We start from the raw sequence: 54906 nt of genomic DNA, 5'->3' as shown, positions 1-54906 counted from the left end.
GTGAAGCCCTTCCAGTCCTTCGGGTCACGCTTGTCCTTGTGCTTGTTGTGCAGGGTGATGGCCTGGCCGTTGATGTTCTCGACCGCCGGCATGATGTAGTGCTCGCGCGAGGAGCCCGAGCCCAGGGTCATGGACAGCGGCATCGGCGAGAGCATGTGCGAGGCGTCGTATTCACCCGACAGCGACATGTCGCGGGCGACGGCCCAGCCGGCGGTCTTGATCACGTCCACGTCGAGGCCGTGGCGCTCGTAGAAGCCCATCGGGTGGGCCATGATGATCGGGGTGGCGCAGGTGATCGGCACGAAGCCGACGCGCAGCTTGGTCTTCTCCAGCGGCCCGCCGTCCTTGATCGCGGCCTTCACCTTCTCCAGCGGCAGGATGGAACCCAGGGCCGCGGCCACGGTGCCGCCGCCCAGCATCTGCAGGAAGCGGCGACGGTTGATCTCGTTGTGGCCGAACATGCCGCGGACGATGGCGCTTTCCACGGCGCGGTCGATCATGCCCTCGTCGCTCAGGTCCTCGCCGGTCTGGTGGGCGTCGGCCTGCACGGGGTCATGGGTGGCGCGCTGCTCCAGTTTTTCTTCCAGGTCCGGGGACGCGGTGTCGAAGCAACTGCAGCTCCCGGGGCCGGTATGGCCGTGGCGGCAGCTGGAGCCATGGCGCAGGTCGGCATTGGCGTCAAAGGGATCGTGAAGACTCTTGGTCGGCATGGTCGGCTCTCCTCGTGGCTCGAATCGATGCGGGCATCTTTGCCGCGCATGTCGAGAGTCTTTGCAGGTGCCATGCCAACGGCTGGAAACGGTTGCCGCGGGGCCCCCGCAGGGGCGCGACCGGCCGACACTTTGACGTCATTTCGGGCAATGCGGACGAATCGTCCATTGGCGCCGGGGGCGGCGCTAAGTCGTTTCGATGCCGAGCTTTTTCAAGCGGTAGCGCAGCTGGCGCGGGGTCAGCCCGAGTTCCAGGGCGGCGCGGGTCTTGTTCCCGCGCGCCCGCTCGATCGCCCGCGCCAGGCGCTCTGCCTCGGAGGCGTGCACACGCTGGTAGGGGCGCACCGCGCTGGTGCAGTCTGCGCCGTAAGGGGGCGCCGGCGCGGCTTCGCGGGGCGCTGCCGACGAGGGCTCGGTGTGCGAGCCCAGGGGCTCACGCTCGAACGGACTGATGCGGGACTCCTCGTGGAGGATCTCGTCAATCAGCGGTGTGCCGATGCGGCCGTCGGTGGACAGCAGCACGGCCCGCTCGAGTACGTTTTCCAGTTGCCGGATATTGCCCGGCCAGTCGAAGGCCTCCAGGCGCTCCAGGACGCCGTCATCCACGACCACGTTCCAGCCGTGCAGGTGGGTGTAGCGGTCGAGGAAATGACGGGTGAGCAGGCGGATGTCGCTGGCGCGGTCGCGCAACGCCGGCATGTGCAGCGGGATGACGTTCAGGCGGTAGAACAGGTCGAGCCGGAACTCCCCGGCATTCACCGCGGCCTGCAGGTTCTGGTGGGTCGCGGCGATGATGCGCACGTCCACCGGGATATCGCGCGAACCGCCGATCGGCTGGACCACGCGCTCCTGCAGCACGCGCAGGATCTTCGATTGCAATGCCTCCGGCATGTCGCCGATCTCGTCCAGGAACAGCGTGCCGCCGTCGGCCAGGGCGATCTTGCCGGTTTTGGCGCTGGAGGCACCGGTGAAGGCGCCCTTTTCGTGGCCGAACAGTTCGGACTCCAGCAGGTCGGCCGGGATCGCGGCGCAGTTGATGGAGATGAACGGCTTGGCGCTGCGCTGGCTGATCCGGTGGATCATGCGCGCGATCTTTTCCTTCCCGGTGCCGGAGGCCCCGGTGACGAGGACGGTGGCCTGGGTGTCCGCGATGCGGTGGACCTGCTTCAGGACATGGCGCAGGGCCGGGCTCTCGCCGAGGATGCCGTATTGCCCGCCCTGGGTGTCCAGGGCGCTCTTCAGATAGCGATTCTCCGAGACCAGTTCGGCGGTGCGTTCGGCGATCAGCTGGTGAATGCGCAAGACCTGGCCGATCATGCTGGCGACCACCCGCAACAGGTTCAGGTCGTCCTGGAACTGGCGCGAGCGGCGGCGCAGGCGATGCACTCCGAGGACGCCGATGGCGTGTTCGTCCTGCACGATGGGGACGGCGATATAGGCGACGGTCTCCTGCGGCAGGGTGGAGCGGTCGATGGCGCGCGCGAGATATTCGGGCTCGTTGTCGATGTCCTGGATCAGGGCGATCTGGCCGGTCTTCATCACGCGCCCGGTGACGCCTTCGCCCAGGCTGTAGCTGCCGCGGTCGCGCTCGGCGTCGGTCAGGCCGTAGGCGTGGCGGATGCGTAGCTGTCCGCTGTTCGGGTCCGGCAGCAGGACGCGGCCGCGGTTGAGGCCCAGCAGCTGCGACATCATCCCGAGGATGCGGTAGATCGCGGCGTCCGGGTCGCCGGAGCGGCCCATGAGTTTGGCGACCTCCAGCAGCAGGGTGATCTCCTGCTCCCGCGTGGCGAGGTCGGGCGGGGTCGAATCGGATGCGTGTTGCGAGGCCATGGGTGGGGATATGCAGAAACCCTGCCAGTGCGCCCAAGGCGGCTTGTACAGGTCTGGCGCAGTAGCGGCGCGGTCCGTTTTGGTGCTGGTGCCTCGTGACGGGGCGGGGCGGCGCACCGTTGGCTTGCATGCGCGTTGCCCGATGGGGGAAAGAGCCCGGCCGGGGTGGCCGGGCCCATGGGGTCCCGCTTGTGGGGATTATCCCTCGGCGTGGTAGCTGCTGCGCTTGATCAGGCGCACGCAGATGGCGTCCAGCATGTAGCCGATGATGCCGATCACCAGCACGAAGGCGGCCAGTTTGTCGTACTCCAGGGTATCGCGGGCATCGTTGATCGCGTAGCCCAGCCCCGAGGTGACGCCGAGGTATTCCGCCGGGACCAGCACGATCCAGGCGACCCCCACGGCCAGGCGGATCCCGGCAAACACATCCTGCGCGATCGCGGGCATCACGATGTAGCGCAGGGTGTGGTACGGGTTGGCCCCCAGGTTGTTGCCCACCTTCAGCCACATCGGGTCGATGCGCTGTACCCCGTGCGCGGTGGCATAGGTGATGGGCCAGACGGCGGCAATGGCGATCAGGAAGATGATGGCCGCGTCCCAGGTGGCGAAGGCCAGCACCGCGATCGGCATCCAGGCCAGCGGCGAGATCATGCGCAGGAACTGGAACGGCACATGGGTGACCTGCTTCAGGGTCAGGAAGTAGCCGATCATTACCCCCAGCGGGACGCCAATGGCGATCGCATAGGCCAGACCCCAGCCCACGCGGTACAGGCTGGACTCGATCGGCTTCCAGACGTTGCCGGAGACGACAAGGTCCCAGAACGCCGCCAGCGTCGGCCCGGGGGCGAAGCTGGCAAAGGCCATCGTGTCCTCGTTGTTGGCGATGGCCCAGCCGCCCCAGTACCACAGGGCGAACAGGCCGGCGATCCCCAGTGCCGGGTATTGCAGTGCCCGGCGGGCGCGGTCGGCGAACCGCAGAAGCGGCATCAGCCGCTCCACGGTTGTGGGGTCGACGGAGAGCGTGGCTTCGCGGTTCATAGGACCACCACCTCCTCGCGGGCGAACGGCGAATCCATGTCCACACCCGGGGCACCCTGCCACGCGGTGTGGGTCTCCATCGCCTTGCGCACGAAGTCGTAGTTCACCAGGTCATCCTTCACGAAGTCCGGGTCCAGGCCTTCAAGGAAGGTGGTGTCGCCACCGACCAGGGTCTCGTTCATCGCGCCCACCAGCATTTTCGTCGCGGACGGATACGGCCAGGGCGAGAAGTCGATGCGGCCGTTCTCCCATTCGGGGTGACGGATCGCGCCGCTGTCGGCGTAGGTGCTGTCGTCGTGGTAGTTCGTCATCGCGCGTTCCACCACGTTGGCGGGCATTGGCAGGTAGCCCTTGCCGTCACGCGAGAGCATCGTGGCGATGCTCTTCTTGTCCTCCTGGATGGTGCCCTGGGCGCGGACCACGGCGTTCATCACCTTCTGCGTCCACTCCGGCTCGCGGTCGGTCAGGCGCTCGTTCATGCAGACCACGCAGCAGGGATGGTTCTTCCAGATGTCGCCGGTAAAGCGCAGCACGTTGCCGCGGGCCAGCAATTCGCCGGCGGCGTTGAACGGCTCGGCGACGATGTAGGCGTCGATGGAACGCGCGGCCAGCGCCGGTGGCATGTCCGGCGGCGGCATGATCATCAGGTTGACCTCGTGCGCCTCCAGGGCCGAACCCTGGTCGCGGATTACCGGAGTCAGGCCGGCGTCGCGCAGGGCCATCTGCATGACCACGTTGTGCATCGAATACCAGTAGGGGACGGCCACGCTCTTGCCGCCCAGGTCGGAGAACGACTGCACGTCCACGTGGCGCCCGGTGACCACGGCGGAGCCGTTGGTGTGGGCCCAGGACATGATCTTGACCGGAAAGTCGTTCTGGTAGCGCATCCACAGCGGGATCGGCTTGAGCAGATGCACCAGGTTGAAACGGTTGGCGGCGAAGGACTCGATCAGCGGCGACCAGCCGCGGATCAGGGTCGGGTCGGCGACCTCCAGGCCTTCGTCCTCGAAATAGCCCTCGGAGTGGGCGACCAGCAGTGCGGCGGCGTCGGTGATCGGGATGTAGCCGATGCGTACGACTCCGTCGAAGACGCGGGTGGCAGCCTCGGGCTCGCCGAGGCTGCCGGGCTCGGCGCCGAACAGCGATCCGGGCAGGGCCAGCCCGGTTCCGGCCAGGCCGCCGACGGCGGCGGTGCGCAGGAAGTTGCGGCGGGAGAAGCTGCGGTCCAGCAGGCTGTCCAGCTCGCGGTCGATGTCATGGTGATTGTCGCAGTTGCACATGGTGGTGGTTCCTCGGTCAGGGTCGGGCAGTGGCGGCGGTGGATCAGGCAGCGCGTACGCGTGCCCGGGATTCGGATGTGGTCGGTTCGGTCGCCTGGCCTTCGTCTTCCGTTTCAGGCGAAGCGGTCTCGGACCCGGCGGCTTCCGGGGCGGCGGCCGGGCTACGGGTGGCCCCGAAGTAGCCCATCAGTTCGGCCTTGCGGTCGACGAAGGCCTGGCTGTTGCGGTCGCGGGGGTGGTCGATTTCGATGCTCAGCTCGGCGGTGATCGTGCCGGGGTTGGAGCCCATGACCAGCACGCGGTCGGCCATGGCCACGGCCTCCTCGATGTCGTGGGTGACGAACACCACGGAGATGCCGCGCTCGCGGGCCAGGCGGGTGACCTCGTCCTGCAGGGCGACCCGGGTGAAGGCATCCAGAGCCGAGAACGGTTCATCGAGCAGCAGCAGCTCGGGGTCGGTGGCCAGGCTGCGCGCCAGGGCGACACGCTGTTGCTGGCCGCCGGAGAGCGACTGCACGTTGACCTCGGCCTTGTCGGTCAGGCCGACGGTCTCCAGCAGTTGGTCGATGCGCTCGCGCATGTCGCGCTTGCGGCCCTGGAAGATCAGGCCCAGCGAGGCGTTCTTGCGCACGGTCATCCAGGGGTAGAGCGAGGGCTTCTGAAACATCATGTTCCAGCGCGGACTCGGCTTGATCACCTGGTGGCCGTTGATGCGCACGCAGCCATCGCTGGGCATCAGCAACCCCGCGAGCATGTGCAGCAGGGTGGACTTGCCGCAGCCACTCTGGCCGATCAGGGCCACGGTCTCGCCCGGCGCGATGTTGACCTGGATGTCCTTCAGCGTGGGGGCTTCCTGCCCGGGATAGTGATGGGTGATGTAGTCGATGGAGATGGCGGCGCCCATGGCGTGTCCCTCTTGATCCTTCGTTCATGAGCCGCCGGGCGGATCGCTTCGGCGGCGCGTTCAGAAGGTTCCTTACAAGGGACGTGCCAAACCCGTCCTGATCCCCGGGATTTTCATCGTTGGCGGGTTCGAAACGGCGTGCTGACGCGAAATACCGGGAGGCAGGGTGGGTGCGCCGGCAAGCCGGGGCGATCCGGCGCGGGGCATGCGCAATGGACAATCCGGACAAAGCGGCCGATTCCGGGTGGACAAAGTGGACGAAATGGTCGTCGGGTGACGGGGCGATTCCGGAGCGACGTCCCGAAAACGGCATTGTGGTGCGGTGTGCGCGATGTTGGCACGGCTTCTGCACCGGGATGGGTGACCCGGTCGAACGCCGGGGAACCACGAATCCCAACTGCGAGGAGTATCACCATGTCCGTAGCCGAAGCCACCACCTCCCTGACCGTCAACGGCCTGGAGCCGATCGACCAGGACGGCCTGAACGGCCTGGCCGCCAAGGGCAAGGCCAACCCCGAAAGCATCGTGACCCTGAAGGCCACCACGGTCTGCGAGGGCAAGTTCCGCAACCTGACCTACGTGCGCGATCTGGATGCCCACGTAATCGACGAGCCGCCGCACCTGCTCGGTGACGACACCGCGCCGAATCCCTCCGAGGCCGTTCTCGCCAGCCTGGGCGCCTGCCTGTCGGTGGGCATGCACGCCAACGCGATCGACCGCGGCATCACGCTGACCAAGCTCGAACTCACCCTGGAAGGGGATATCAACGTGACCGCCGTATGGGGCGTGGGCGACACCGACGTCAACAAGCACCTCGGTTTCTCCGACATCCGCGTGAAGGCGCACCTGGAAGGCGATGCCAGCGAGGAGCAGCTCCAGGACCTGGTGGCGCATGCCGATTTCTGGTCGCCGGTCGCCAACACCATGCGCAACCCGGTCAACGTCAGCGTCGAGCTGGCCTGAACCGGTTACTGGATCTTTACGGGAGTAAAACCCAATGCTTGAAACCCGCACTCAAGACGTGACGGGGGTGTCGCCGGCCGCAGGGCCGGCGGATGCCGACGCCGCGCTGCAGGCGCTGGTGGAACGCGACCTCGCGCCACTGACCGCCCGTATCGACCGCGAAGGCCTGTACCCCGAGGATTTTCTGCGCGAGGCTGGCCGCCTCGGCGCCTTCAATCGCCATCTGGCCAGCCAGAACGCCAGTGGCACCACCGACATTGCCAGCGCGATCCGCGCCACCGAGGTGATCTCGGCCGAGTGCATGACCACCGGGTTCGTGGCCTGGTGCCAGAACGCCTGCGCCTGGTACGTGGAGAACAGCAGCTCGGACACACTCAAGCGCGAGGCGCTGCCGAAGCTGGCCAATGCCGAGGCGCTGGGCGCCACCGCGCTGTCCAACCCGATGAAATGGTTCGCCAACATCGAGGACCTGAAACTCTCCGCCGAACGCGTGGATGGGGGTTATGTGGTTTCCGGGTCGCTGCCCTGGGTGTCCAACCTGGGCGAGGATCACTACTTCGGCGCGATCTTCCGGACCACCGACGCGAACCCGCGCCCGGTGATGGCACTGATCAACTGCGCCGACCCCGGTTTCAGCCTGACGGCCTGCCCCGAGTTCACGGCCCTGGAGGGGTCGCGCACCTTCGGTTGCCACTTCGACCGCGTATTCGTGCCCGATGCGCACGTGCTGGCCGAGTCGCTCCCCGAGTACATCCGCCGGATCCGTCCGGGCTTCGTGCTGCTGCAGATGGGCATGGGGCTGGGGCTCATCGACGGCTGCCTTCGCACGATGCGCGAGGCCAACGAGACCCTGGCGCACGTAAACGGCTATCTCGACGACCAGGTCGGCGAACTGGAAGAGGCCCTGGAGGACGGGCGCGCGGCCTGTTATGCGCTGGCCGAGACGCCGTTCGACGAATCCGAGCGGTTCTTCGCGGACGTGCTGCAGATGCGCCTGACCGGGTCCGAGCTGTCCCTGCGCGCGTCGCAGTCGGCCCTGCTGCACTGCGGGGCGCGCGGATACAAGGCGGATGCGGCGGCCCAGCGCAAGCTGCGCGAGTCGTACTTTGTGGCCATCGTGACACCGGCCATCAAGCACCTGCGCAAGGAGCTTGCGCGCATCCACGCGCACTGAAACCACCACCCACGGTCGGGGCCCCCGGGCCCCGGGCCGAATCAAGGAATCGCCATGCTGGAAATCACTACCCGAATGGATCCCGAGGCGGCCGTCGACACCCTGAAGGCGGCGATCGATGCCCAGGGCCTGAAGCTGGTCTCGCATATCAATGGTCAGGCCAATGCCGCGAAGATCGGGGTCGAGGTGCCGACGGATCAGATCCTCGAGGTCTTTCACCCGAGCTACGCGGTGCGTGTCTGGGAGGCCTGCAAGCCTGCGGGCATCGACATCCCGTTGCGTATCCATGTGTCCGGTGATGGCGACATCCTGCGTATCAGCACGCGTTCCGCGCGGGAGGTGTTCGCGCCGTGGGCCAACCCCGACCTGGAGGCCATCGGATCCGAACTGGACCCGAAACTGCAGGCCATTCTCGACGCCGTGGAGGCCGCGTGATGAGTACCGAAACCGACGCATTCAAGCGCTATATCTGCAAGGTCTGCGGCTATATCTACGACGAGGCCAAGGGCGATCCGGATTCCGGCCTGGCGCCGGGGACCCGCTTCGAGGATATCCCCGACGACTGGTACTGCCCCGACTGCAACGTGACCAAGGCCGACTTCACCGCGCTGGAACCGCGCGCCGAAACGGCGGACGCGGGCGCCGCCGCGATGGCCTGGAGTGCCGGGAGCGGTATGGCCGACCCGGATGCGGTGGTGATCGTCGGTGGCGGTATGGCCGGCTGGGCCCTGGCCGAGGCCCTGCGCGAGCGGGATCCGCGGCGGACCATCCGCCTGCTGACGGCCGACTCGGGCGATTACTACACCAAGCCGCGGATCTCCAACGCCTTCGCGCGTGGCACCGCGATCGAGGACCTGGTCGAAGAGACCGGATCGGCGCGGGCGGCGCGGCTCGGGATCGACCTGATGCCCTTCGTGCGGGTGCTGGATATTCACCGTGCGCAGCAGCGCCTTATCACAGCGCGCGGAGGTGTGCCTTACGGCCAGTTGGTGCTGGCCACCGGCGCCCGGCCGCGCCGGATTGCGTTCCCGGGCGGCGCCGCGGCGCCCCTGGCCGTGAACACGCTGGAGGATTATCGGGTCCTGCGCGCGGCCCTGGAGGCCGGCGGCGGCGCGCCCGCCCATACCCGGGTGGCGATCATCGGGGCCGGGCTGGTGGGCTGCGAACTGGCCGACGACCTGGCGGCGGGTGGCCACCCCGTGCAATTGATCGAGTGCGCGCCGGGGCCCCTGGCCGGGCTGTTGCCGTCGGAGCTGGGAGCCGATCTGCGGCAGGCGCTGGGCAACCACGGCGTGCAGTGGCACACCGAGGCCACCGTCGAGCGCATTGAACCGGTAACGGAGGCGACGCAGCGCCTGGTGCTGGCGGGCGGCGAGACCCTCGAGGCCGAGGTCGTGATCAGCGCCCTGGGCCTGGAGCCCCAGCGCGAGCTGGCGGAGCGCGTGGGCCTGTCCTGCGATCGCGGGATCGAGGTGGATGCGCTGTTGCGCACCACCGATCCGGCGATCTTCGCCCTGGGCGATGGCTGCGAGTTCGAGGGCCGGCTGCGTCCGTACGTGGAGACCCTGCGCGGCCAGGCCGCGGCGCTGGCGCGGACCCTGTCGGGCGAGGCGACGGTCTACCGACCGGATGCCGGTGTCGTACAGGTCAAGACGGGGAGCCTGCCGTTGAATGTCTGCCCGCCGCCGGTGGATACCGGGGAATGGGTGGAGATCAGCGCCGATGGGGACGGGCGCCACCTGGAATATCACGCCGACGGACGGCTCGCCGGCTTCGCCCTGTCGGGGCGGCACGCGCGGCGGGCGCGCGAACTGGAGACCTGCCTGGGCAAACCAGTGGCGGATCCCCGGGCGCGCCTGGCGTCGTGATGCGCTACCGGGCCGGCGTGGCCGGCCCGAAGCGGGCTCATATGACCCCGTCGAGCCGCAGGTAGCCGATCAGGAACAGCACGGCCAGTACACCGGCCAGCACGTAGAGCCAGTTGGACAGCGTGGGGTTGTTGGGGCGGCTGAAGAAGGCCGCCCACAGCGCCAGCAGGATGAGGACGAAAAAGAAGAACAGGAAGCGCATGCGTCAGGCTCCTTCCGGGACGGCGTAGGGGAGATCGACCACCTCGGCCGTTGCACCATCCGGGGCACCCCAGCGCAGCTCGCCTTCCGCGGCGGCCACCTGCACGACCGCAAGGGCGGAGTAGAGCCCGTCCGGGTGGAGTTCGGCCGCGACGATCTCGCCATCCGACTGCTCCGGCTTGCCGTCCGCGCGAAAGACCGGCGAGCCGGGTTGCGGCGGGGTCTGGGTATGGATGGCCAGGCGGAACATGCGCCGCTTGAGCTTGCCCAGGTAGTGCATGCGCGCCACCACCTCCTGCCCCGGGTAGCAGCCCTTCTCGAAACTGATCGCGCCGAGGGCGTGCAGGTTCAGCATCTGCGGGACGAACATCTCGGTGGTTTCCTCCACCACCGTCGGGACGCCGGCAAGGATGTCCAGCAGTGCCCAGTCACGCGGGCCCACCGGGGCCGCGTGGACGTTCAGGCTGTCCCAGGCGCGGCGCATGGCGTCGATCTCGCCGAACAGTTCGAAGCGCGGGTGCAGTCCGGGTACCCGGACGACGGTCACGCCATTCTTCTCGATCACCTCTTCCGGTGCGCCGGGACACACGCCCAGAGCGTTGGTCAGCTCCTTCTCGGCATCCGGTCCGGAAAAGCCGAAGTGGATGCGGGAGTCCCCGGCGTGCTCGATGATCACGTTCGCGCGCAGCACGAACATCTGCAGGCGCTTGGCGACCGGCTCGATCCGGTCCGCCGGCATCTCGAGCAGGTAGCCGTCCGTCGTGCGCAGCACGCGGAACACGGCATAGGCCCGCCCCTTGGGGCTGGAGTAGCTGGAGAGCTGGCTGTGCTGCGCGTCCACCGCGTGGATGTCGTTGCCGAACTGCCCCTGCAGGAAGTCGGTGGCGTCGTCGCCGCGCACCTCCAGCAGACCGCGGTGGGAGAGGTCGCAGATCACTTCGCCGTTGACGGCCATGCGGCGCTCGCGCTCCGGGTTGCCGTAGTGCAGGAGGTCGTCCTCCTCGAACTCGGCGCCGGCGTCGATCAAGTGGTGTTTCCAGTCTTCGCGCATCGGGATTCTCCTGTGGCAGTGCTCGTCGCCGCGCGCCGCCGGACCGATTCGCCATCGGTGGCCGGGACGCCCGGAAAGGCAGCGCTGCACTGGATTGAGGTGGTAAGCTGAACCAAGCGGCTCGATAGTAGACGAACCTTTCACAGGGTGTCAGCCCTGGATTCTTTATCTTTGTTCAAGGGGGTGGCATGACTCGGCAGGGACGTCCCGTCTTTCTGGATTTGCGCAAGATCCGACTGCCGCTGAATGCCGTGGTCTCCATTCTGCACCGGATTACCGGCGTCTTCCTGATTCTGTCGATTCCCGTGCTGCTTTGGCTGCTGGACCGCTCCCTGGCCAGCCCCGCGGGCTTCGCACAGGTGATCGCGATCATCCACCATCCGCTCGGCCTGGCGGCGCTGGCGCTCGGGCTGTGGTGGCTGCTGCATCACCTGTTCGCCGGCATTCGCTACCTGCTGATGGAATTTGGTATCGGGGAGGATCGCGAGGGCTCGCTGCGCACGGCGCGTGATGCGCTGTACGCCGGCCTTCTGGCCACCGCGCTGGTTTGGCTGGGGCTGGTGCTGTGAAGTTGTTGAGCGGACAGCGCGCCTGGCTGCTGCAGCGCATCACGGCGGTCTATGTGGGCGTGTACGTAATTCTCGCCCTGGGGTTCTTCGTGCTGGCCGCGCCGGCGGACCATGCGGCCTGGCTGGCGGTGATGGGACACCCGGTGGTGGGGCTGCTGACAGCCGTGTTCGTGTTGCTGCTCTGGCTGCATGCGTGGATCGGCCTGCGCGACGTGGCGATGGACTACGTGCACGCCCCCGGTGCACGGCTTGTGGTGTTCGTGCTCGGTGGCGGCGGGTTGCTCCTGACGGGCCTGTGGGCGTTATTCATTCTGATTCGAGCGGGGCTTGCATGAAGGGACTGGCATGAACGTGGCACGGCGCAAATTCGACGCCCTGATCATCGGCGCCGGCGGCGCGGGCCTGCGCGCCGCGCTGCAGCTGTCCAACGGCGATGCCCAGGTCGCGGTGGTCTCCAAGGTGTTTCCCACGCGCTCGCACACGGTGGCCGCGCAGGGCGGGGTGAACGCCGCGCTGGCCAACGTGCTGCCGGACTCCTGGCACTGGCACATGTTCGACACCGTGAAGGGGTCGGACTACCTGGGCGATCAGGACGCAATCGAATACATGTGCCGCGCCGCGCCCAAGGTGGTCTACGAGCTGGACCACTTCGGCGTGCCGTTCTCGCGCCTGGACAACGGCAATATCTACCAGCGCGCATTCGGCGGGCAGAGCCAGAACTTCGGCCAGGACCAGGCGGCGCGCACCTGTGCGGCGGCTGACCGCACCGGGCACGCCATTCTGCACTCGCTGTACCAGCAGAACCTGCGCGCGCGCACGCACTTTTTCGACGAGTACTTCGCGGTGGACCTGCTGCGCGACGAGCAGGGCTTCGTGCTCGGTGTGCTGGCCTTCGAGATCCTGACCGGCGAGCCGATCGTGATCGAGGCGAAGACCACGCTGATCGCCACCGGCGGGGCGGGGCAGTTGTTCCGCACCACCACCAACGCCCTGATCAATACCGGCGACGGTATGGCGATGGCCCTGCGCGCCGGGGTGCCGCTGGAGGACATGGAGTTCGTGCAGTTCCACCCGACCGGGATCGCCGGGCGCGGCATGCTGATTACCGAGGGCGCGCGCGGCGAGGGCGGGTTCCTGATCAACTCCGAGGGCGAGCGCTTTATGGAGCGCTACGCCCCGCGGGCCAAGGACCTGGCCTCGCGCGACGTGGTCAGCCGCTCCATCGCCACCGAGGTGCGCGAGGGCCGCGGCTGCGGGCGCGACGCGGACCATGTGCTGCTGGATCTGCGCCATCTGGGCGCGGACACGATCATGCAGCGTCTGCCGGGCATCCGCGAGACGAGCATCACCTTCCTCGGGGTGGATCCGATCGAGGCGCCCATCCCGATCTTTCCGACCTGTCACTACAGCATGGGCGGGATCCCGACCAACCGCTTTGGCCAGGTGGTGGCGCCGGTCAAGGACACCCCGGAGGACCCGGTGCCGGGGCTGTACGCGGCCGGGGAGGCCGCCTGTGTCTCGGTGCACGGGGCCAACCGTCTGGGCGGTAACTCGCTGCTGGACATCCTGGTGTTCGGCCGCGCAGCGGCGAACCACATCCTCGAGTACCTGGCCGAGAACCGCTACCACCGGCCGCTGGACGAGACGGCCGTGGAGCAGGCGATGGCGCGACTGACGCGCTGGGATCGCAAGGACCCGGGCGACGGCTCCGCCGAGCAGGTCGAACCGCTCAAGCGCGAACTGCGCAAGGTGATGGAGGACCACTGCTCGGTATTCCGCAGCGACGAGGTGATGCGCGAGGGGGTGGAGAAGGTCCGCGCGCTGCGCGAGCGCCTGAACCATGCAGTGATCGCGGACCACTCGGCCACCTTCAACACCGCACGGGTGGAGGCGATGGAGCTGGAGAACCTGATGGACTGCGCGATCGCGACCATCCGCTCCGCGCTGGGGCGCGAGGAGAGCCGCGGGGCACATTCGCGCATCGACTTCCCCGAGCGCGACGACCAGCACTGGCTCAAGCACAGCCTGTACTCGCTGGCGGACGACAGCCTCGACTACAAGCCGGTGCGCACCCAGCCGAACACCGTGGCCTCGTTCCCGCCGAAGGAGCGCGTGTACTGATGGCCTGTCGGGAATGCAACGCTCTGCGGGATGCGGTTCGCGCCGCGAACCGCATCAGCAGGCGCTGAAGGAAGGTACGGATGGAATTCTCGATCTACCGCTTCAACCCGGAGACGGATACGCTGCCGAAGATGCAGCGCTTCACCCTGCCCGACGACCAGGTCGAGCCGGGGATGATGCTGCTGGATGCGCTGCTGTTGCTGAAGGAGCAGGACGATTCCCTGGGCTTTCGCCGCTCCTGTCAGCACGGGGTCTGCGGCTCGGACGGCATGAACATCAACGGCACGAACGGTCTAGCCTGCATCACGCCGCTGGCGGATCTGGAAGCGCCGGTCACGCTGCGCCCGTTCCCGGGGATGCCGGTGATCCGCGACCTGATCGTGGACATGGGCAACTTCTGGGACCAGTACCGCAAGGCCGAGCCCTGGCTGGTCAACGACAGCCCGGAGCCCGAGGTCGAGCGCAAGCAGAGCCCGGAGGATCGTGACCAGCTGGATGGTCTGTACGAATGCATCCTGTGCGGCTGCTGTTCCGCCGCCTGTCCGTCGTACTGGTGGAATCCGGACAAGTTCCTCGGCCCGGCCGCATTGCTGCAGGCCGCGCGTTTTATCCAGGACAGCCGCGACGAGGCCACCGATCACCGCCTGGCCGAGCTGGACGATGCCTGGAAACTCTACCGCTGCCACACGATCATGAACTGCACGCAGGTATGCCCGAAGGGCCTGAACCCGAGCCGGGCCATCAGCGACATCCGCCGCACCATGCTGAAAAAGTCGCTGTGAGTGGATGGATGCCCAAAGGTGGTTTAGCCCCCGTGGGAGCCTGCTTGCAGGCGAGTGCCCCTGCCAAAGCCAGACGCGGGCAGGGGCTTCGCCTGCAAGCAGGCTCCTACGGGGGGGCTGGACGGGCGTTTTTGTGATGGAACCCGACAGCCGTACTCGCTGGCGCTGCCGCCGCGGGATGCTGGAGAACGACTGGCTGCTCGGGCAGTTTCTCGCGCAGGGATATGCGCAACTGGACCAGGAGGGTCGCGATGCCTTCGAGCGCCTGCTCGACTACCCCGACAATGTGCTGCTGGATGTGGTCATGGGTCGCCAGGCCACGGTGGATGAAGGGATAGCCCGGCTTGTCCCGGCGATCCGCGCCGCCGCTGCGGCTGCACCTTCGGCCTGACCTGGTTCTTCCCCGGCTCGCGCTCGCGGGCCAGATCCTTCTGCTGCTGGCGGTCGTGGGGTACGTGCTCGCATACAGTCCGTTGTGGGCGTTGATGCCCGCGTTCGGGCTGGCGGTGGCCGGCTGGGTATGGCAAGGACGGACACGGCCGCCGCCCTGGGACTGGCTGGGCCAGACGCCCGATGGCGCGACGTGGCTGGCCACGGCCGAAGGACTGCGCCAGGAGCGGGTGGACTGGGTGGAGATCCTGCCCGATACCCGGGTGCTGCGCGGGATGGTGATCCTGGTGGTCCGGCTCCCGGAGACCGGTCGGGTCCGGCGTCTCTGGCTGCACGCGGGCCGGTTGCACCCGGAGGACCTGCGCCGCTTGCGCATGCGCCTGCGCTGGCCTCCGGGGCGCGAGGAAGCGGATCCCGGCTGGCGGGTGCGGCTTCGCGCTGGGCTGGAGCGGGGCGTTGCTATACTGGCCAAAAGCCGAGTACCCGGAGGCCCGAGCATGGCTGGACCCGACAATGCGCAGGTGATGGTGGACGTCTCGCATCTGCTGAGCGACGAGCCCGATCACGTCTACAGTGAAGAAGAACTCGACGCGATCGAGGAGCTGGACCCGGAACTCGCGCTGCGTCTGGACCGTGCCCAGACCCATGCGCAACGCGAGGCGGCGGACGTGCCCGCCGACGGTCCGATCGACGAGGACGCCGTGCGCGCCGCGATCGAGGAGGCGCGGCGAATCCTGATGCAGGACGGGGGCGATATCGAGTTCGTCGAACTCGATGGGCGCACCGTGCGGGTTCGGTTGAAGGGAGCCTGTGTCGGCTGCCCGCGTTCCACGCTAGATCTCAAGAATGTCGTCGAACGCCTGGTCCGCTCGCGGGCACCGGGCGTGGCCAGCGTCGCGAATACCTTCTGACGGCTGCCTTCAGGCCGGGCCGGAGCCCAGACGGCGCAGCAGTTGCCGGAGGCGTCCCGGCCCGAACCCGTGTACCCGCTTGAAGGCCTTGCGAAAGGCCGCCTCCGAGGTATAGCCCACCGCGTCCATCACGCTGGCGACCGACTCGCGGCCATCGCGCAGCAGCCGCTCGGCCAGGACCATGCGCCACTGCGTCAGGTAGTCGATGGGGGTCTGCCCGACCAGGGTGTGGAAGCGCTCGGCGAAGCTGCTGCGCGACATGGCCGCCTCGCTGGCGAGGCCTTCCAGGGTCCAGCTCGCCTCGGGCCGGGCGTGCAGGGCATCCAGCGCGCGGCGGATGCGGTCATCCGCCAGGGCCGCGATCAGGGATCCCTCCGAGTGCTCGCGCTGGGTGCAGATGTGATGGCGCACGGCCATCACGAACAGCGTATCCGCCAGACGATCCAGCACCGGCCGGTAGCCCGAGGAACGCTCCGCGAGTTCGATGTTCATGAGATCCGCCAGATGCGCCAGGCGTTCGCCCGATTCGCGACGGCGGATGATGATGTGGTCGGGGAGAGCGGCCAGGATCGGGTTGCGCCGGCCGGAATCGAACTCGAAGTGCCCGCACAGGAGCTGTGTGACCGGGGTGTCCGGCGGATCCGCACCCTCGACCAGCGTCAGGTGGTTGTCCCGATCGGGCACGGTGTCGCGGCTGGCCATCAGGTGCCAGTCGTCGTGGGGCAGCAACAGGAGATCGCCGGCCTCCATCCAGACCGGGGCCATATCCTCCATGTGCAGATAGCAGCCGCCTTCGCCGACCAGGTGAAAGCTGGCATTCCCCGAACCCGCGGTGCTGAGCTGCCATTCCCCGCACAGCCGCGGGTTGGTGTCGATGCGCGCGCGCAGGTTGTAGGCCGCCAGTACCGTCGACAGCACGTCTTCGTGCGGGCTGATATCCATTGAACGTCCTTTTCCCTTGTGGTTGGGATTCACCTTAGACCGTTGCGCCCCGGGTTTCCGCCGTTTTGTGGTCATAAGGGGGGGATCTGGACGCTCGAACATAAACGCCGGCGTCTGACCCCGCGTACTGGCGACGCGGTCGGTCTAGGCTTTCATCCAGTAGCAGACGAAATGGAGAAGGGCATCATGGGCGCGACGGGAAACTTGATGGTACGGATACAGGGCTGGCTTGACTGGACGCGCGGCGCGGATTTCCTGGCGCCCTTGCTGTTGCGGCTTTACCTCGCCCCCATCTTCTGGATGGCGGGGACCAACAAGCTGGACGGGCTGCTGCCGAAGGAAAGCGTGGTGATGTGGTTCGGCAACGCGGACTGGGGCCTGGGCATGCCGTTCCCGTATCTGATGGTGTTGTTGTCGGCCTATGCCGAGGTGCTGGGCGCGATCGCGCTGCTGCTTGGGCTGGCCACGCGCTGGTTCTCCATCCCGCTGATGATCACGATGGTCGTGGCGGCGGTCACCGTGCATCTCGAACACGGCTGGCAGCGCATCTCCGACCCGATGATGTGTCTGTTCAACTGTTCCGGGATCGAGCAGGCGCAGATGCGCCTGGACCGGGCCAAGTCCATCCTGCAGGAACACGGCAACTATAACTGGCTGACCGAGACCGGGAACTTTGCCATCGTCAACAACGGGATCGAGATGGCCGCGACCTTTTTCGTGATGCTGCTGGTCCTGTTCTTCTGGGGGGCGGGGCGCTATGTCAGCATCGACTACTACATCCGTCGGAGGATGATGAGCAGGGGATAACACCAAGAGCTGTGCGAGCAGCCATTACTGAACGGGGCCGGGTTCTATAGCTCAAGGGTCTATAACCCAAGGATCTATAAGCCAAGGGCCCATAATCGCAAGACGAGGAGTGAAATCATGAAGAACGATCTGTTTTCCACCAAGACCCTCGCCGGGGCCGTCGGCAGCGCGGCGATCGGTATGGCCATGGCCACCAGCCCGGTGTTCGCATCGGCCGACCTGAACCACGGCTATCAGCAGGGTGGCCAGTCGCCGCTGATGCTGGCCGAAGGGGCCTGCGGAGAAGGTACCTGCGGCGGTGCCGGAGAACCCAAGGACAGCGAAGGTAGCTGTGGCGAAGGCACCTGCGGCGGATCCGGCGACGACAAGGATTCCGAAGGGGCCTGTGGCGAGGGGACCTGTGGCGGCTAGGAGCGTCAGGCCCGTCAACCCGGCCCGCGTCAGCGGTGCCGGGCTCGGTTTGCGGCGGGCCCTTCTGGGCCCGCTGGCCGAGGCCCCGGAGGCGACGGAACGCCTGGGCTTCTTCGAGGCGGCGCCGGAGAACTGGATGCACCTGGGCGGACGCCTGGGGCGCATCTTTCGCGAATATACCGAGGCCCAGCCCTTTGTCTGCCACGGGCTGTCCCTCGACATCGGCGGGCCGCGCCCGCTGGACCGAACCTTCCTGCAGGACCTGCGGACCTTCCTGGATACTCACGGGATCGAGGATTACAGCGAGCATCTCTCGGCCTGTGGCGATGGCCAGGGGCATCTGTATGACCTGATGCCGATCCCGTTTACCGAGGCGGCGGTGCACTACGTGGCCGACCGCGTACGTCAGGTACAGGACATCCTCGGGCGCCGGATGGCCCTGGAGAACGTCTCGTATTACACCCCGGTGGGGGCCGAACTCGACGAGATCACGTTTGTTCGCGCGGTGCTGGAGGAGGCCGACTGCGACCTGCTGCTGGACGTGAACAACGTGGTCGTCAACAGCATCAACCACGGCTACGCGCCGACCGAGTTTCTCGACGCGATGCCCCTGGAGCGGGTGCGCTATCTGCATATCGCGGGGCACGAGGCCGAGGCGCCGGATCTGCGCGTCGATACCCATGGCCAGCCGATCTGCAGCGATGTCTGGGATCTGCTGGGCGAGACCTACGCGCGCATCGGCCCGGTGCCGACGCTGCTCGAGCGTGATTTCAATTTCCCGCCGCTGGAGGAGCTCCTGGCGGAGACCAACCGCATCCGCGATATGCAGCTCCAGGCGCGGGCAGGGCAGGAAGAGCGTATCCTGCATGCCTGAGACCGACTTCCAGCAGATCCAGGCGGCATTCGCGCGGCATCTGCGCGACCCCGAACGCTACCCGGCGCCGGAAGGCATCGAGAGCCGGCGCCTGGAGATCTACCGGCGGCTGTTCTTCAACAACGTGGCGAACCTGCTGGCCAGGGGGTTTCCGGTCTTGCGCGGGTTGCTGGAAGCCGCCGCATGGGAACAGCTGGTACGTGATTTCTACCGTGATCATGGCAGCGAGACGCCGTACTTCCCGCAACTGGCGGCGGAGTTCGTGCGCTACCTGGCGGACGAGCGTTCGGCGCAGCCCGGCGATCCGCCGTTTCTGGCGGAACTGGCCCATTACGAGCGGGTGGAGACCGAGCTGGTCTACGCCGAAGACGTCTGCCCCGCGGACCTCGACCGCACCGGCGACCTGATGACCGGGGTCCCGGTGTTCTCCGCCACCGCGCGTCTGCTCGCCTACGAGTATCCGGTGCATCGCATCGGGGCGGAGTTCCAGCCGGAACAGCCGGGTGAGGTCCCGACCTATCTGCTGGCCTATCGCTCGGGCGAGGAGCGGGTGCGCTTCGCCGAGCTGAATCCGCTCGGTGCCCGCCTGCTGTGGCGTGTGCTCGAGGCGCCGGCGACGGGCGCCGAACAGATCCGTCGGGTGGCTGGCGATTTCGAACTGGAGGTCACCGATGACCTGGTCGCCAGTGGCCGCCAGCTCCTGGAGCACTACCGTGGCCTGGGCGCCATTGTGGGGACGCGGCCGGAAGGTGTTTCCGGCTGAGGGAGAGGGACTGGACGCCGGCACCGCAGACCCGGACGCCCGGGCATGGGAAAGGCCGGTGAAAGACGCTAGTTACTGAAACAGAAAGCCTTTGGGAAACATTGATCAGTGTTTCCCCGGTTTCAGTGAGGCGAGCGTCAATGGGCGGCAAGCTGAGGGGCTGGTTCAGGTATCTGGTAGACGGAGTCGGGCGTCGAGTGCCGAGGGCTGATGTCCTCCGGGTTCCTCGGCGGCACCGGATACGGGCCCAACTGCGCCGGCACAGCGTCGCCATGATCTCGCTGATGATCGCGATCTCCTCCCTCGGCTACAACACCTGGCGCAACGAGACATCGGAACTGCACCGCAACTGGCGCCAGGCGTCCTTCGAACTGACGCGCGAGATCAACGAACTCCAGCAGGTAGTTCTTTACCGGCGTTATTTCCATCCGGTCGAGAGCGATGTGCCAGCCGGGATTGGCGATGCGGAAACCTGGATACGGGGCTGGGGCCGCGCGGCCAGCGTACGGGATCTGACCTCCGTCCTACCGGATCCACTGCCGGCGCATGGGCTCCATCTGCACACTACCAGGGCGCAGCATGCGCGGCACCTGCACGGGGACGACGAATTGGCCCGCGAGGCGGAGGAGGCGCTGCTGACGGCTCTGGACGACACCCGCGACTCGGTTCTGGAGCTCATCCGGAATCTGCGGTGAGGCCGTGACCGGTGGTTCAGTAACCCAGCTCGAGCGCGGGCTCGTCGAGGGCGGCGGCCTGCTCGCGCAGGGTGAGGATGTGGTCTTCCCAGTAGCGCGGGGTGTAGAAGACCGGGAAGCCGTCGATGAAGGCCGGGTCGTCGGCGCGGCGGGCCAGCCAGGCGGCATGCCGCAGGATGCGCAGCGTGCGCAGCGGGGCGATCAGCCCAAGCTCGCGCCGATCCAGCGGCACGAAGGTCTCGTAGCCCTCCAGCAGGGCCTGCATCTGCCACGCCATCTCCGGGGGCTCGCCGGACAGGAACATCCACAGATCCTGCATCGCCGGACCGGTGCAGGCATCGTCCAGATCCACGAAGTGCGGCCCGTCGTCGGTCCACAGGATGTTGCCGGGATGGGTGTCGCCATGCAGGCGCAGCTGCTGGACCGGGCCAATGCTGTCGAGTGTGCGCTGGATGCGCTGGAGCAGGTCGGCGCTGAGGTCGCGGTAGACCGATTCCAGTTCCAGTGGCAGATAGCCGGAGGCGAGCACGGCCTGGCGCGCTTCCTCGCCACGTGGCACGGGATCCAGTACCGGACGCTCGCGAAAACGGTCGGCGCGCCCGACCTCGTGGATACGCGTGATGAAGCGGCCAATGCGCACCAGCGTCTCGCGCTGCTCCAGATCCGGCGCGCGGCCACCGCAGCGCGGGTAGACGGCGAACAGGAAGCCCGCGTGTTCCTGCAGCGTTTCGCCCCGGTCGTCCGCCAGCGGGGCAACCACCGGGACCTCGCGCGCGGCGAGTTCCTGGCTGAAGGCATGTTCCTCGCGGATGGCATCCGGCGACCAGCGTCCGGGCCGGTAGAACTTGGCGATTACCGGCGTGGCGTCCTCGATGCCGACCTGGTAGACCCGGTTCTCGTAGCTGTTCAGGGCCAGCAGGCGCCCGTCGCAGCGCAGACCGGTGGTCTCGACCGCGTCGAGGATGACCCCGGGCTTCAGTGCGTCGTACGGATGCGGTTGCGATGTGCTCATCCTTGCAGTGTACGGGTTTGCCGCGCATGGTTTCGCCGAGATGCACGCGAGGAACCGCGCTTGAACCGTTACTACTGGGGGCTGCTGGCCGCACTGACAGCTCTGGTCGGCGTCTGGCTGCTGGCTGGAGTAGGGACGGGGCTGGACGTCGAGAGCCTGAAGGCCGCACGCGGGGAGATCGAGGTGTGGCGGGATGCACGGCCCCTGTCCACGGCCGTGTTGTTCTTTGTGGTGTATGCGGTGGTCGCCGCGTTTTCCGTGCCGGGCATCGTGGTGATGACCCTGGCGGGCGGTGCCCTGTTCGGGGTGGTCTGGGGGACGTTGCTGTCGTCACTGGCCTCCACGCTGGGCGCAACGCTGACCTTCCTGGCAGCCCGCGCGCTGGCGCGCGATGCGGTGCAGCGGCGTTACGGCCGGCAGCTGGGGCGGATCAATGAAGGCTTCGTCCGCGAGGGCGCGTTCTATCTTTTCGCGTTACGGATGATTCCGGTGTTTCCGTTCCTGCTGGTGAATGCCGGGATGGGGCTCCTGCCGATCCGGACCTGGACCTATTTCTGGGTGTCGCTGGTGGGGATGCTGCCGGCCACGGTCGTTTTCGCCAATGCCGGTACGCAGCTGGGGCAGCTGCAGGGGCTGGACGGGCTACTGTCGCCGGTGCTGCTGCTGTCCCTGGCCGCGACGGGTGTGTTTCCGCTCCTGGCGCGCTGGGGCGTGACCGCGGTTCGCTCCCGGCGCCGGCACGCCGGCAGGGGCTGATTCGGGTACCGTATCTGCATGTGCGCATGTAGTGCGGATGCGCGGTAAGCTGTGACTTTGGAACGAGAGGCGCGGGATTGCAGTCTCAAGGCTTTCGGGATCGATTTGCCTGTCCGCCGAGTGCACTGCCAGGCCCAAGGAGAGTTAATTACATGACATTGAATATTCTTCTGCGCCAGGGTCAGGCGGCACTTCTCGCGCTGGGTCTGCTGGGGCTCGCCATGGCGGTGCAGGCGGAAGACGAGCCGCTGGATCGACCGATCGAAAAGGTGCTGGAGCCGATCCAGCTGACCGACCGGGTCTACTACTTCTATGGCTCGCTCGAGAACCGCACGCCGGTCAATCTGGGGTTCACCAACAACACCGGTTTTGTGGTCACGGACGAGGGCGTGGTGCTGATCGATTCGGGCCCGAGCTACAAGGTAGCCCAGCGCATGGAAAAGGCGATTGCCGGCGTGACCGACAAGCCGATCACGCACGTGATCTCCGTAGGCTCGCAGGACCATCGCTGGCTGGGGAACGGGTACTTCCACGAGCAGGGCGCGGAACTGGTGGCACTCCAGCGGACCGCGAGTACCCAGGCCGAACGGGGCGAGGGGCAAATCGCCTCGCTGGCCAACTCCGTGGGTGAGGAGGCGATGGAGGGCACCGAGCCGGTTCCGGCACCGAACCCCGTGGATGCCGATGAGTACACCCTGAGCGTGGGCGGCGTGGACTTCGAGCTGATCTATGCCGGGGATGCCCATTTCCCGGGTGACATCATGGTCCATCTGCCGGGCGAGGACGTCGTCTTTACCGGCGATATCGTCTATACCGAGCGCATGCTGGGGATTCATCCGTTCAGCAACCCGGTGGAAAAGCTGGAGGCCTTCCGGCACCTGGAGTCCATTGACCCGGAGATTGTGGTGCCGGGTCATGGCCGCGCGACGGATATGGCCGAGGCGCGCCAGGATACCGGTGATTACCTTGAGTTGCTGGTGCGCGAAGTGCGCGCGGGGATCGAAGACTGGGAATCCCTGAGCGAGGTGGTGGACCGACTCGCGGATCTGGAAGAGTTCAAGCATCTGCGTCATTACGATGACTGGCACCGCCCGAACGTGAACCGGACCTACCTGTTTATCGAAGGCAACATGTAAGCCACCCCTAGGGAGACGCTGATTGAATCGCGCGTCCGCGCTCGATTCGCTTTTGCGTGCGAACAAGGCGCGGTGACCGCCGTGCAGTCATTCTGCACAAGGGAGCCGTAACGCCGTGCGCGCGCAAAAGCGGCCGAGCCCCGGCTTTCAATGGCTTGTGGGGTTGGTGCCCCCTGTTCCCCGATCCTGCGTTGCGCCGCTTGCGGGTAGAACCACTACCCGCTGCACGACGCGCCTTGTCTCGGAAAACAGGGGGCGCCAACGCGGACGTGCGATTCAATCAGCGTCTCCCTTGGGAATCCCGGCAGCTGGCCGGGAAACCTGCCGACGGCGCGGGGCGTGTGATACGCTTCGCGCCGTTGTCGTTTCCGGCAATTCCAATCTTTTACACGCGACGTTCGACCCCGCGTATGGGTCGGCGAAGGAGCCTCGCAATGCCCGCAGTAACCCTCCCCGACGGCAGCCGCCGCGAGTTCGATCATCCGGTCACCGTGCTGGATGTGGCCAAGGACATCGGTCCGGGCCTCGCCAAGGCGACCCTGGCCGGCAAGGTGAATGGCCAGCTGGTCGATGCCCGCCACGAGATCGACGATGACGCCGAACTCGCGATCGTGACCGACCGCGACCCCGAGGGGGTGGAGATCATCCGGCATTCGACCGCGCACCTGATGGCGCAGGCGGTCAAGCAGCTCTTTCCCGAGGCCCAGGTCACCATCGGCCCGACCATCGAGAACGGCTTCTACTACGACTTTGCCTATGACCGCGGCTTCACGCCGGAGGATCTGGAGAAGATCGAGAAGCGGATGAAAGAGCTGGCCAAACAGGACCTGCCGGTGGAGCGCTCGCTGATGGATCGCGACGAGGCGGTGAAGTACTTCCGCGACATGGGCGAGGAGTACAAGGCCGAAATCATTGCCAGCATCCCGCAGGGCGAGAACATCTCGCTGTACAAGCAGGGCGACTTCGTCGACCTCTGCCGCGGCCCGCATATCCCGTCCACCGGCAAGCTGAAGGCCTTCAAGCTGACCAAGGTGGCCGGCGCCTACTGGCGCGGCGACTCTGACAACGAGATGCTGCAGCGCATCTACGGCACCGCCTGGCCGAACAAGGACCAGCTGAAGGAATACCTGGAACGCCTGAAAGAGGCCGAGCGCCGCGACCACCGCAAGATCGGCCAGGAGCTGGATCTGTTCTCGATCCAGGACGAGGCCGGCGGCGGCCTGGTGTTCTGGCACCCGAAGGGCGCGCGCATTCGCCGCGAGATCGAGAAGTACTGGTACGACATGCACGAGAAGGCGGGTTACGACTTCGTCGTGTCGCCGCACATCGCGAACCTGGAGCTGTGGAAGACCTCCGGCCACGCGGACTTCTACGCTGAGTCCATGTACGAGCCGATGGAGGACGAGCATCAGGCCTTCCAGCTCAAGCCGATGAACTGCCCGTTCCATGTGCTGATGTACAAGGACCGGCTGCACTCCTACCGCGACCTGCCGCTGCGCTGGGCGGAGATGGGCACGGTGTACCGCCGCGAGATGTCCGGTGCGCTGCACGGGCTGATGCGTGTGCGCGGTTTCACCCAGGACGACGCCCATATCTTCTGCCGCGAGGACCAGATCGAGGCCGAGGTGATGGCGGTGATCGACCTGACGCTGGAGGTCCTGCAGACCTTCGGCTTCGAGAAGTTCGACGTGAACCTCTCGACCAAGCCCGAGGACGCGGTCGGCTCCGACGCGATCTGGGAGCACGCGACCGCTTCGCTGCGCTCGGCGATCGAGAAGAAGGGGCTGAAGTATTCGGTGGACGAAGGCGGCGGTGCGTTCTACGGACCGAAGATCGACATCAAGATCCACGACGCGATCGGCCGCGAATGGCAGTGCTCCACGGTACAGCTGGACTTCAACCTGCCCGAGCGCTTCGACATGGAGTACGTGGCCGAGGACAACGAGCGCCGTCGCCCGATCATGATCCACCGCGCGCTGCTGGGGTCGGTGGAGCGCTTCTTCGGCGTGCTGATCGAGCACTACGCCGGGCACTTCCCGACCTGGCTGGCGCCGGTGCAGGCCGAGGTGCTGACCATTACCGAGCGCCAGGACGACTACGCCCGCGAGGTCACCAAGACGCTGCGGGACAAGGGTTTCCGGGTCGAGTCCGACTTGAGAAACGAGAAGATCGGCTTTAAGATTCGCGAGCACACGCTCAAGCGCGTGCCGTATCTGCTGGTCCTTGGAGACAAGGAAATGGAAAACGGGCAGGTCGCGGTACGCACGCGAAGCGGAGAAGACCTCGGCGTGATGAGTCTCGAGGCCTTCGGCGAGCGCCTCCGGGAGGAGGTCGCGAGTCGCCAACACTGAACCTTGAACTGGAGAGAAGGCTATTAGCGCAGCGAAAACGGTCCGCCTGAACGATCAGATCACCAGCCCGCAAATCCGACTGATCGACGCCGAGGGCGAGAATCGCGGCGTCTGCAGTACTGCAGAGGCCCTGGAAATGGCCGCGGAAAGCGGTCTGGACCTGGTCGAAATCTCGCCGAATGCCGAGCCGCCCGTGGCCCGGATCATGGACTACGGCAAGTACAAGTTCGAGCAGGCGAAGAAGGCGCAGGAAGCCAAGAAGAAGCAGAAGCAGATCCAGATCAAGGAAGTGAAGTTTCGTCCGGGTACGGACGAGGGCGACTACAACGTCAAGCTTCGCAACCTGCGCCGGTTCATCGAGGCCGGCGACAAGGGTAAGGTCACCATCCGCTTTCGCGGGCGCGAGATGCGCCACCAGGAACTCGGTGGCGAGCTGCTCGACAAGATCGAGCAGGACATGGCCGATATTGCGGTCGTGGAACAGCGCCCGAAGATGGAAGGGCGCCAGATGATCATGGTGCTGACCGGCAAGAAGAAGTAGGCCGGTCAGACAACAAGGGCGGTCGGGTCTCCGCATACCCGTATCGCCTTTTCACAAACGGCCGGCCCGAATCGGGTACGGCCCCAAATGCCGGAGAGAGTAATGCCGAAGATCAAGACCAATCGGGGTGCGGCCAAGCGCTTCACCCGTACCGGGTCGGGGAAGTTCAAGCGGTTCCAGTCGCACCGCAGCCACATCCTGACCAAGAAGCCTACCAAGCGTAAGCGTCACCTGCGCAGTCCGGCGATGGTGCACGAGTCGGATGCCCCGGCCGTGCGCAAGCTGCTGCCGTACCGTTGAACTGACCGAGGAATCGAGACATGCCACGAGTCAAGCGCGGTGTAACCGCTCACGCCCGTCACAAGAAGGTCCTGAAGCAGGCCAAGGGCTACTACGGCGCCCGGAAGAACGTCTTCCGCGTTGCCAACCAGGCCGTCATCAAGGCCGGCCAGTACGCCTACCGTGACCGTCGCCAGAAGAAGCGCCAGTTCCGGTCGCTGTGGATCGTCCGCATCAATGCGGCGGCCCGTCAGTTCGATCTCTCCTACAGCCGCCTGATGGCGGGTCTGAAGAAGGCCGAGATCGAGATCGACCGCAAGAGCCTGGCCGATCTGGCCGTGCACGACCTGACCGCCTTCGGCAAGATCGCCGAAAAGGCCAAGGCCGCACTGCCGGCCTGAGCAGGATCCTGCAGGATTACCCGCCGGGCACTGCCTGGCGGGTCCCGGAAAGGGGAGGGTCGACGCCCTCCCTTTTTTGTTTCGGGAACAGGGAACACCGGGACGGCGGGTAAGCCGTCGCCCATCATTTTCGGGGAACGCACGTGGAGCAACTGCAACAGCTCGTCGCCGAGGCGCGCGACCGCATCGAGGCGGCCACCGACCTGAAGGCGCTGGATGAGGTCCGGGTGCAGTACCTGGGCAAGAAGGGGTCGATTACCGCCCAGTTGAAGGAACTCGGCAAGCTGACGGCGGAGGAACGCCCCGCCGCGGGCCAGAAGGTGAACGAAGCCAAGGCCGAGGTCGCCGGTCTGATCGAGGCGCGCAAGGAAGCGCTGGCGCAGGCGGCCCTGGCGGATCAGCTGGCCAGCGAGCGGGTGGACGTGACGCTGCCGGGGCGCCGGCCGGGGCCGGGTGCCCTGCACCCGATCACGCAGACGCTTGAACGAATCGAGACCTTCTTTGCCGGTCTCGGGTTCCGCGTGGCCGAGGGACCGGAGGTGGAGGACGACTTCCACAACTTCGAGGCCCTGAATATCCCCGAGCATCACCCCGCGCGGGCGATGCACGACACGTTCTACTTCGACGCCCACCGGGTGCTGCGTACGCATACCTCGCCGGTGCAGATCCGGACCATGGAGCAGCAGAAGCCGCCGCTGCGGGTCATCGCGCCCGGGAGGGTGTATCGCTGTGATTCCGATCTGACCCACAGCCCGATGTTCCATCAGGTGGAAGGGCTGTGCGTGGATACGGATATCACCTTCGCGGATCTGCGCGGTGTGCTGAGCGCCTTCCTGCAGGCCTTTTTCGACCGTGATGATCTGGCCACCCGGTTTCGGCCCTCCTACTTCCCGTTCACCGAACCCTCGGCGGAGGTCGACATCCAGTGCGTGCACTGCGGCGGTGAGGGGTGTCGGGTGTGCAGCCATACCGGCTGGCTGGAGGTGATGGGCTGCGGGATGGTGCATCCGAACGTGCTGGGGCACGTCGGGATCGACGCCGAGCAGTACACGGGCTTTGCCTTCGGGCTGGGGGTGGAGCGCATGGCGATGTTGCGCCACGGCGTGAATGATCTCCGGCTGTTCTTCGACAACGATATCCGCTTTATCGGGCAATTCGGGCAGACAGGCTAATGCGTATCAGTGTGCAGTGGCTGCAGGAATGGCTGCAGATCGACGAAACCCCGGAGGCGCTGGGGCATCGCCTGACCATGGCAGGGCTGGAGCTGGACGCCCTGGAACCCGCGGCCCCGGATTTCAGCGGCGTGCGGGTGGGTCATGTCCTTTCGGTGGAGCCGCATCCGGATGCCGATCGCCTGCGCGTGTGCCGCGTCGCGGCTGGCGCGGCGGAGCCGCTGACCATCGTGTGCGGGGCGCCCAATGTGCACGAGGGCATGCGTGCGCCTGTGGCCGTGGTGGGGGCGGTTTTGCCCGGCGATTTCCGGATCAAGCGCTCGAAGCTGCGCGGGGTGGCCTCCGAGGGAATGCTCTGCTCGGCCCGCGAGCTGGGCCTGTCCGAGGATGCGGCGGGACTGATGGCGCTGCCATCGGACCTGGAGGCCGGCCTGGACCTGCGCGAGGCCCTCGGGCTGGACGACACCATCCTCGAGGTGGACCTGACCCCGAATCGGGCGGATTGCCTGGGGATGCGGGGTATTGCCCGCGAATGTTCGGCCTTGCTCGATCGCCCGCTGCACGCCCCGGACATGCCGGGCGTGCAGGTGGCCAGTGAAGCCCGTGTGGCCATTGAGGTCCGCGATGCGGAGGCCTGCCCGCTGTATGCGGCGCGGGTGCTGGAGGGGCTGGACGCGAAGGCTGCCACACCGGTCTGGATGACGGAACGCCTGCGGCGTGCCGGGGTGCGTCCGCTAAGCGCCATCGTGGATGTGACCAACTACGTCATGCTGGAGCTGGGCCAGCCCCTGCATGCCTTTGATGCCGGGCGCGCCGGTGAACGGATCATCGTGCGCCGCGGGGAAGGGGGTGAATCCCTGACCCTGCTGGGTGGGGAGCAGACGGTGAAGCTGTCGCCCAGGGACGTGGTGATTGCTGGAGAGGATGGGCCGCTGGCGCTCGCCGGCGTGATGGGCGGGGCCGCCAGTGCGGTCGACGACGCCACCACGCGGGTAATCCTCGAGTGCGCTCATTTTACCCCGCGTGCCCTGGCCGGCCGCGCCCGGGCCCACGGGTTGCACACCGATGCCTCGCACCGCTTCGAGCGCGGGGTCGATCCCACCCTGGTCCCCCGGGCCATGGAGCGCGCCACAGAGCTTCTTCTTGCGATCTGCGGAGGGCAGTGCGGCCCGATCGAGCAGACCGGCGAGACGCCGGCTCCGCACCGGGAGAGCGCGATCACCCTGCGCCCGGAGCGGGTCCAGCGGCTGCTGGGGATCACACTCGATGGCGCCGAGATCGAACGCATCCTGCGGGCGCTGGACTGCGAGGTCGAGACGGTCGGTAATGGCTGGTCGGTGCGGGCGCCGCGCGCGCGGTTCGATCTGGAACGCGAAGAGGACCTGATCGAGGAGCTGGCGCGGGTGCACGGCTACGATGCCCTGCCGCAGACCCTGCCGACGCCCGTGGCGCCGGTGACCCCGGACAATGCCCTGCGGTCACTGCGCGACGGGCTCGCGCGCCGCGGGTTTCACGAGATCATCAGCTTCAGCTTTGTTGCGGCGGACACGGCCCGGGCGTTCTATCCGGACGTCGAACCCCTGGCCCTGGCCAATCCCATCTCGTCCGACCTGGCAGTGATGCGCTCCGGGCTGTGGCCGGGACTGGTAACCACCGCGGCGTACAACCAGGCCCGCCAGCAACCGGATCTGCGGCTGTTCGAGCATGGTCTGCGGTTTGTGCCGGATGCCTCGGGCTTGCGCCAGGAGGCACGCCTGGCCGGTCTGCTCGGTGGCCGGGCGGCACCGGAGCACTGGGAAGGGACACCGAGGAAGATCGATTTCTTTGACGCGAAGGGGGTAGTGGAGACCCTCTGCGAGCGGCTCTCCGGGGAGCTGGGCTTCCGTATGGAACGGCACCCGGCGCTGCATGATGGTCAGTCAGCGCGCGTCCTGGTGGATGGCCAGGCGATTGGCTGGGTCGGGCGGTTGCACCCCTCCCTGTGCGAGCGATTCGACGTGGAGCCCGTCTACCTGTTCGACCTGGACGCGGTCGCCGTGGCCCGCGCGCCGGTGGCCCAGTTCAGCCCGCTGTCGCCCTATCCGTCGATCCGGCGCGATCTGGCGGTGGTGGTCGGCGAATCGGTCGCCGCCGGCGACGTGCTGGCGGCCATCCGGGAGCTGGACCTGGAGCTGGTGCAGGATGTCCGCCTGTTTGATCTGTACCAGGGCAAGGGCTTGAATCCGGACGAGAAGAGCCTGGCTTTGGGCTTGATTTTACGGGCTTTTGATCGCACCCTAGGCGAACAGGATGTGGCTGGCGTCACCGACGCGGTGATGCAGCATCTCCAGGCCCGGTTCAACGCAACCCTGAGACAATAAGGCGATGGCAGCTGTTACCAAGGCGGATCTTGCCGCCGTGCTAAACGAGGAACTGGGTCTCAACAAGCGGGAGGCCAAGGAATTCGTCGAGATGTTCTTCGAGGAAATGCGCCAGTCGCTGGAAGCAGGCGAGGGCGTAAAACTCTCGGGCTTCGGCAACTTCATCCTGCGCGACAAGAATCAGCGTCCGGGACGCAATCCGAAGACGGGCGAGGAGATCCCGGTATCCGCGCGACGCGTGGTTACCTTCCGCCCGGGGCAAAAACTGCGCGAGCGGGTAGAGAGCTATGCTGGAGGCGAGTAACCACCAGGAACTGCCCGCGATCCCGGGCAAGCGCTACTTCACGATCGGCGAGGTGGCGGAGCTGTGCCAGGTCAAGCCGCACGTGCTGCGCTACTGGGAGCAGGAATTCCCGATGCTGGCGCCGGTGAAGCGCCGCGGGAACCGCCGCTACTATCAGCGCCAGGACGTGATCCTGATCCGCCAGATCCGGGCTCTGCTGTACGAGGAGGGCTACACGATCAATGGGGCCCGCCAGAAGCTCTCCGGTGATGAGGCGAAGGGCGATCGCCAGCAGGCCCAGCAGATCATCCAGGACACCATCTCCGAGCTCGAGTCCGTACTGCGCACGCTCCGCGCCTGACCTTCCTTGTGCCCGCGTTCAGAAAGTCTTTTTGAACCACAGAGGGCACGAAGTTCACGAAGAAGGTCTTTCGGGTCTGGTCGCGGGTTAAAGGGCCGCATCCATTGCGGCGCATCCCGTCTCCGAATCCGCGAGCCATCGATGCCTTCCGTTTTCACGCGTTTCTCTGTGTCCTCCGTGCACTCTGTGGTGAACTAAACAGCCGTGTGCCGTGGTGGGCGCTCGGTTCGCTTTGACGGTGTTGGGTGCTTTCGTGACGGCGGGGAATCGGATATAGTTCGCGGCTTCGGGGCGTGGCGCAGTCTGGTAGCGCATCTGCATGGGGTGCAGAGGGTCGCAGGTTCAAATCCTGCCGTCCCGACCAAACAGGAAGCATCAAAAAGGCCGCTTGTAGCGGCCTTTTTTGTGTCTGACGTCCGAGTTTGTCCGGGCGGGTCTATTCCATCGAGCGGCGACGCGCCTCGCGCTGGTAATGCAGCAAGGCGAGGTTGGTCTGGCGCTCCAGCCACTGGGTCATCCCGACAATCTCGAAGCCGGCGTATTCGTAGCCCTCCCGCGTACTGCGCCGCCGGTTGGCCAGGCGCAGGTCGCCCGAGAGCCGCTCACTGACGTCGGGGAGCAGCAGATTGGTGAACGCGAGGGTGGTGCCGGTCTCCAGCGTGTCGAGCGTGGCCGTGGCCAGCTCGATGCACATGCCCTGGCCCGAGAGATCGACGAGCTCGCCGATGACCGGGTCCTTCCAGCCGGGCGCGCGCAGTTCGATCTGCGGGCGCTGGGCCATGGGGATGTGAACGCGGAAGGTTTCGCGGCGCTGGAGATGCTCCAGTGTTTCCGGGTAGGGGCAGGCGTACAGGGCGCCGCCCTTTTCCTGTTCGATCCGGGCCACGGTGGTGGAGAAGCGCACCGCCACGCCGCGCAGCGCCGCGAATACCCGAAGGGGCATGCCGGGGGTGACCTGCTGGTGCGCGCGCGGCGGATTCAGCTCATCCAGAAAGACTTCCTTCGCGGCGGCGTTCAGCCGGACCAGGGCCGAGGTGTACAGCGGGCCGTCGGCGTCGAGCCGGACGCTGACCAGGGTGAGCTTGTGGTCCAGGTCCTTGAGAATGCCGGCGATCCGGTCCGGCTTGTCGACCGTGTAGTCGGTTTCGTCCATGCGTCCGTGACGTTAGCTGGGTGTGAGGACGCAAGGTACTGGTCGAGCATCCGAAATGCCAGCATCGGTGCGAATAAGCTGCATCAGGCTTGTGTGATACGGCGTCCGCCACGGGTGTTGGGGCGGGTGCGCCCGTAGGGGTCGTAGGTCGCCGCCGGGCCGGCCTCTTCGCCGCGCAGGATCTGCATGGAGAGCTCCACGCGCTGGCGATCGCGATCGATCAGGCGTGCGTTGCCCTGGTTGAGGCTGTTGCAGCGCTCGATGGACTGGCGCAGGGCCTGCCAGTGATCGTTGAGGACGGCACCGTCGTCCATGCGCGAGAGCAGGCGGGCCATGCCCTCGGGTGTGAATGACTCGCTCGCGGCCTCGGCGATAGCGCGCTGCTGGCGGGTCTCGGTCTCGAGGTCCTGCAGCAGCCCCTGCTTGGTCGCCACCACCTCCTGCAGGGTCTCCGGGGTGCGCGCCTCGACCGCGCGGGTCTCCTGGATCAGGGCCTCTTCCAGTTGGTGGGCCAGCCGGATCGAGGTTTCCAGGGAGCGCAGCAGGCGATGGCGCGTGTCGGTGTTCATCGGTGAGGTCCGTGATTAGCGCAGCAGGCGCTCGAGGTCGATCATGCGGTCGGCCAGCTGTTCGTTGTCCACCGGGTAGTTGCCGCTGGCGATCGCCTCGCGCAGCTCGGCCACACGCGCCGCGTCGAACGGGGCGTTCTCGCCGGCGCTGGCGGCCGAACTCATCGCCTGGGCGGCGCCGGTCAGGGTAAGCGAATCGTTACCGGTGGTCGCGGCGCTATCCGACCCTTGCGCCCGGTTGGGCGCGCCGCCGGAGTCCTCGCGGCCCTTGACCGTGGAGCTCTGGCCGTCGGGGCGCAGACTGTTCGTATTGAGGCCCTTGATATCCATTGTGCCGTCCTGTCGTTGTAACTGTGCTGCAAGTGTTTACGGCCGCGTGTGCTGAAACTGTAGCCCTGTGGCGGTGGTTTTTGTAACACCGATCACAGAGTCGGCATCAAAGTGTCACCAGGACGTGCCCGGAGGGCTGGATTTCGCCCTCGACCACGCGCCCGGACGAGGTGTTCTTGACCCGGATGCGGTCCCCGAGGGTGCCGTTTTCCAGGGCCTCGCCCTGCATGCGGATGGCGATCGAGCCGTTTTCGGCAAGGATCGTGACCCGCTGGCCGCGGCTGACGATCTCGCGCTGGGTGACGTGCTGTGTGCCGATGATCTGGCCCGGCCGAATGCTGCGCCGGGTCTGCTGACCGATGAGGGCCGACTTGTCTTCATGATAACTGCCCGCGTGGCGTGACGTCTCGATGCGCTGGAAGCGCAGATCGCCGCTGGTCAGCGTGTGCTGGCGAGGGAGGTTGCGACTGGCCACCAGCACCTGAGCGTAACGTTCCACCGTGGCCGGGACATACAGCTGCCAGGTGACCGGGCCCGCACACTGAAGGTGGATCGCGGTATTGCCGTCGCGGCGGCCGCCGGGCGGGAAACGGGCGTTGAGTCCGTCATGGCAGTAGGCCAGCCGGAGCCGGTTGTCGAGCTGGCCGATCTCGATATTGATGTCGTCGCTATGTTCGGCGTCCAGCTCCTGCAACAGAAACTGTTCCGCGGCCGCGCGGATCTCCGCAACGGGGTGGATCTCGGCGTGGGCCGGCACGGAGAGCGCGAACCACGCCACGAGAGCCATGAGCCCCATGGGGATGCAGCGTGATGTACAGGTTGTATGTGGATGCATATGCCGGTCCTCGCCGCCCGAGGGAATACCCCGGGTCTGCCGCGTCCGTTCGCGGACCCGAAGCTATGCAGGTTTGATGCCAGTTGTCCGGGCGGTGCCCGACTCAAGGCCCGGCGTTCAATGCCGTTATCCCTGGGAAGCGGCGCCAGAAGGCGCATACAGGCGATTGCAAATGACAGCCCGGGGGTGCGCGGTGCACACTGAGCTCCCGGGAGCGGCTCGCGGCAGATGGGCGCGGGACAAGGAGAGCAGCACCATGAGTCAATTCATTGACGATGTGAACCAGCGAACGCAGCTGGTGGGTCAGAACCGGATGGAACTGCTGCTGTTCCACCTGGGTGGATCACAGACCTTCGGAATCAACGTGTTCAAGGTGCGCGAGGTGATCCCGTCGCCGCCGCTGCGCCAGATCCCGGGGTCGATGAGTGTGGTGCGCGGTGTGGCTACGCTGCGGGGCGGCACGGTGCCGATCATTGATCTGGCGCGCGCCATGGGCCTGCGCAGCGCGGCCGGTGCCAGCGACAGCGGCGACCAGAAGGTGGTGGTCACCGAGTTCAATCGGTCGGTGCAGGGCTTCTGGGTATCGGCCGTGGACCGGATCGTGAATGTGAACTGGCAGGATGTGAAGTCGCCCCCGCGCGGAACCGGGCGCGAATCCTTTCTGGTCGCGGTCACCGAGATCGACAACAAGCTGGTCGAGATCATCGACGTGGAACGGGTGCTTTCGATCGTCAATCCTCTGCCGACCGAGGTCTCCGAGTCCATCCGAGCGGACGCCACGCCAGCGGGGGGGCGCAAGGTCGTGATCGTTGACGACTCGGTCGTGGCGCGCAAGCAGATCGAGGGGGCGATTCGCGGTCTCGGGTTCGAATACGAGGTTTTCAAGGATGGTCAGGAGGCGCTCGACTTCCTGGAGCAGAAGGCCGGGGAGGGCCCGGTTCGCGACCAGATCGAGCTGGTGATCTCGGACATCGAGATGCCACGCATGGACGGCTATACGCTGACGGCGCGGATCCGGGACAATCCCGCCCTGAAAGATCTGAAGGTGCTGCTGCATTCCTCGTTGAGCGGCGAGTTCAATACCGACATGGTCAAGCGCGCCGGGGCCGATGCGTTTCTCTCGAAATTCAACCCCGACGAACTGGCCAACGCGGTGCTCGACCAGACCGGGCGCGAGGATCAACAGGTCGAATGACCGCCGGGGGGAACGGGGTTGCCGCCCGGCAAGGCCGGGGCGGCGTCACATGGCCGACAAGGGCCCAGTGTCGTGTCCCGCCTGCGACACCGTATACTGAAACCCGCTACCGGGGATTCCCCCTGCGTTTCGTGGCGCGGGCGCCGCTGTCAAGGACTCGTCATCAGGATGCTAATCACCATGGACTGTGCTCGGGGATGAACCGGTGATCGATTCCCGCGATTACGAGGAGTTTTCCCGCTTCCTGCAGGACTGCTGCGGCCTGGTGCTGGGTGACAGCCGTCAGTATCTGGTGTCGAGCCGACTGTCCCGGCTGCTCGACGAGTTCGACTTCAAGAGCGTGCCGGAGCTCCTGCACGCGATGCGGCAAGCCCCGAATCCGCGGCTGCGCACCCGTGTGATCGACGCGATGACGACCAACGAAACCTCGTGGTTTCGCGATGGCTTTCCGTTCGAGATCCTCCGGCATGTGTTGTTGCCGGAGCTGGCTGCGAAGGGAAGCAGCATCAAGGTCTGGTCTTCCGGCTGTTCCAGTGGCCAGGAGGCCTACAGCATCTCCATGGTCGTCTCCGAGTGGGAGGAATCCCGCCCCCCGCGCAAGGTGCCGGTATCCATCCTGGGGACGGACCTGTCGGAGAAGATCCTGGATGACGCCCGGCGGGCGGTCTACGACGGCCTGAGTATTGTGCGCGGGTTGAGCGAGAGCCGCCGCGCGCGCTTCTTCGAGACCGTGACGGACGGCCACAAGGTCGTTCCCGAGGTCCAGCGGCGCTGTCGTTTTCAGAAGCTCAACCTGATCGACAGCTACGCGGCACTGGGCAAGTTCGACCTGGTGTTCTGCCGCAACGTGCTGATCTATTTCTCCGGCGAGACCAAGCGACAGGTTCTTGACGGTATTGCCCGGCAGATGAATCCGGGCGGCTATCTGTTTCTTGGCGCTTCGGAGACGGCCGGCCCGTACACCAAGGCCTTCGAGACGGTTCGCACCGACTACGGCTCGGTCCTCCGGCTCAAATCCTGACGCCCCTCCGTCGCAGGGCCGCCAGGTCCGAAACGCCCGCGCAATGCGGCCGCGATTCGAATTGCCCCCTTCCCACGTTTCCCGCTAAGGGCGTCCCCAGCCGAGACGGATTCCCGTCGCTGGCATAGCGATTGCATCGGTCTCCTCGCAAAGGGCCGCAATGGCTGCGTCCCGGTTCTGGTAGCGAGGGTCCGCCACGGGCGGACAGGACGGAAACGATGAGTCTCTCTCTCGACAAGGCGATGGGCATCCTGCCGCAGGCGGTCAACGTGCGCGCCCAGCGCATGGAGCTGCTGGCCTCCAACATCGCCAATGCGGACACCCCGAACTACAAGGCGCGCGATATCGACTTTCGCGCGGTGCTCGAGTCCGCGGCTGGGAGCGGCAATCACTTGCCCATGGCGCGTAGCCAGGCGGCGCATATCGACCCCAATGCCGGGGCGATGAACGGGCAGGCCGAGGCGCTTTATCGCGTCCCGTCGCAGGCGTCTCTGGATGGCAACACGGTGGACCCGCAGATGGAACGTGCGGCCTTTGCCGAGAACGCGATCCAGTACCAGAGCAGTCTGGAATTCCTTAACCGCCGGGTCTCCGGCATCCGCGAAGCCCTGAGGGGCGACCGTTAACGCGGGCCTGATCGGGAGATCGCTGTCGTGAGCAACATGTTCAGTCTGTTCAATACCTCGGCTTCGGCGCTGTCGGCGCAGTCGGTGCGCCTGAATACCGTCGCCTCGAATCTGGCCAACGCGAACACCGCCGCCACCAACCCGGACGAGGCGTATCGCGCCAAGCAGGTGCTGTTCCAGAGCGTGATGGATCAGGCCAACCCGAATGGTGCGGCGACGTCCGTGCGGGTGGCCGGCGTGACCGAGTCGCAGGCCCCGCCACAGGCCCACTACGAGCCGCACCATCCGCAGGCGAACGAGGAGGGCTACATCTTCCGCCCGGCGATCAGCGTGGTCGAGGAGATGGCCAACATGATGTCCGCCTCGCGCAACTACGAAGCGAACGTCGAGGTGATGGAGACCTCGCGTCAGCTGCTCCAGCGCACATTGCAGATCGGCCAAGGCTAGAGGAGCCCGCCATGACACAGATTTCCCCCGAATTGCTGGATCGCCTCGGCCTGTCGCGCCCGGAGAAGAAGCCGGAAGGCGAGATGGACCGCCTCGGGCAGTCCGACTTCCTCAAGCTGATGACCACCCAGCTGGAGAACCAGGACCCGATGGAGCCGATGGATAACGGTGATTTCCTCGGCCAGATGGCGCAGTTCTCCACCGTGACCGGCATCGAGCAGCTGTCCAAGTCCTTCGAGAAGCTGGCGCAGTCCCTGGGGCAGAACCAGACGCTGCAGGCGGCTTCGCTGGTTGGCAAGGATGTACTGGTGCCCGTCGAGTTTGGCGAACTGGGGCCCGACGGGCGGGTGAACGGCGCGGTCGATCTGGAGCGCGCCACCGAAGAGCTGCAGATCGACGTGTACAGCCCGAATGGCGAGCGCATTCGCCGCATGAATATGGGCGCTGCCGGCAGCGGCCTGCAGGAGTTCACCTGGGACGGCATGCGCGACGACGGCACCTTCGCGCCACCGGGCGTCTACGAATTCAAGGCCACGGCCCGCTCCGGGACCCAGTCGGAGGCCGTGGATACCTTTCTGGATGCCCGCGTGGAAAGCGTCGCGGTGGGCAGTGACTCCGGGCTGGCACTGACCGTGCAGGGCCTGGGCGAGATCAGCTTTTCGGATGTACGGCGGATTGGCGGCTGACGCCCCGCAACAAGAACCCTGACGGAGGAAACACCCCATGCCCTTCAATATCGGATTGAGCGGACTCAACGCGGCCCAGGCCGATCTGCAGACCACCGGTAACAATGTGTCCAACTCGGGGACCACGGGGTTTAAACGTTCCCGTGCCGAGTTCGGCGATGTGTTCGCCCAGAGCTTCGGCGGGATCAGCCAGACAGCCATCGGCTCCGGCACACGACTGCAGGCGGTCACCCAGCAGTTCTCGCAGGGACGGACCGAGTTCACCGAGAACGGCCTGGACCTGGCGATCAACGGAGAGGGTTTCTTCGTCCTTAATGACCAGGGCAGCACGGTCTACACCCGGGCGGGCGAGTTCCAGGTCAACCGTGACGGCTTCCTGGTGAACAATCAGGGCCAGCAGCTGCAGGGATATCCGCCGCAGAACCCTAACAGCGCGGACCCGAGCTTCAACACGGGGCAGCTCGAGGATATTCGCCTGCAAACAGGCGATGCGTCCCCGCAGGCAACAAGCGAGGTCGAGGCCCTCGTGAATCTGCGTTCCGATGCTGAGGACCTTGACCCAGCGTTGTTTGATCCAGCGGATCCCGACACTTACAGCTTCTCCACGGCCCTGACAGCGTATGACTCGCTCGGTACGGCCCGAGATGCAAATGTGTTCTTCGTCAAGACCGGAGATCTGCAGTGGGAGGCCCACACTCGGATCAATGCCGGGGTCGATGCGGCTGGCGACCCAGTGGTCTTCGACGCAGGACCCTTCGATCTGACCTTCAACAATTCGGGGACACTGGACGATCCGACTGAATTCAACTTCACCACGCCTGATTTCCCGAACGGTGCGGCGGGTCTGGACGTCGATATCGACTTTGCCGGAACCACCCAGTATGGCGGTGATTATTCGGTCAACGACCTTAACCAGGATGGTTTTGCCTCAGGGCGGCTGACTGGTGTGGACATCGATGACTCCGGGGTGGTGTTCGCGCGCTTTACCAATGGCCAGTCCACGGTGTTGGGCCAGGTGGCGATGGCCAACTTCACCAACCCGCAGGGGCTGGAGCAGCTCGGGAACAACAACTGGGCGGAGACCTTTGCCGCGGGTGAGCCGGTCTTTGCCGCGCCCGGGACCGGCAACCTCGGCACCATTCAGGCCGGGGCGCTGGAGGCCTCGAACGTGGATATCGCCCAGGAGCTGGTGAACCTGATCACCGCGCAGCGCAACTTCCAGGCGAATGCGCAGACGATCTCCACGGCCGACCAGGTCACCCAGACGATCATCAATATCCGCTAAGTATCGGATAAGTCGGTAAAGAGGGCTTGAGCATGGATCGATTTCTGTACATCGCGATGTCCGGTGCGAAGGAGACGATGCACGCACAGGCCATCAACAATCACAACCTCGCCAACGCCAACACCGACGGCTTCCGCCAGGCCCTGGCCACCGCGGATACGGTGCCGGTACGCGGCCCGGGCTATGCCTCGCGGGACTACACCCAGGTGGGCAACGAGGCCGTCGATTTCAGCAAGGGCAAGATGCAGAGCACCGGCCGCGACCTGGACATCGCCATCGAGGGCGAGGGGTTCATCGCGGTGCAGGGGCCGGAAGGGGAGGAGGGCTACACCCGGGCCGGCTCGCTGCATGTGGATGCCTTCGGCCTGCTGCGCACCGCGCAGGGCCACCAGGTCCTGGGGGATGGCGGGCCGATTGCCATCCCGCCGGCGGAGCAGATCGAGATCGGCACCGACGGGACGATCAGCGTGCGCCCGCTGGGCGTGGGTCCGGAGGCCCTGGCGGCGGTGGAACGCATCCGCCTGGTCAACCCCGATACGGACGACCTGCAACGGGGTGATGACGGTCTGTTCCGCCTGGCGGATGGCGGCGAGGCCCCGGCGGATGCCGAGGTGCGCGTCGTCTCCGGGATGCTGGAGGGCAGCAACGTGAACACGGTGGAGGCCCTGACCCGAATGATCGAGCTGTCCCGTCACTTCGAGATGCAGGTGAAGATGATGGACAGCGCCAACACGCTGGAACAGAGCAGTAACCGCTTGCTGGGCCTAGGGTAATTTCCCGGGACTCGCGCGGCGCTTGAGAGAAAACAGGAGAACACCATGAACCAGGCACTGTGGATCGCCAAGACCGGCCTCGACGCGCAGCACACGCGCATGTCGACGGTCTCGAACAACCTGGCCAACGTGAATACCACGGGCTTCAAGAAGGACCGGGCGGTATTCGAGGACCTGATCTACCAGACCGTGCGCCAGCCGGGCGCCCAGGCCACCCAGGATCAGCAGCTGCCTTCGGGCCTGCAGATCGGCACCGGCGTGCGCGCCGTCTCCACCGAGAAGATGTTCGAGCAGGGAAATCTGCAGCAGACGGACAACTCGCTGGACATCGCCATCGAGGGGCGCGGGTTCTTCCAGATCCTGATGCCCGACGGCAACGTCGGCTATACCCGCGACGGCAGCTTCCAGCTGAATTCGGACGGCCAGGTCGTGATGTCCAACGGCTACCCGCTGCAGCCGGGTCTGTTCGTACCGGAGGACACGCAGTCCCTGGCCATCGGCAAGGATGGCACGGTGACCGCTCAGATCCCGGGTCAGGCGGCGCCGGTGGAGCTGGGCAACATCCAGCTGGCGGACTTCGTGAACCCGGCGGGCCTGCAGGCGGTGGGCGAGAACCTGTTCCGCGAGACCGCCGCGTCCGGCGTGGCACAGCAGTCCCTGCCGGGCCTGAACGGGACCGGCACCGTGGTGCAGGGCTCGCTGGAGACCTCGAACGTGAACATCGCCGAGGAGCTGGTGAACATGATCGAGACCCAGCGCGCCTACGAGGTGAACTCCAAGGCGATCTCCGCGGCTGACCAATCGCTGCAGTTCGTCAACCAGACCATCGGGTGATGTGATGACGCGCCTCGGAACCGTTCTCCGCCCGGCCCTGGCCGTGACCGCCGCACTGCTGCTGTCCGCCTGCGCCGCCACGCAAACAACCAAGCCGGACGACAACCCGGAATATCGCCCGGTGATGCCTGCCCAGCCGGTCCCGCAGTCGCAGAACAATGGCGGGATCTACCAGGCGGCGCATTCCCAGGGCCTCTTCGAGGACTACAAGGCGCGCAACGTGGGCGACATCCTCACCGTGATCCTGGCGGAGAGCACCAACGCGCAGAAGTCGGCGTCGACCTCCACGGGCAAGGATTCCAATCTCGACCTGGGGAACCTGTCGGCCTTCGGCCGCGATGCCACCTTCAACGGGCGCCCCCTTTTTGGCGCGAGCAATTCGAGCTCGCGTGACTTCGACGGCTCGGGGGATTCCTCGCAGAGCAACCAGCTCGACGGCGAGATTACCGTGACCGTGGCCGAGGTCCTGCCCAACGGCAACCTGGTCGTGCAGGGCGAGAAGTGGCTGGGGATCAACCAGGGCGAAGAATACGTGCGCTTTCGCGGCATCGTGCGCCCGGTGGACGTGACCACCAACAACACCGTGCTCTCCACGCAGGTCGCCAACGCTCGTGTCTATTACGGCGGTTCCGGCGTGCTGGCGGACAGCAACACCCCCGGCTGGATCACGCGCTTCTTTAACAGCCCGATCTGGCCCTTCTGACGCAGCGTGCGCGCGGCGAGGTACGACATGGACTCGATATCCCTCAAACAACCCGCGAACGACCGCCGGATCGTGGCGCTCGGCGACTGGCGGCGCTTGGCCCTGCTGGTTCTGGTAGCGCTGCTGGTGGCCGGTCCGGGGAGCGCTTCGGTGGCGGCGCAGACCGCCATCCAGCAGCAGGCGGCGATGCAGGAGCGCAGCTACATGGAGCGAGTCAAGGACGTGGCCAGTGTCTCCGGCGTGCGCGAGAACCAGCTGGTCGGGTACGGCCTGGTGGTGGGCCTGGACGGCACGGGGGATCAGACCACCCAAACGCCATTCACCGTGCAGAGCCTGAACAATATGCTCGGCCAGCTCGGGCTGACGCCGGATGCCGGCAACCCGCAGCTGCGCAACGTCGCCGCCGTGATGGTGACGGCCGAACTGCCGCCATTCGCCAAGTCCGGCCAGCGCATCGACGTGACCGTCTCGTCGATGGGCAACGCGACCAGCCTGCGCGGTGGCACGCTGCTGATGACGCCGCTCAAGGGGGCGGACGGGCAGACCTACAGCATCGCCCAGGGCAATCTGGTGGTCGGGGGCTTCGGGGCCGAGGGGACCGATGGTTCGCGCATCACCGTGAACGTGCCGAGTGTCGGCCGGATCCCCAATGGTGCCACAGTGGAACGCGAGGTCCCGACCGCGTTTGCCCAGGGGGATCATGTCACCCTGAATCTGCACCGCCCGGACTTCACTACGGCCAACCGCCTGGTACAGACGGTGAACGATACCTTCGGCCAGGGGGTCGCCCATGCCCTGGATGGATCGTCGGTGCGCGTGCGCGCGCCGTCCAACCCGGATCACCGGGTCGGCTTTGTCGCGGAGCTGGAGCGCCTGCCGATTGAACGTGGTGCGCCACCGGCGCGGGTGATCGTCAACTCGCGCACCGGGACGGTGGTGATCGGCTCCAGCGTGCAGGTGACCCCGGCCGCCGTCTCGCACGGCAGCCTGACGGTGACGATCAGTGAGGCCCCTCAGGTCGTCCAGCCGGCGCCCTTCGGCGCGGGCGAAACGGCGATCCAGCCGGATACCGACATCGCGATCGAGGAGGGCGACAACACCATGTTCCTGTTCGATCCGGGCACCTCGCTGGACGAGATCGTGCGCGCGGTGAATAACGTGGGGGCCGCCCCCGGCGACCTGGTCGCGATCCTGGAGGCCCTTCGCGAAGCCGGCGCGCTACGCGCGGAGTTGGTGGTGATCTGATGATTACCCCGGGCGTCGATACCCAGATGCAGGCCCGCGCGGCCCTGGCCTCTGACCCCAGTGGTCTGCAGGACCTGGCCCGGGGTGCGCGTTCGGGCGATCAACAGGGCCTGGAGGCCGTCGCCCGCGAGTTCGAGGCGATGCTGATCGGCCAGATGCTCAAGCAGATGCGCGAGGCCTCGTTGGGCGATGGCCTGTTCGACAACGACCAGAGCAAGATGTACCTGGAGATGCAGGACCAGGAATTCGCCAAGGCCATGAGCCAGGGCGATGGCATCGGCCTGCGCGATGCCCTGATGCGCCAGCTCTCCGCGCAGCAGCCCGCGGATCCCGAGGTCCTGAACGACCCCGATCGCCAGGCCGCGCTCGAGCTGCCGCGACGTCGGTCGGAGCTCGACACCCTGCGGGCCCTACAGGGGGATGCGCGCCCCGAACTGCAGCCCGTGGGGCCGCAGCGGCCCGAGGCCGTGACCCCGCATGCGGGCGAGGCGCCGACGCCGCCCCCCATCGCCTGGCCACCACGGGATGCCGCCGACTTTGTGCAGAGCCTGGAGCCCCTGGCGCGGGATGCGGCCGCGGAGCTCGGGGTCGAACCCGGCATCCTGCTGGCGCAGAGTGCCCTGGAGACCGGCTGGGGGCAGCACGTGCCGTCGCGTGCCGACGGCCAGCCGAGCTTCAACCTGTTCGGGATCAAGGCGGACAGCCGATGGAACGGGGATCAGGTCTCCGTGGGCACCCTCGAATTCCGCGAGGGGGTTGCGCAACGGGAGCAGGCGCGCTTCCGTGCCTACGCCGATCCGTCGGAGTCGTTCTCCGATTACGTCGACTTCATTCGCAACAATCCGCGTTACCACCGGGCTCTGCAGGCTGGAGATGACGCGCAGTACATCCGCGAACTGCAGGATGCCGGTTACGCGACCGATCCGGCCTATGCGGACAAGGTCCTGCGCCTGCGCGATCAGTTGGCCGCGCACCAGGGCAGTGGATCGACTCAAGTCGCGGCCGATGCGGCCGTTACCCGTACCGAGGGGTAGAGCATGAAGCAGAAATGGCCCAATCCGGTGGTTGAACGAGCGGTTTCGCGGGAGGCGCGGGCATGAGCGCGTCCGGGATCGGCACCTCGGCCCTGCTGGCCTTCCAGCGCGCGATCGGGACGACCAGCAACAACATCGCGAACTCCGCGACCGAGGGCTACAGCCGGCAACGCACCGAGTTGTCCAACCTGACGCCGCAGTTCCTGGGGGGCAGCTTCCAGGGACAGGGCGTGCAGGTGGACACGATCCGGCGCATCTCCGACGACTTCGTGAACACCCAGCTGCGCAATTCGATCTCCGATCAGTCGAATGCCGAGCTGAAGGCCTCGCTGGCCGGGCGCATCGACGACCTGCTGGGCAGCTCCAGTTCCGGTCTGACGCCGGTACTGCAGGACTTTTTCGACGCCGGCCAGGATCTGGCCAACGACCCGACGTCCAGTGCCGCGCGCACGGTCTTCCTGACCGAGGCGGAATCCCTGGCTGAGCGTTTTGCCTCCATCGACCGGCGCATCGAGGAGCAGCGCGACATCATTAATGGCCAGATCCGCACCAACGTCGAGGAGATCAACTCCCTGACCGATGCGATCGCCGGGCTCAACCGCGAGATCGTGTCCAAGTCCACGCAGGGCACCCCGAACGACCTGCTGGACCAGCGCGACCGTGTGCTGAACCAGCTGGCGGAGAAGGTCAACGTCCGCATCACCGAGCAGGATGACGGAGCGGTCAACGTCTTCGTCGGCAACGGCCAGGCCCTGGTGCTGGGCGGCAACAACCGCGAGCTGGTCGCCGAGTCGCTCACAGGCGACCCGCGCTCCCCGGACATCGGGCTGGCCACCAGTGGCGACCCGGTGAACATCTCCCGCTTCATCCAGGGCGGCGAGCTGGGTGCGTTGCTGGAGACGCGCACCGGGATCATCGACGAGGCCCAGAACACCCTGGGCCGGCTCGCGATCAGCATCGGGGCGGAATACAACCAGCAGAACAACCTGGGGCTGGATCTGAACGACGAGCTGGGTGCGGATATCTTCGGGATCGGGGATCCGGCGGTGCGCAGTTTTCCGGGGAACAGTCTGAACGCGGTGCCGGACGTGGCCTTTGGTGATACCCGTGACCTGACCACATCGGATTATCGCCTGAGTTACGACGGGTCGGACTACCAGCTCACACGCCTTTCGGATGGTGAAACGACCACGCTGAATCTGGATGGCGACAACGTGGCGGATCCGGTTGACGGACTGGTGATCGATGTCGACGGTCTCGGTGGCGCCGTGGATGGTGACGAATGGCTGATCCAGCCGACCCGGAATGGTGCCCGTGACCTGTCGGTCGAGATGAGCGATCCGGGCGGCATCGCAGCCGCCGCTGCGGTGCGGGCCGATGTCGGTGGAGACAACGCCGGAAATGCAAGCATCGGTTCGGTCCAGGCGGTGGACGCCACTGATCCGGATTTGCTGGCCGATGCGGTGGTGACCTACGACGAGGCGAACCAGGAATTCTCGGTGAACGGGGAAACATTCGCACTGGATCCCGATGGGGTAACAACGATTACCGCCAACGGCTGGGAAATGGAGATCCGTGGCACGCCGGCCGATGGTGATACCTTCGAGGTCAGCAGTAACGAGGGGTATCCCGGCGACAATCGCAACATGCTGGCGATGAACGAGCTGTCGGATCAGCGCCTGGTGGGCGGTGACCGGACCTTCGGGGATGGCTACAACAGCCTGCTGGCCAATGTCGGCACGCGCACCCGGCAGGCCCAGGTCGCGCAGGAGTCCGCCGATGCGCAGCTGGCACAGGCGCGGGCGCAGCGTGAGGCAGTGTCCGGCGTCAATCTGGACGAAGAGGCGGCGGATCTGATCCGCTACCAGCAGGCCTATCAGGCGGCGGCCCAGGTCATCTCGGTCAGCAACTCGCTGTTCGACTCACTGCTCGGCGCCTTCCGCCGCTAGCGCCCACCGGGAGATACGGACATGCGCATCTCGACCACCCAGATCTTCCAGACCGGGATCGACCAGATCCAGCGGGGCCAGACGGAGCTGAACCGGACCTCGCTGCAGATGGGTCGCGGCGAGCGCATCCTGAGCCCCTCCGATGACCCGAGCGGGGCCACCCAGGTCAACCAGTTCGAACGCATCATCCAGGCCACCAAACAGTACCAGCGCAATATCGACAACACCCAACCACGCCTGCAGCAGGAGGAATCGGCCCTGCAAAGCGGGACGGATCTGCTGCAGCGGGCGCGCGAACTGGTGGTGGCCGGCAACAACGATTCCCAGACCAACGAGACCCGCAGCTATCTGGCCGGCGAACTGCGTCAGTTACGAGAGGGCCTGTTCGACATCGCCAACACCAAGGATCCCAACGGCGAATACCTCTTCGCCGGGACAAAATCCTTGCAGCAGCCCTTCCAGCAGGATGGCACGGGCGCGGTGCGCTATGAGGGGGCCGAGGGTACGGGCAGCGTCCGCGAGGTCGCAATCTCGGCCAACCGCAAGGTGCCGGTGGGCGATACCGGTGCGCGGGTGTTCATGGATATTCCGGAGAACGACGGGCGGGTCGGGGCCGAGGTGCTCAATCGGGAACCCGGCAGTACTCTTGTTGTGGAGCAAACCGGTGTAAGCGACGTTGGTGCACTGGATGAGCGCGACTACACGATTGAATTCTCTGAAGACGCCGGCGGGAACGTCCAGTTTTCCATCACCTATGTAGATGAGAATGGAGATACCCAGTTCGCCGAAGACAATTCCGGGAATTCGATGGAAGATCGGCCTTTTGTGGCCGGTGAGGCGGTCCTTTTTGAGGGGCGGAGTATCACCCTCAGTGGCACACCCCAGGCTGGGGATCAGGTCTTGTCCCGCGCCGCCGAAAACAAGAGCGTGTTCGAGACGCTGGACGCGATTATCGCGGCGCTGGAAGAGGGCGGTGCCAGCGGCACCAGCCGGGCCAATCTTGCGACCGCCAGCAACACGGCACTGGCCGACCTGGATGCGGTGCTGGGCAACTTCAGCGACATCCGGGCCGAGGTCGGCTCGCGGCTGAAGAGCTTCGATCAGCAGAAGGACCTGAACGAGGACCGCCTGGTGGACCTGAACAGCGCGGTCTCCGAGATCCGCGATCTGGACTATGCCGAGGCCATCAGCCGCTTCAACCAGCAGCAGGTGGCCCTTCAGGCCGCGCAGCAGACCTATACCCAGGTGAACCGCCTGTCGCTGTTCGACTTCCTCTGATCCATGCCCCGGCCGTGCGGATCATGGTCGCGCCTTTGTGCGACCATGACGCCATTGTGATCTGCGAGACTCCGGCATGGCCAAGAACAACGAACCCTCCGCGCCCATCCAGTACCGTTCCACCGGGCGGCCCCCGCGCTATCTGATCGTCCTGCTGATCCTGGCCGCGCTGTGGGCGGGGTTCTGGGGTGTCATCCACCTGCAGTCGGGCGAGCCCAAGCCGGTGACCCTGAATGTCGAGGAGCAGGCGGAGCTGGAGGCCAAGCTGCGGGCGTTGGGTCCGCGCGATGCGGAGCCCCGCCCCGATAGCGCACCAGGCGATCCGATCATCGATCTCGACGCCGAAGCCGAGCCGCTGGTCCCCGAACTCTACGAGGAACGCGCCGAGGCCCGGGTGGTGCAATTCAGCGAACGCGAGCTGAATGCGCTGATCGCGCAGGACCCGGACCTGGCCGGGCGGGTGGCGATCCGCCTGACGCCGGGACAGGTGAGCACGCGGGTGCGCATCGATGTGCCGCCGGATATCCCCCTTCTGGGCGGACGCGTCCTTAATGTGCGCTCGGGCGTTCGCTTTGGTACGGAAGAGGGCCAGGTGCACGCGCGGCTGGTGGGCGTCAGCGTTGCCGGGATCCCGCTGCCGGATGCCTGGCTTGGCGGGCTCAAGGACGAGGATCTGCTGGGGCTGGAGCCCTTCCAGCAACTGCGCGCCGGCATCGAATCCATCGAGGTGCGCGACGGCGAGCTGGCCCTGGAGCTCGCCCGCTGAGGGAGTGCCTTGTGGAGTCATGCATCCGTCCCCGGGCCGACGGCCTGTTCTGGACGGTGCGCGGGACCTCCCAAGGTCACACGCGATGCCGCCGCGCTGTGTCACCCCGGAAGCCGCGAAGCGGTTATCCGGGATCTGCAACGATGGACTGGGAAAGGCCTGGGGCAGGGAACTGGCGATCCCGGCTCTGCGCTGCGCTCCGGCCGTGATGACGTTTCGGCGCAAGGGCTCTCGGTGAGGCGCGGTTTGGAATCGCCTCGCGGCACCTTGCGGCAGGTGCCGTGGGTTACCGGGCGGGGCCGACGCGCAGGGTTTCGGCACCAAGGGCCTGCAGGCGGCCGCGTACGCTGAGGCTCAGGGTGGAGTGCCCGGCCTCCAGCGCCGGCTGGCTGGCGGATTCGTCCATCGCCCGCATGGCCATCATCGGCTGCGGGCCACTGTAGGAGTCATCCGGCAGGTCCACTTCCAGAACACGCAGGTGCGTGGCGCCCAGTGAGCGGGCGATGACGCGCGCCTGATCCTTCAGGTCGTCCATGGCCTCTTCGATCATGGCCTCGCGGTGTTCCTCGCGGGCCTCGGGGCTCAGGGAAAAACGGATCTGACTCACCGTGAGGTCGTGCCGCTGGAGGGTTCCCACCAGTTCGCCCAGGCGGTCGAAGTCGCCGCTGGTCAGTTCCAGGTTCTGCTGGACCTGCCAGGCGTTGATGCGGCTGCGGTCGTCGGCGTCGTAGATGGGGCGGGTCGAATAGCCAATGGTTCGGGCCTCGACGGCATCGTGTTCGCCCGCGCGTTCCAGGGCCGCCTCCATGTTCCGGTTGACGGCATCCGCGGCAGTAGCGGCTTCCGGCGCGCGCGCCTCGGTCTGCATCAGCACGGTCATGTGATCGTTGGCGACCTGCCGTTCGGTCTTGCCGGTCAGGGAAAGCGTCGTGGCGCCATCGCTGCCGACAGCGGTCCCGGGGACCGCCAGCGTAAGTGCGGCGAGGCCGGCGACAAGCCAGGATGCACGGTGGACGAGCGGGATGTGGTTCGGTCGCATGGTGTTTCCTTAGAGGTCGCGCGCCAGCCGGATGCCGGCGAACACGTGACGTTTATCGGGAGTGAAGAAATTGCGCAGGGTCGTCCGGGTGAGCAGCGGGTCGCTCCAGGCACTGCCGCCGCGCAGGACGTAGTGCTTCCCGTCGAACCAGGGCAGGGAGTATTCATCATAGGGGTAGGGCCGGAAACCCGGGTAGGGTTGAAAGGGGTTCGCACACCATTCCCAGACCTGCCCTGTACCGGCTAGCCAACCGGCCTGCGCGGCATGCTCCCACTCGTGTTCGTGGGGCAGGCGGGCGCCAACCCAGCGCGCGTAGGCCGTGGCCTCGAACCAGGAGAGGCCGACGGCGGGTGCCCGGGGCTCGAGCCGCTGGGTGCCGCCCGGCAGGGTCTGGACTCGTGTGCCGTCGGACCGGCGCCCCCAGCCCAGCGGGGCGGTGACCCCCGTCCGTTCCAGCCACGCCCGGCCGGATTCGTCCCAGTGAGGGCCGGGGTGATACCCGTCGGCCTCGATGAAGGCCGCGACCTCGGCGTTGGTGACGGGGTGTGCACGGATGGCGTGGGGCGCGAGCCGCACGGTGTGTCGGCCGCGCTCGTTGTCGAAGGCGGTGATGGAATCGCTGCCGGCGATGTGTTCGCCCCCCGGGCACTCGATCCAGTCGTTGCAAGGCCGGTGCGCGGTCTCGGAGGTTTGGACAGGGCCGGCTTCGGGGTGTTGCAGGCGGGCAAACCAGCGCACCTGTTCGAGACTCTCCAGATGCATCGCGTGGTGCTGCGCGAGGAAACCGGTCAGGTAGTCGTTTTCAAGCAGGGGATGGCGGCGCACCTCCGGGTGGGCGCGCAAAAGCTCCAGGTGGTGCTGCTGACACGCCCAGCCCCACTCGAGCAGCGAGTGGCGGGGTGGGAGGCGCCCGCCGCGGCGCCATTTCGGGCTTTGCTCCGGGAAATACAGGTCGTGCCAATCCCGCCGTGCGGGCGGCGGCTCACCCAAAATCCGTTCGTGCAGCCAGACTGCCTCGATGAAATGGCAATGGGCGTAATGCCATCCCATGGGGCTGAGGTCCGGGTGGTATTGATTGCGCCATTCGTGTTCCGGGGTGGCGAGAAGCGCCGCGTTCAGGCGGTCGTGCTGGACGGACAGGCACTCCATGAGGCCCGGTTCGGAGGCGTTCGACAGCGGATGGACGGCGTTCATATCCGGTGGAGCGCGTTACAAGGCCAGGAGTTCCGGCGGTTCGTCGGGATCCAGGATCAGCAGGTGGCCGGATGGCACCGGGCGCCAGCGCTCGCGATCCGTCAGCGGTTCCGATGCCACGACTACGCTGTCCTCGGGGAATGTCTCGTCATCGGTGGTGTAGTAGAGGCTGGGGCAGGGCGCGTTGATCGCGTGGCGGCTGGCGATGATGCGGCGCCCGTCGGACAGGATCACGTTCAGCAGGGCGGTATCGGTGCCCAGCCAGGCCTCGATGGTCGAGAACGCCTCGCCGAGGGCGCCTTCCAGCGTGGCGTTCTCGTCATCGGCCAGGTACTGCCGCACCAGCGCGAACAGGTGTTCCGAGTCGGTTGTGCCCTCGATGCTGGCTTCGATCTCGTGGCTGAGGATGTTCTGGATCTGCCGCCGCACATCCGGCCGGAACCGGCTGATCAGGCCGTTGTGGCTGTACAGCAGGCCGTCCCGGGCGAACGGCTGGGCATTGACCGAGTCGCCCCCGAAGCCGGGGGTTGCGCTGCGGATGGCCGCGATCCAGAGGGGCTGGGTCATGTCGCTGGCCAGATCTTCCAGATTGGGATCCTGCCAGAGCGGGTCGGCTCGGCGGTAATGGCGCGCCATGCCCCCGGCCCCGAACCAGCCGAAGCCGAAGCCATCGGCATTGACCCGCGCGTACACCAGTTCCTGGGGCGCCATGGCCTGTTCGATGAGGTTGTGGGGGGGATCCAGGATCAGGCTGCGCAGCGTGATCGGAGGACCCAGATAAGCGAGGTGTCGGCACATTGATCCGGGCTTCCCTGGGGGCAGTTGGGACGTCGGTGGTTTCATGCTAGCGTGCCGCAAACCCTCTTGATACGGAAGCCCGCATGTCCGCCGACGCCTGCGCTGTACCCGTTTCCTCCCGTTACAGCCGCCGGGTGGTGGAAGAACGCGATGCCCACGCCGAGTTACTGGCCGATTTCCGCGCGGGGATGCTCGAGCCACCGCGATCCCTGCCGCCGAAGTACTTCTACGATGCACGGGGTTCGCAGCTGTTCGATGCGATTTGCGACACGCCGGAATACTACCCGACCCGCCTGGAGGCCGAGCTCCTGGAGCGTCATGCCGATGCGATCGTGGACGCATCCGGCGCCCGGACGCTGTTCGAGCTGGGCAGCGGGACCTCGCGCAAGACCGAATACCTGCTGGCCGCCCTGGAGCGGCGCCTGGCGGCGCCCCATTACGTCGCCAATGACGTGTGTAGCGAGATCCTGGACGAGGCGGGCGAGCGGCTCTTGCAGCGCTTCGATCAACTGCGGGTGGACAGCCTGTGCGGCGACTACGCGGCGGCCCTGGGCCACCTGGGCGAGGTCGCCGGCGCGCGTGGCGACGGTCCCCGACTGTTCGCCTTTCTCGGCAGCAGTCTGGGGAATTTCGAGGACCCAGAGGCCGCCGCCCTGCTGACCCGGATCCGCGCGACCATGAATGCGGAGGATCGCCTGTTGCTGGGGCTGGACCGGGTCAAGCCGCGTCCGGTGCTGGAGGCGGCCTACAACGATGCGGCGGGGGTCACCGCGGCGTTCAATCTGAATCTGCTGTCGGTGCTGAATACCGAGCTGGGGGCGGATTTCGACCCCGAGGGGTTCGATCACCGCGCGCCCTTCGTGGAAGAGCATTCGCGGATCGAGATGCACCTGGTGGCGCGTCGCGACCAGGTCGTGCAGGTCTCGGAGCCCGAGGCTCGCCTGGAGATCGCGGCAGGCGAGATCATCCGCACCGAGATCTCGCGCAAGTTCAGCCGCGAGGCGGTTGATGGTCTGCTGGCGGCGGCGGGGCTGGAACACGAGGCCGAGTGGTCGGCGCCCGAGGACTGGTATTCCCTGTTCCTGCTGCGGCCCGGGGCGGCCTGATCGGCATGCGGGAAGCGCGGCTGGTGCTGGTGCGGCATGCCCAGGCCGGTAATCCCGGCGACTGGGACGGGGCCGATCGTGACCGGCCGCTGACCGCAAAGGGGCAGGTCAGCGCGGTGCGCATGGCCCAGGCGCTGGGCGATCTGCTGCCGGCTTCCGTGGAGCTCCTGTGCAGCCCCTATCTGCGCGCCCGACAGACGGCGATCCCCCTTTCCCAGGCGCTGGATGTACCGGTGCGGCAGAAGAAATGGCTGGCTCCGGGACAACCCGCCGGGCTGGAGGTCGAGGCCCTGGCCCGGAACCTGCCGGCGAACGGCGGGTTGGTGCTGGTGGGCCACGAGCCCGACCTGTCGCTCCTGGCCAGCTGCCTGCTGGGCGCGCCCGGGGGGCGGAGTCTGGTGCATATGGGCAAGGGCGATGCCTGCGGGCTGGCGGGTTCGCTGCCGGGGCCGATGCGCCTTGTCTGGCATCTCCCGCGGCGGGTCCTCGAACGGCTGGCCGATGGGGAGGCGCATTAGGCATGCAGGAGGCTCACAATGCGGAGACGGTTGCGGCCGTCGATCTGGGCTCCAACAGCTTTCACATGATCGTGGCGCGGCGTCAGGACGGAGAGGTCCTGAAGGTCGACCGGCTCAAGGAGATGGTGCGGCTCGCCAGCGGCCTCGACGATCAGGGACAGCTGGATCCGGAGGTCGCCCAGCGGGCTTTGGACTGCCTGGATCGTTTCGGCCAGCGGCTGCGTCAGCTGCCGCGCGGTCATGTGCGGGTCGTTGGGACCAACACGCTGCGCCAGATGCATGACAGCCGGGCCTTTCTGCGGTCGGCGGAGCAGGCCCTCGGACATCCGGTGGAGATCATCGCCGGGCGCGAGGAGGCACGGCTGATCTACCTCGGCGTGGCCCACACGCTGGCGGATGACAGTGGCCGGCGCCTGGTGATGGATATCGGCGGCGGCAGCACCGAGTTCATTATCGGGGAACGCTTCGAGCCGCTCCTGGCCGAGAGCCTCGAGATGGGGTGTGTGACCTTTACCCGGCGCTTCTTCGCCGACGGCAAGCTGAGTCGCAAGGCCTTCGATGCCGCCCGACTGCGAGCGGAGCAGGAACTGCAGCCGATTGCCAGCGCCTACCGGGCCGAGGGATGGGATCAGGCACTCGGGGCCTCGGGCACGATCCTCGCGCTGGATCGCATGGTGCAGGAGTCGGGCCTGGACCCGGCGCCGGGCATGGACCGGCAGGCCCTCGAGCGTCTGCGGGACGCACTGATCGAGCAGGGCTCGATCGACGGGCTGGAGTTCCCCGGCCTGGCGGCAGAGCGGGCGCCGGTCATCGCCGGCGGACTGGCGGTCCTGCTGGGCGCGTTCGAGGCGCTGGGCATCGAACGCCTGCATCCCTCCGACGGGGCGCTGCGCGAGGGAGTGGTGCATGACCTGCTGGGTCGCTTCCGGCACGAGGACGTGCGCGGGCGCACCATTCATCATCTGCGCCGGCGCTTTGCGGTGGACCCGGCCCAGGCCGAGCGCGTCCAGGCCACGGTGGCACGCCTGGTCACCGCGGTGCGCGCGGCCTGGGGGCTGGACGGGGACGACGCCGAGCGTCTGGACTGGGCTGCCGAGCTGCACGAGATCGGCCTAGCCCTGGCCCACAGCAAGTATCACAAGCACGGTGAATACATCCTCACATGGGCCGACCTGCCCGGGTTCTCGCAGCCGGAGCAGGCGGAGCTTGCGCTGCTGGTGCGGCTGCACCGGCGGACCCTGAAACCCAAGCTGCTGGGCGGTGTGCGTGAGGATCGTGCGGGCGCCTTCCGGTATATGGCGGTGCTGTTGCGCCTGGCCGTGCTGCTGCATCGCTCGCGGGCACCCGATCCGGTGCCGCTGGAGCGTATCGAGGCGACGACGGACGGCCTCGCACTGAGCTTTGCGACGGGATGGCTGGATGCCCATCCCCTGACACGGGCCGACCTCGACGCCGAGCGCGAGGAATGGGCCCGCCACGCACTGCAACTCGAGTACGCCTGACGGCGGATTCGGAAAGGATGGATGCAATGCTGACGCTGGTGGTCTGGATCTAGGTGTGGAGTCTCACAAGGTTGTCCTCAGGTAGACCGAGGACGCTGATGGGTGGCTGCTTGTTCAGGCTACCGTGTGGGCGGTGCCAGTTGTAGTCGTGGATCCATCGGGGCAGATGGCGTTTGCGCTCCTCTGACGTGGCGTAGGTGAAGGCGTAGGCCCACTCGCGCAGGGCGGTCTGGATAAAGCGCTCGGCCTTGCCATTGGTTCGCGGCGTGTAGGGCCGGGTGCGGCGATGGCGGATGCCCAGTCGGCGGCAGGCCTGGCTGAACGCCCGGGCGTGGTAGCAGGGTCCGTTGTCGGTCAGGACCCGTCGGATGGTGATCCCCAGGGTGGCGTAGTAGCGCACGGCCGCCTCCAGGTGCGCGATCGCATCCTGGGCCCGCTCGGCGGGATGGATCTCGCTGTAGGCGATGCGCGAGCGGTCGTCGATGGCCACATGCACGTACTCGTAGCCCGCTCCGATGGAGTCCTTGGCGCGGACGCCGGTCACGCGGTGGCCCGGGTGACGGAAGCGCGCCAGCTTCTTGATGTCGAGGTGGAGCAGATCGCCGGGGTGTTCGTGTTCGTAGCGCCGGGGTGGCTCGGCCGGCTCCAGTGCGCTCAGGCGGTTCAGGCCCTCGCGCCGCAGGATGCGGCTGACGCTGGCCCTCGAGATCCTTGTGAAGGTCGCGATGCGATCCATGGTCCAGCGCTGGCGCCGCAAGGCGACCACCTGCCGTTGGATCCGTCGGGGGGTTCGCCGCGGCTGGCTCCGCGGCCGGGACGAACGGTCCACAAGTCCGGAACGGCCGGCCTCCTGGAACCGCTGGACCCAGCGCTGCACGGTCTTCGGATCCACGTCAAAGGCGCGGGCCGCTGCACGAAGGCTCAGGCCGTGATCCACGACCAGGCGAGCCATCCGCTCTCGACCGCGGGGACCCATTAAGGCATTTTGATGAAGGTTCACGGGGCGTCCTCCTTGGGAATGGCTCAGTCCGCAAACTCAGCATCCTTCGGAGTCGTCCCGTGGACAACCTATTGAGAGATCACA

59 protein-coding genes and 1 tRNA gene (1 of these 60 only partly in view) are annotated in these 54906 nt (G+C 66.5%); 43 read left to right on the top strand and 17 right to left on the bottom strand.

Annotated elements, in window-relative coordinates:
- The 5 genes from D103_RS0111075 to D103_RS0111055 all read right to left on the bottom strand — a co-directional run.
- Positions 1-710, bottom strand: partial view of an ABC transporter substrate-binding protein gene (locus D103_RS0111075; protein ID WP_018876841.1) — the 5' end (the start) only. The gene continues 745 nt to the left of window position 1, outside the view; 710 of the gene's 1455 nt are visible here — the first part of the coding sequence; its start codon is at positions 708-710; its stop codon lies beyond the left edge, outside the window.
- A 186-nt stretch (positions 711-896) separates the two neighbouring features.
- Positions 897-2540, bottom strand: coding sequence for a sigma-54-dependent Fis family transcriptional regulator (locus D103_RS0111070; RefSeq protein WP_018867295.1), 1644 nt, complete (start codon positions 2538-2540; stop codon positions 897-899).
- A 198-nt stretch (positions 2541-2738) separates the two neighbouring features.
- Entirely contained in the window at positions 2739-3578 is an 840-nt protein-coding gene (locus D103_RS0111065) for an ABC transporter permease (RefSeq protein ID WP_018867296.1), read from the bottom strand.
- Positions 3575-4858 carry an ABC transporter substrate-binding protein gene (locus D103_RS0111060; protein ID WP_018876840.1) on the bottom strand — a complete coding sequence of 428 codons (1284 nt, stop codon included), beginning with the start codon at positions 4856-4858 and terminating at the stop codon, positions 3575-3577. Before D103_RS0111060 ends, D103_RS0111065 begins: the two co-directional genes overlap by 4 nt.
- Before the next feature lie 43 nt (positions 4859-4901).
- Entirely contained in the window at positions 4902-5762 is an 861-nt protein-coding gene (locus D103_RS0111055) for an ABC transporter ATP-binding protein (protein WP_018876839.1), read from the bottom strand.
- Between the two features lie 414 nt (positions 5763-6176).
- On the opposite strand from D103_RS0111055, the gene D103_RS0111050 reads away from it, so the two are divergent.
- The 4 genes from D103_RS0111050 to D103_RS0111035 are packed head-to-tail and all read left to right on the top strand — an operon-like array spanning position 6177 to position 9767.
- Positions 6177-6725: an OsmC family protein gene (locus D103_RS0111050; RefSeq protein ID WP_018876838.1), complete on the top strand. Its 549-nt coding sequence runs from the start codon at positions 6177-6179 to the stop codon at positions 6723-6725.
- 34 nt (positions 6726-6759) lie between these two features.
- A complete protein-coding gene (locus D103_RS0111045; protein WP_018867300.1) occupies positions 6760-7899 on the top strand; it encodes an acyl-CoA dehydrogenase family protein in 1140 nt (379 codons plus the stop codon).
- 54 nt (positions 7900-7953) lie between these two features.
- Positions 7954-8334: a DUF302 domain-containing protein gene (locus tag D103_RS0111040; protein WP_018876837.1), complete on the top strand. Its 381-nt coding sequence runs from the start codon at positions 7954-7956 to the stop codon at positions 8332-8334.
- Positions 8334-9767: an FAD-dependent oxidoreductase gene (locus D103_RS0111035; RefSeq protein WP_018876836.1), complete on the top strand. Its 1434-nt coding sequence runs from the start codon at positions 8334-8336 to the stop codon at positions 9765-9767. Before D103_RS0111040 ends, D103_RS0111035 begins: the two co-directional genes overlap by 1 nt.
- Before the next feature lie 37 nt (positions 9768-9804).
- Here D103_RS0111035 and D103_RS14255 read toward each other — a convergent pair whose 3' ends face one another.
- Both D103_RS14255 and D103_RS0111025 read right to left on the bottom strand, forming a co-directional pair.
- Positions 9805-9969 carry a hypothetical protein gene (locus tag D103_RS14255; protein ID WP_012983248.1) on the bottom strand — a complete coding sequence of 55 codons (165 nt, stop codon included), beginning with the start codon at positions 9967-9969 and terminating at the stop codon, positions 9805-9807.
- Between the two features lie 3 nt (positions 9970-9972).
- Entirely contained in the window at positions 9973-11019 is a 1047-nt protein-coding gene (locus tag D103_RS0111025; RefSeq protein WP_018876835.1) for a folate-binding protein YgfZ, read from the bottom strand.
- A gap of 188 nt (positions 11020-11207) precedes the next feature.
- On the opposite strand from D103_RS0111025, the gene sdhC reads away from it, so the two are divergent.
- From sdhC to D103_RS0110995, 6 genes are all read left to right on the top strand, one after another.
- The gene (gene sdhC / locus D103_RS0111020) at positions 11208-11588 is read left to right on the top strand and encodes a succinate dehydrogenase, cytochrome b556 subunit (RefSeq protein WP_018867304.1); all 381 of its coding nucleotides are present in this window, start codon (positions 11208-11210) and stop codon (positions 11586-11588) included.
- On the top strand, positions 11585-11923 hold the full coding sequence (sdhD, locus tag D103_RS0111015) for a succinate dehydrogenase, hydrophobic membrane anchor protein (protein ID WP_018867305.1): 339 nt from the start codon (positions 11585-11587) through the stop codon (positions 11921-11923). The genes sdhC and sdhD overlap by 4 nt, the downstream gene beginning before the upstream one ends.
- Before the next feature lie 10 nt (positions 11924-11933).
- The gene (gene sdhA / locus D103_RS0111010; protein WP_018876834.1) at positions 11934-13709 is read left to right on the top strand and encodes a succinate dehydrogenase flavoprotein subunit; all 1776 of its coding nucleotides are present in this window, start codon (positions 11934-11936) and stop codon (positions 13707-13709) included.
- Between the two features lie 80 nt (positions 13710-13789).
- Positions 13790-14491: a succinate dehydrogenase iron-sulfur subunit gene (locus D103_RS0111005; RefSeq protein WP_018876833.1), complete on the top strand. Its 702-nt coding sequence runs from the start codon at positions 13790-13792 to the stop codon at positions 14489-14491.
- 136 nt (positions 14492-14627) lie between these two features.
- Complete coding sequence (locus tag D103_RS0111000; RefSeq protein ID WP_018867308.1) at positions 14628-14882, top strand: succinate dehydrogenase assembly factor 2; 255 nt, start codon at positions 14628-14630, stop codon at positions 14880-14882.
- Positions 14836-15792: a NifU family protein gene (locus tag D103_RS0110995; RefSeq protein ID WP_018867309.1), complete on the top strand. Its 957-nt coding sequence runs from the start codon at positions 14836-14838 to the stop codon at positions 15790-15792. The genes D103_RS0111000 and D103_RS0110995 overlap by 47 nt, the downstream gene beginning before the upstream one ends.
- A 9-nt stretch (positions 15793-15801) precedes the next feature.
- On the opposite strand, the gene D103_RS0110990 is transcribed toward D103_RS0110995, so the two are convergent.
- Positions 15802-16734, bottom strand: coding sequence for an AraC family transcriptional regulator (locus D103_RS0110990; RefSeq protein ID WP_018867310.1), 933 nt, complete (start codon positions 16732-16734; stop codon positions 15802-15804).
- Positions 16735-16905: 171 nt separating this feature from the next.
- On the opposite strand from D103_RS0110990, the gene D103_RS0110985 reads away from it, so the two are divergent.
- The 5 genes from D103_RS0110985 to D103_RS0110965 all read left to right on the top strand — a co-directional run bounded on the left by D103_RS0110985 (position 16906) and on the right by D103_RS0110965 (position 20284).
- The gene (locus D103_RS0110985; RefSeq protein ID WP_018867311.1) at positions 16906-17541 is read left to right on the top strand and encodes a DoxX family protein; all 636 of its coding nucleotides are present in this window, start codon (positions 16906-16908) and stop codon (positions 17539-17541) included.
- A gap of 117 nt (positions 17542-17658) precedes the next feature.
- Positions 17659-17952 carry a hypothetical protein gene (locus D103_RS0110980; RefSeq protein WP_018867312.1) on the top strand — a complete coding sequence of 98 codons (294 nt, stop codon included), beginning with the start codon at positions 17659-17661 and terminating at the stop codon, positions 17950-17952.
- A complete protein-coding gene (locus D103_RS0110975; RefSeq protein ID WP_026279281.1) occupies positions 17942-18826 on the top strand; it encodes a DUF692 domain-containing protein in 885 nt (294 codons plus the stop codon). Before D103_RS0110980 ends, D103_RS0110975 begins: the two co-directional genes overlap by 11 nt.
- A complete protein-coding gene (locus D103_RS0110970) occupies positions 18819-19589 on the top strand; it encodes a DUF2063 domain-containing protein (protein ID WP_018867314.1) in 771 nt (256 codons plus the stop codon). Before D103_RS0110975 ends, D103_RS0110970 begins: the two co-directional genes overlap by 8 nt.
- Positions 19590-19861: 272 nt before the next feature.
- Complete coding sequence (locus tag D103_RS0110965) at positions 19862-20284, top strand: hypothetical protein (RefSeq protein WP_018876831.1); 423 nt, start codon at positions 19862-19864, stop codon at positions 20282-20284.
- Positions 20285-20300: 16 nt separating this feature from the next.
- On the opposite strand, the gene D103_RS0110960 is transcribed toward D103_RS0110965, so the two are convergent.
- Positions 20301-21296 (bottom strand): serine/threonine protein kinase, encoded by a 996-nt coding sequence (locus D103_RS0110960; protein WP_018876830.1) that lies wholly within the window; start codon positions 21294-21296, stop codon positions 20301-20303.
- Positions 21297-21356: 60 nt separating this feature from the next.
- Here D103_RS0110960 and D103_RS0110955 point away from each other — a divergent pair, with 60 nt between their 5' ends.
- From D103_RS0110955 to D103_RS0110905, 11 genes are all read left to right on the top strand, one after another.
- Positions 21357-22052 carry a TVP38/TMEM64 family protein gene (locus tag D103_RS0110955; protein ID WP_018876829.1) on the top strand — a complete coding sequence of 232 codons (696 nt, stop codon included), beginning with the start codon at positions 21357-21359 and terminating at the stop codon, positions 22050-22052.
- 152 nt (positions 22053-22204) lie between these two features.
- Positions 22205-23188, top strand: a complete 984-nt coding sequence (locus D103_RS0110950) for an MBL fold metallo-hydrolase (RefSeq protein WP_018876828.1) — start codon at positions 22205-22207, stop codon at positions 23186-23188.
- 434 nt (positions 23189-23622) lie between these two features.
- Positions 23623-25539: a threonine--tRNA ligase gene (thrS, locus tag D103_RS0110945; RefSeq protein ID WP_018867319.1), complete on the top strand. Its 1917-nt coding sequence runs from the start codon at positions 23623-23625 to the stop codon at positions 25537-25539.
- A gap of 22 nt (positions 25540-25561) precedes the next feature.
- Complete coding sequence (gene infC / locus D103_RS0110940) at positions 25562-26080, top strand: translation initiation factor IF-3 (RefSeq protein WP_081618407.1); 519 nt, start codon at positions 25562-25564, stop codon at positions 26078-26080.
- 102 nt (positions 26081-26182) lie between these two features.
- A complete protein-coding gene (gene rpmI, locus D103_RS0110935) occupies positions 26183-26380 on the top strand; it encodes a 50S ribosomal protein L35 (RefSeq protein WP_017942014.1) in 198 nt (65 codons plus the stop codon).
- A 20-nt stretch (positions 26381-26400) separates the two neighbouring features.
- Positions 26401-26760, top strand: a complete 360-nt coding sequence (rplT, locus tag D103_RS0110930; RefSeq protein ID WP_017925358.1) for a 50S ribosomal protein L20 — start codon at positions 26401-26403, stop codon at positions 26758-26760.
- 143 nt (positions 26761-26903) lie between these two features.
- Entirely contained in the window at positions 26904-27932 is a 1029-nt protein-coding gene (gene pheS / locus D103_RS0110925) for a phenylalanine--tRNA ligase subunit alpha (protein ID WP_018876827.1), read from the top strand.
- The gene (gene pheT / locus D103_RS0110920) at positions 27932-30292 is read left to right on the top strand and encodes a phenylalanine--tRNA ligase subunit beta (protein ID WP_018876826.1); all 2361 of its coding nucleotides are present in this window, start codon (positions 27932-27934) and stop codon (positions 30290-30292) included. The genes pheS and pheT overlap by 1 nt, the downstream gene beginning before the upstream one ends.
- 4 nt (positions 30293-30296) lie before the next feature.
- A complete protein-coding gene (locus tag D103_RS0110915) occupies positions 30297-30596 on the top strand; it encodes an integration host factor subunit alpha (RefSeq protein WP_018867323.1) in 300 nt (99 codons plus the stop codon).
- Positions 30580-30936, top strand: a complete 357-nt coding sequence (locus D103_RS0110910) for a MerR family transcriptional regulator (protein WP_018867324.1) — start codon at positions 30580-30582, stop codon at positions 30934-30936. The genes D103_RS0110915 and D103_RS0110910 overlap by 17 nt, the downstream gene beginning before the upstream one ends.
- 287 nt (positions 30937-31223) lie before the next feature.
- Positions 31224-31300 (top strand) — tRNA-Pro (locus D103_RS0110905).
- 72 nt (positions 31301-31372) lie between these two features.
- Here D103_RS0110905 and D103_RS0110900 read toward each other — a convergent pair.
- The 4 genes from D103_RS0110900 to flgA form a co-directional block, all read right to left on the bottom strand.
- The gene (locus D103_RS0110900) at positions 31373-32089 is read right to left on the bottom strand and encodes a flagellar brake protein (RefSeq protein WP_018876825.1); all 717 of its coding nucleotides are present in this window, start codon (positions 32087-32089) and stop codon (positions 31373-31375) included.
- An 83-nt stretch (positions 32090-32172) separates the two neighbouring features.
- Entirely contained in the window at positions 32173-32658 is a 486-nt protein-coding gene (locus D103_RS0110895) for a flagella synthesis protein FlgN (protein WP_018876824.1), read from the bottom strand.
- 15 nt (positions 32659-32673) lie between these two features.
- Complete coding sequence (gene flgM, locus D103_RS0110890) at positions 32674-32988, bottom strand: flagellar biosynthesis anti-sigma factor FlgM (protein WP_018876823.1); 315 nt, start codon at positions 32986-32988, stop codon at positions 32674-32676.
- A gap of 106 nt (positions 32989-33094) precedes the next feature.
- On the bottom strand, positions 33095-33784 hold the full coding sequence (gene flgA, locus D103_RS0110885; protein ID WP_018876822.1) for a flagellar basal body P-ring formation chaperone FlgA: 690 nt from the start codon (positions 33782-33784) through the stop codon (positions 33095-33097).
- Between the two features lie 295 nt (positions 33785-34079).
- Between flgA and D103_RS0110880 the strand changes: the two genes are divergently transcribed.
- From D103_RS0110880 to D103_RS0110815, 14 genes are all read left to right on the top strand, one after another.
- Positions 34080-35018 carry a chemotaxis protein CheV gene (locus D103_RS0110880; RefSeq protein ID WP_018867329.1) on the top strand — a complete coding sequence of 313 codons (939 nt, stop codon included), beginning with the start codon at positions 34080-34082 and terminating at the stop codon, positions 35016-35018.
- 205 nt (positions 35019-35223) lie between these two features.
- A complete protein-coding gene (locus D103_RS0110875) occupies positions 35224-36039 on the top strand; it encodes a protein-glutamate O-methyltransferase CheR (protein ID WP_026279283.1) in 816 nt (271 codons plus the stop codon).
- A 218-nt stretch (positions 36040-36257) separates the two neighbouring features.
- The gene (gene flgB / locus D103_RS0110870) at positions 36258-36665 is read left to right on the top strand and encodes a flagellar basal body rod protein FlgB (protein WP_038028802.1); all 408 of its coding nucleotides are present in this window, start codon (positions 36258-36260) and stop codon (positions 36663-36665) included.
- A 27-nt stretch (positions 36666-36692) separates the two neighbouring features.
- A complete protein-coding gene (flgC, locus tag D103_RS0110865) occupies positions 36693-37112 on the top strand; it encodes a flagellar basal body rod protein FlgC (RefSeq protein ID WP_018876821.1) in 420 nt (139 codons plus the stop codon).
- An 11-nt stretch (positions 37113-37123) separates the two neighbouring features.
- Entirely contained in the window at positions 37124-37798 is a 675-nt protein-coding gene (locus D103_RS0110860; protein WP_018867333.1) for a flagellar hook assembly protein FlgD, read from the top strand.
- 37 nt (positions 37799-37835) lie between these two features.
- Positions 37836-39083, top strand: coding sequence for a flagellar hook protein FlgE (gene flgE / locus D103_RS0110855; RefSeq protein ID WP_018876820.1), 1248 nt, complete (start codon positions 37836-37838; stop codon positions 39081-39083).
- Positions 39084-39115: 32 nt separating this feature from the next.
- Positions 39116-39856, top strand: a complete 741-nt coding sequence (gene flgF / locus D103_RS0110850; protein ID WP_018867335.1) for a flagellar basal-body rod protein FlgF — start codon at positions 39116-39118, stop codon at positions 39854-39856.
- Positions 39857-39901: 45 nt separating this feature from the next.
- Entirely contained in the window at positions 39902-40690 is a 789-nt protein-coding gene (gene flgG / locus D103_RS0110845) for a flagellar basal-body rod protein FlgG (protein ID WP_018876819.1), read from the top strand.
- Between the two features lie 4 nt (positions 40691-40694).
- Positions 40695-41393: a flagellar basal body L-ring protein FlgH gene (gene flgH / locus D103_RS0110840; protein ID WP_018867337.1), complete on the top strand. Its 699-nt coding sequence runs from the start codon at positions 40695-40697 to the stop codon at positions 41391-41393.
- A gap of 27 nt (positions 41394-41420) precedes the next feature.
- On the top strand, positions 41421-42638 hold the full coding sequence (locus D103_RS0110835; protein ID WP_018867338.1) for a flagellar basal body P-ring protein FlgI: 1218 nt from the start codon (positions 41421-41423) through the stop codon (positions 42636-42638).
- A complete protein-coding gene (gene flgJ / locus D103_RS0110830) occupies positions 42638-43672 on the top strand; it encodes a flagellar assembly peptidoglycan hydrolase FlgJ (RefSeq protein WP_018876818.1) in 1035 nt (344 codons plus the stop codon). The genes D103_RS0110835 and flgJ overlap by 1 nt, the downstream gene beginning before the upstream one ends.
- A 62-nt stretch (positions 43673-43734) precedes the next feature.
- Positions 43735-45621 (top strand): flagellar hook-associated protein FlgK, encoded by a 1887-nt coding sequence (gene flgK, locus D103_RS0110825; RefSeq protein ID WP_018876817.1) that lies wholly within the window; start codon positions 43735-43737, stop codon positions 45619-45621.
- A gap of 21 nt (positions 45622-45642) precedes the next feature.
- On the top strand, positions 45643-46899 hold the full coding sequence (gene flgL, locus D103_RS0110820; RefSeq protein WP_018876816.1) for a flagellar hook-associated protein FlgL: 1257 nt from the start codon (positions 45643-45645) through the stop codon (positions 46897-46899).
- Positions 46900-46975: 76 nt separating this feature from the next.
- The gene (locus D103_RS0110815; RefSeq protein ID WP_018867342.1) at positions 46976-47665 is read left to right on the top strand and encodes a hypothetical protein; all 690 of its coding nucleotides are present in this window, start codon (positions 46976-46978) and stop codon (positions 47663-47665) included.
- Between the two features lie 286 nt (positions 47666-47951).
- Here the strand turns inward: D103_RS0110815 and D103_RS0110810 are convergent, their stop codons facing one another.
- From D103_RS0110810 to egtC, 3 genes are read right to left on the bottom strand one after another with little or no spacing between them, the layout of a single operon-like run.
- A complete protein-coding gene (locus D103_RS0110810; protein ID WP_018876815.1) occupies positions 47952-48704 on the bottom strand; it encodes an SIMPL domain-containing protein in 753 nt (250 codons plus the stop codon).
- Positions 48705-48713: 9 nt separating this feature from the next.
- Positions 48714-49898, bottom strand: coding sequence for an SUMF1/EgtB/PvdO family nonheme iron enzyme (locus D103_RS0110805; protein ID WP_018876814.1), 1185 nt, complete (start codon positions 49896-49898; stop codon positions 48714-48716).
- 15 nt (positions 49899-49913) lie between these two features.
- The gene (egtC, locus tag D103_RS0110800; protein ID WP_018867345.1) at positions 49914-50696 is read right to left on the bottom strand and encodes an ergothioneine biosynthesis protein EgtC; all 783 of its coding nucleotides are present in this window, start codon (positions 50694-50696) and stop codon (positions 49914-49916) included.
- 83 nt (positions 50697-50779) lie between these two features.
- Between egtC and egtD the strand changes: the two genes are divergently transcribed.
- Genes egtD through ppx form a run of 3 tightly spaced genes read left to right on the top strand, consistent with a single transcriptional unit; the run spans position 50780 to position 53822 of the window.
- Entirely contained in the window at positions 50780-51802 is a 1023-nt protein-coding gene (egtD, locus tag D103_RS0110795; protein ID WP_018876813.1) for an L-histidine N(alpha)-methyltransferase, read from the top strand.
- A gap of 5 nt (positions 51803-51807) precedes the next feature.
- Positions 51808-52320, top strand: a complete 513-nt coding sequence (locus tag D103_RS0110790) for a histidine phosphatase family protein (RefSeq protein WP_018876812.1) — start codon at positions 51808-51810, stop codon at positions 52318-52320.
- 2 nt (positions 52321-52322) lie between these two features.
- Positions 52323-53822, top strand: a complete 1500-nt coding sequence (ppx, locus tag D103_RS0110785; protein WP_018876811.1) for an exopolyphosphatase — start codon at positions 52323-52325, stop codon at positions 53820-53822.
- A gap of 49 nt (positions 53823-53871) precedes the next feature.
- Here the strand turns inward: ppx and D103_RS13520 are convergent, their stop codons facing one another.
- Complete coding sequence (locus D103_RS13520; RefSeq protein WP_081618406.1) at positions 53872-54822, bottom strand: IS481 family transposase; 951 nt, start codon at positions 54820-54822, stop codon at positions 53872-53874.
- Positions 54823-54906: the final 84 nt, after the last annotated feature.

Source organism: Thioalkalivibrio sp. ALE31 (assembly GCF_000377405.1).
GTDB lineage: Bacteria > Pseudomonadota > Gammaproteobacteria > Ectothiorhodospirales > Ectothiorhodospiraceae > Thioalkalivibrio.
This window is presented reverse-complemented; position numbering and strand designations above follow the sequence as displayed.

What these genes read in the sequence shown, in the direction of transcription:
- D103_RS0111070 (WP_018867295.1), bottom strand. Translation starts at nt 2,540, where the DNA reads ATGGCCTCGCAACACGCATCCGATTCGACCCCGCCCGACCTCGCCACG.
- D103_RS0111065 (WP_018867296.1), bottom strand. Translation starts at nt 3,578, where the DNA reads ATGAACCGCGAAGCCACGCTCTCCGTCGACCCCACAACCGTGGAGCGG.
- D103_RS0111060 (WP_018876840.1), bottom strand. Translation starts at nt 4,858, where the DNA reads ATGTGCAACTGCGACAATCACCATGACATCGACCGCGAGCTGGACAGC.
- D103_RS0111055 (WP_018876839.1), bottom strand. Translation starts at nt 5,762, where the DNA reads ATGGGCGCCGCCATCTCCATCGACTACATCACCCATCACTATCCCGGG.
- D103_RS0111050 (WP_018876838.1), top strand. Translation starts at nt 6,177, where the DNA reads ATGTCCGTAGCCGAAGCCACCACCTCCCTGACCGTCAACGGCCTGGAG.
- D103_RS0111045 (WP_018867300.1), top strand. Translation starts at nt 6,760, where the DNA reads ATGCTTGAAACCCGCACTCAAGACGTGACGGGGGTGTCGCCGGCCGCA.
- D103_RS0111040 (WP_018876837.1), top strand. Translation starts at nt 7,954, where the DNA reads ATGCTGGAAATCACTACCCGAATGGATCCCGAGGCGGCCGTCGACACC.
- D103_RS0111035 (WP_018876836.1), top strand. Translation starts at nt 8,334, where the DNA reads ATGAGTACCGAAACCGACGCATTCAAGCGCTATATCTGCAAGGTCTGC.
- D103_RS14255 (WP_012983248.1), bottom strand. Translation starts at nt 9,969, where the DNA reads ATGCGCTTCCTGTTCTTCTTTTTCGTCCTCATCCTGCTGGCGCTGTGG.
- D103_RS0111025 (WP_018876835.1), bottom strand. Translation starts at nt 11,019, where the DNA reads ATGCGCGAAGACTGGAAACACCACTTGATCGACGCCGGCGCCGAGTTC.
- sdhC (WP_018867304.1), top strand. Translation starts at nt 11,208, where the DNA reads ATGACTCGGCAGGGACGTCCCGTCTTTCTGGATTTGCGCAAGATCCGA.
- sdhA (WP_018876834.1), top strand. Translation starts at nt 11,934, where the DNA reads ATGAACGTGGCACGGCGCAAATTCGACGCCCTGATCATCGGCGCCGGC.
- D103_RS0111005 (WP_018876833.1), top strand. Translation starts at nt 13,790, where the DNA reads ATGGAATTCTCGATCTACCGCTTCAACCCGGAGACGGATACGCTGCCG.
- D103_RS0111000 (WP_018867308.1), top strand. Translation starts at nt 14,628, where the DNA reads ATGGAACCCGACAGCCGTACTCGCTGGCGCTGCCGCCGCGGGATGCTG.
- D103_RS0110990 (WP_018867310.1), bottom strand. Translation starts at nt 16,734, where the DNA reads ATGGATATCAGCCCGCACGAAGACGTGCTGTCGACGGTACTGGCGGCC.
- D103_RS0110985 (WP_018867311.1), top strand. Translation starts at nt 16,906, where the DNA reads ATGGAGAAGGGCATCATGGGCGCGACGGGAAACTTGATGGTACGGATA.
- D103_RS0110980 (WP_018867312.1), top strand. Translation starts at nt 17,659, where the DNA reads ATGAAGAACGATCTGTTTTCCACCAAGACCCTCGCCGGGGCCGTCGGC.
- D103_RS0110970 (WP_018867314.1), top strand. Translation starts at nt 18,819, where the DNA reads ATGCCTGAGACCGACTTCCAGCAGATCCAGGCGGCATTCGCGCGGCAT.
- D103_RS0110965 (WP_018876831.1), top strand. Translation starts at nt 19,862, where the DNA reads ATGATCTCGCTGATGATCGCGATCTCCTCCCTCGGCTACAACACCTGG.
- D103_RS0110960 (WP_018876830.1), bottom strand. Translation starts at nt 21,296, where the DNA reads ATGAGCACATCGCAACCGCATCCGTACGACGCACTGAAGCCCGGGGTC.
- D103_RS0110950 (WP_018876828.1), top strand. Translation starts at nt 22,205, where the DNA reads ATGACATTGAATATTCTTCTGCGCCAGGGTCAGGCGGCACTTCTCGCG.
- thrS (WP_018867319.1), top strand. Translation starts at nt 23,623, where the DNA reads ATGCCCGCAGTAACCCTCCCCGACGGCAGCCGCCGCGAGTTCGATCAT.
- rpmI (WP_017942014.1), top strand. Translation starts at nt 26,183, where the DNA reads ATGCCGAAGATCAAGACCAATCGGGGTGCGGCCAAGCGCTTCACCCGT.
- rplT (WP_017925358.1), top strand. Translation starts at nt 26,401, where the DNA reads ATGCCACGAGTCAAGCGCGGTGTAACCGCTCACGCCCGTCACAAGAAG.
- pheT (WP_018876826.1), top strand. Translation starts at nt 27,932, where the DNA reads ATGCGTATCAGTGTGCAGTGGCTGCAGGAATGGCTGCAGATCGACGAA.
- D103_RS0110915 (WP_018867323.1), top strand. Translation starts at nt 30,297, where the DNA reads ATGGCAGCTGTTACCAAGGCGGATCTTGCCGCCGTGCTAAACGAGGAA.
- D103_RS0110910 (WP_018867324.1), top strand. Translation starts at nt 30,580, where the DNA reads ATGCTGGAGGCGAGTAACCACCAGGAACTGCCCGCGATCCCGGGCAAG.
- D103_RS0110900 (WP_018876825.1), bottom strand. Translation starts at nt 32,089, where the DNA reads ATGGACGAAACCGACTACACGGTCGACAAGCCGGACCGGATCGCCGGC.
- D103_RS0110895 (WP_018876824.1), bottom strand. Translation starts at nt 32,658, where the DNA reads ATGAACACCGACACGCGCCATCGCCTGCTGCGCTCCCTGGAAACCTCG.
- flgM (WP_018876823.1), bottom strand. Translation starts at nt 32,988, where the DNA reads ATGGATATCAAGGGCCTCAATACGAACAGTCTGCGCCCCGACGGCCAG.
- flgA (WP_018876822.1), bottom strand. Translation starts at nt 33,784, where the DNA reads ATGGGGCTCATGGCTCTCGTGGCGTGGTTCGCGCTCTCCGTGCCGGCC.
- D103_RS0110880 (WP_018867329.1), top strand. Translation starts at nt 34,080, where the DNA reads ATGAGTCAATTCATTGACGATGTGAACCAGCGAACGCAGCTGGTGGGT.
- flgB (WP_038028802.1), top strand. Translation starts at nt 36,258, where the DNA reads ATGAGTCTCTCTCTCGACAAGGCGATGGGCATCCTGCCGCAGGCGGTC.
- D103_RS0110860 (WP_018867333.1), top strand. Translation starts at nt 37,124, where the DNA reads ATGACACAGATTTCCCCCGAATTGCTGGATCGCCTCGGCCTGTCGCGC.
- flgE (WP_018876820.1), top strand. Translation starts at nt 37,836, where the DNA reads ATGCCCTTCAATATCGGATTGAGCGGACTCAACGCGGCCCAGGCCGAT.
- flgF (WP_018867335.1), top strand. Translation starts at nt 39,116, where the DNA reads ATGGATCGATTTCTGTACATCGCGATGTCCGGTGCGAAGGAGACGATG.
- flgG (WP_018876819.1), top strand. Translation starts at nt 39,902, where the DNA reads ATGAACCAGGCACTGTGGATCGCCAAGACCGGCCTCGACGCGCAGCAC.
- flgH (WP_018867337.1), top strand. Translation starts at nt 40,695, where the DNA reads ATGACGCGCCTCGGAACCGTTCTCCGCCCGGCCCTGGCCGTGACCGCC.
- D103_RS0110835 (WP_018867338.1), top strand. Translation starts at nt 41,421, where the DNA reads ATGGACTCGATATCCCTCAAACAACCCGCGAACGACCGCCGGATCGTG.
- flgJ (WP_018876818.1), top strand. Translation starts at nt 42,638, where the DNA reads ATGATTACCCCGGGCGTCGATACCCAGATGCAGGCCCGCGCGGCCCTG.
- flgK (WP_018876817.1), top strand. Translation starts at nt 43,735, where the DNA reads ATGAGCGCGTCCGGGATCGGCACCTCGGCCCTGCTGGCCTTCCAGCGC.
- flgL (WP_018876816.1), top strand. Translation starts at nt 45,643, where the DNA reads ATGCGCATCTCGACCACCCAGATCTTCCAGACCGGGATCGACCAGATC.
- D103_RS0110815 (WP_018867342.1), top strand. Translation starts at nt 46,976, where the DNA reads ATGGCCAAGAACAACGAACCCTCCGCGCCCATCCAGTACCGTTCCACC.
- D103_RS0110810 (WP_018876815.1), bottom strand. Translation starts at nt 48,704, where the DNA reads ATGCGACCGAACCACATCCCGCTCGTCCACCGTGCATCCTGGCTTGTC.
- D103_RS0110805 (WP_018876814.1), bottom strand. Translation starts at nt 49,898, where the DNA reads ATGAACGCCGTCCATCCGCTGTCGAACGCCTCCGAACCGGGCCTCATG.
- egtC (WP_018867345.1), bottom strand. Translation starts at nt 50,696, where the DNA reads ATGTGCCGACACCTCGCTTATCTGGGTCCTCCGATCACGCTGCGCAGC.
- egtD (WP_018876813.1), top strand. Translation starts at nt 50,780, where the DNA reads ATGTCCGCCGACGCCTGCGCTGTACCCGTTTCCTCCCGTTACAGCCGC.
- D103_RS0110790 (WP_018876812.1), top strand. Translation starts at nt 51,808, where the DNA reads ATGCGGGAAGCGCGGCTGGTGCTGGTGCGGCATGCCCAGGCCGGTAAT.
- ppx (WP_018876811.1), top strand. Translation starts at nt 52,323, where the DNA reads ATGCAGGAGGCTCACAATGCGGAGACGGTTGCGGCCGTCGATCTGGGC.